The organism is Paraburkholderia monticola (assembly GCF_001580545.1).
In the GTDB taxonomy this organism is placed as follows: Bacteria; Pseudomonadota; Gammaproteobacteria; order Burkholderiales; family Burkholderiaceae; genus Paraburkholderia; species Paraburkholderia monticola.
The window spans coordinates 56,266-110,982 of record NZ_LRBG01000035.1; the positions used below are offsets into that span (position 1 = coordinate 56,266).

58 protein-coding genes (2 of these 58 cut by a window edge) are annotated in these 54,717 nt (G+C 62.6%); 33 read left to right on the plus strand and 25 right to left on the minus strand.

All coding sequences use genetic code 11. The features are described from left to right. Positions 1–111 carry the end of a tartrate dehydrogenase gene (locus CI15_RS21055; protein WP_062130544.1) on the plus strand. Its footprint begins 984 nt before the window's first position, so the window shows 111 of its 1,095 coding nt (coding positions 985–1,095); its start codon lies beyond the left edge, outside the window; it ends in the stop codon at positions 109–111. 164 nt (positions 112–275) lie between these two features. Then, positions 276–1,586: an MFS transporter gene (locus CI15_RS21060; RefSeq protein WP_062130546.1), complete on the plus strand. Its 1,311-nt coding sequence runs from the start codon at positions 276–278 to the stop codon at positions 1,584–1,586. 70 nt (positions 1,587–1,656) lie between these two features. Here the strand turns inward: CI15_RS21060 and CI15_RS21065 are convergent, their stop codons facing one another. Both CI15_RS21065 and CI15_RS21070 read right to left on the minus strand, forming a co-directional pair. After that, complete coding sequence (locus CI15_RS21065) at positions 1,657–2,253, minus strand: hypothetical protein (RefSeq protein WP_062131612.1); 597 nt, start codon at positions 2,251–2,253, stop codon at positions 1,657–1,659. A 572-nt stretch (positions 2,254–2,825) separates the two neighbouring features. Continuing rightward, positions 2,826–4,316 (minus strand): chitinase, encoded by a 1,491-nt coding sequence (locus CI15_RS21070; protein WP_062130548.1) that lies wholly within the window; start codon positions 4,314–4,316, stop codon positions 2,826–2,828. 399 nt (positions 4,317–4,715) lie between these two features. Here CI15_RS21070 and CI15_RS21075 point away from each other — a divergent pair, with 399 nt between their 5' ends. After that, positions 4,716–5,441: a hypothetical protein gene (locus CI15_RS21075; RefSeq protein ID WP_062130550.1), complete on the plus strand. Its 726-nt coding sequence runs from the start codon at positions 4,716–4,718 to the stop codon at positions 5,439–5,441. Between the two features lie 165 nt (positions 5,442–5,606). Here the strand turns inward: CI15_RS21075 and CI15_RS21080 are convergent, their stop codons facing one another. Together CI15_RS21080 and CI15_RS37465 are read right to left on the minus strand one after the other, a co-directional pair. Further along, entirely contained in the window at positions 5,607–5,807 is a 201-nt protein-coding gene (locus tag CI15_RS21080) for a hypothetical protein (protein ID WP_062130552.1), read from the minus strand. A 15-nt stretch (positions 5,808–5,822) separates the two neighbouring features. Further along, positions 5,823–6,125, minus strand: a complete 303-nt coding sequence (locus CI15_RS37465) for a DUF6900 domain-containing protein (RefSeq protein ID WP_063910561.1) — start codon at positions 6,123–6,125, stop codon at positions 5,823–5,825. Between the two features lie 294 nt (positions 6,126–6,419). On the opposite strand from CI15_RS37465, the gene CI15_RS21090 reads away from it, so the two are divergent. From CI15_RS21090 to CI15_RS21100, 3 genes are all read left to right on the plus strand, one after another. Next, entirely contained in the window at positions 6,420–6,866 is a 447-nt protein-coding gene (locus tag CI15_RS21090) for an Ohr family peroxiredoxin (RefSeq protein ID WP_062131614.1), read from the plus strand. A 50-nt stretch (positions 6,867–6,916) separates the two neighbouring features. Beyond that, complete coding sequence (locus tag CI15_RS21095) at positions 6,917–7,189, plus strand: hypothetical protein (protein ID WP_062130554.1); 273 nt, start codon at positions 6,917–6,919, stop codon at positions 7,187–7,189. Positions 7,190–7,367: 178 nt separating this feature from the next. Beyond that, positions 7,368–7,829, plus strand: coding sequence for a MarR family winged helix-turn-helix transcriptional regulator (locus CI15_RS21100; RefSeq protein WP_062130555.1), 462 nt, complete (start codon positions 7,368–7,370; stop codon positions 7,827–7,829). Between the two features lie 94 nt (positions 7,830–7,923). Here the strand turns inward: CI15_RS21100 and CI15_RS21105 are convergent, their stop codons facing one another. Further along, positions 7,924–8,502 (minus strand): TetR/AcrR family transcriptional regulator, encoded by a 579-nt coding sequence (locus tag CI15_RS21105; protein ID WP_062130557.1) that lies wholly within the window; start codon positions 8,500–8,502, stop codon positions 7,924–7,926. 327 nt (positions 8,503–8,829) lie between these two features. Between CI15_RS21105 and CI15_RS21110 the strand changes: the two genes are divergently transcribed. The 3 genes from CI15_RS21110 to CI15_RS35580 all read left to right on the plus strand — a co-directional run bounded on the left by CI15_RS21110 (position 8,830) and on the right by CI15_RS35580 (position 11,651). Further along, the gene (locus CI15_RS21110; protein ID WP_062130558.1) at positions 8,830–9,534 is read left to right on the plus strand and encodes an SDR family oxidoreductase; all 705 of its coding nucleotides are present in this window, start codon (positions 8,830–8,832) and stop codon (positions 9,532–9,534) included. A gap of 88 nt (positions 9,535–9,622) precedes the next feature. Further along, on the plus strand, positions 9,623–10,699 hold the full coding sequence (locus CI15_RS21115) for an alkene reductase (RefSeq protein WP_062130559.1): 1,077 nt from the start codon (positions 9,623–9,625) through the stop codon (positions 10,697–10,699). Positions 10,700–10,952: 253 nt separating this feature from the next. Then, positions 10,953–11,651, plus strand: coding sequence for a LuxR C-terminal-related transcriptional regulator (locus CI15_RS35580; protein WP_161950047.1), 699 nt, complete (start codon positions 10,953–10,955; stop codon positions 11,649–11,651). 36 nt (positions 11,652–11,687) lie between these two features. Here the strand turns inward: CI15_RS35580 and CI15_RS21125 are convergent, their stop codons facing one another. After that, positions 11,688–13,637, minus strand: coding sequence for an ATP-binding response regulator (locus tag CI15_RS21125; RefSeq protein ID WP_062130563.1), 1,950 nt, complete (start codon positions 13,635–13,637; stop codon positions 11,688–11,690). Positions 13,638–13,791: 154 nt separating this feature from the next. Beyond that, on the minus strand, positions 13,792–15,732 hold the full coding sequence (locus tag CI15_RS21130) for a hybrid sensor histidine kinase/response regulator (protein ID WP_082814259.1): 1,941 nt from the start codon (positions 15,730–15,732) through the stop codon (positions 13,792–13,794). A gap of 541 nt (positions 15,733–16,273) precedes the next feature. Between CI15_RS21130 and CI15_RS21135 the strand changes: the two genes are divergently transcribed. Further along, positions 16,274–16,627: a DUF4148 domain-containing protein gene (locus tag CI15_RS21135; protein ID WP_420915870.1), complete on the plus strand. Its 354-nt coding sequence runs from the start codon at positions 16,274–16,276 to the stop codon at positions 16,625–16,627. Positions 16,628–16,696: 69 nt separating this feature from the next. On the opposite strand, the gene CI15_RS21140 is transcribed toward CI15_RS21135, so the two are convergent. The 3 genes from CI15_RS21140 to CI15_RS37005 all read right to left on the minus strand — a co-directional run bounded on the left by CI15_RS21140 (position 16,697) and on the right by CI15_RS37005 (position 18,594). Next, positions 16,697–17,182 (minus strand): universal stress protein, encoded by a 486-nt coding sequence (locus CI15_RS21140; protein ID WP_062130569.1) that lies wholly within the window; start codon positions 17,180–17,182, stop codon positions 16,697–16,699. An 839-nt stretch (positions 17,183–18,021) separates the two neighbouring features. Next, positions 18,022–18,321 (minus strand): hypothetical protein, encoded by a 300-nt coding sequence (locus CI15_RS21145; protein WP_062130572.1) that lies wholly within the window; start codon positions 18,319–18,321, stop codon positions 18,022–18,024. Between the two features lie 108 nt (positions 18,322–18,429). After that, a complete protein-coding gene (locus CI15_RS37005; protein ID WP_161950048.1) occupies positions 18,430–18,594 on the minus strand; it encodes a hypothetical protein in 165 nt (54 codons plus the stop codon). On the opposite strand from CI15_RS37005, the gene CI15_RS21150 reads away from it, so the two are divergent. From CI15_RS21150 to CI15_RS21160, 3 genes are read left to right on the plus strand one after another with little or no spacing between them, the layout of a single operon-like run. After that, positions 18,593–19,174, plus strand: coding sequence for an RNA polymerase sigma factor (locus CI15_RS21150; protein ID WP_174543250.1), 582 nt, complete (start codon positions 18,593–18,595; stop codon positions 19,172–19,174). The genes CI15_RS37005 and CI15_RS21150 overlap by 2 nt on opposite strands. Positions 19,175–19,186: 12 nt before the next feature. Then, positions 19,187–19,495 (plus strand): hypothetical protein, encoded by a 309-nt coding sequence (locus CI15_RS21155; protein WP_062130576.1) that lies wholly within the window; start codon positions 19,187–19,189, stop codon positions 19,493–19,495. A 2-nt stretch (positions 19,496–19,497) separates the two neighbouring features. Then, positions 19,498–19,794 (plus strand): 4Fe-4S dicluster domain-containing protein, encoded by a 297-nt coding sequence (locus CI15_RS21160; protein WP_062131616.1) that lies wholly within the window; start codon positions 19,498–19,500, stop codon positions 19,792–19,794. Between the two features lie 30 nt (positions 19,795–19,824). Here CI15_RS21160 and CI15_RS21165 read toward each other — a convergent pair whose 3' ends face one another. Next, positions 19,825–20,436: a hypothetical protein gene (locus CI15_RS21165; protein ID WP_162842056.1), complete on the minus strand. Its 612-nt coding sequence runs from the start codon at positions 20,434–20,436 to the stop codon at positions 19,825–19,827. A gap of 10 nt (positions 20,437–20,446) precedes the next feature. Continuing rightward, positions 20,447–21,466, minus strand: a complete 1,020-nt coding sequence (locus CI15_RS21170; protein WP_063910562.1) for an AraC family transcriptional regulator — start codon at positions 21,464–21,466, stop codon at positions 20,447–20,449. A gap of 224 nt (positions 21,467–21,690) precedes the next feature. Here CI15_RS21170 and CI15_RS21175 point away from each other — a divergent pair, with 224 nt between their 5' ends. Then, a complete protein-coding gene (locus CI15_RS21175) occupies positions 21,691–23,958 on the plus strand; it encodes a beta-glucosidase (protein ID WP_062131618.1) in 2,268 nt (755 codons plus the stop codon). A gap of 76 nt (positions 23,959–24,034) precedes the next feature. Here the strand turns inward: CI15_RS21175 and CI15_RS21180 are convergent, their stop codons facing one another. Further along, positions 24,035–24,439, minus strand: a complete 405-nt coding sequence (locus CI15_RS21180; protein WP_062130582.1) for a DUF3224 domain-containing protein — start codon at positions 24,437–24,439, stop codon at positions 24,035–24,037. A gap of 99 nt (positions 24,440–24,538) precedes the next feature. After that, positions 24,539–25,474 carry a LysR family transcriptional regulator gene (locus CI15_RS21185; protein WP_062130584.1) on the minus strand — a complete coding sequence of 312 codons (936 nt, stop codon included), beginning with the start codon at positions 25,472–25,474 and terminating at the stop codon, positions 24,539–24,541. 82 nt (positions 25,475–25,556) lie between these two features. On the opposite strand from CI15_RS21185, the gene CI15_RS21190 reads away from it, so the two are divergent. Next, positions 25,557–26,276 carry an SDR family oxidoreductase gene (locus CI15_RS21190; RefSeq protein ID WP_062130586.1) on the plus strand — a complete coding sequence of 240 codons (720 nt, stop codon included), beginning with the start codon at positions 25,557–25,559 and terminating at the stop codon, positions 26,274–26,276. Between the two features lie 87 nt (positions 26,277–26,363). Here the strand turns inward: CI15_RS21190 and CI15_RS21195 are convergent, their stop codons facing one another. Continuing rightward, positions 26,364–27,626, minus strand: a complete 1,263-nt coding sequence (locus tag CI15_RS21195) for a multidrug effflux MFS transporter (RefSeq protein WP_062130589.1) — start codon at positions 27,624–27,626, stop codon at positions 26,364–26,366. A gap of 228 nt (positions 27,627–27,854) precedes the next feature. Continuing rightward, positions 27,855–28,139 carry a hypothetical protein gene (locus tag CI15_RS37155; protein ID WP_062130591.1) on the minus strand — a complete coding sequence of 95 codons (285 nt, stop codon included), beginning with the start codon at positions 28,137–28,139 and terminating at the stop codon, positions 27,855–27,857. A gap of 123 nt (positions 28,140–28,262) precedes the next feature. On the opposite strand from CI15_RS37155, the gene CI15_RS21205 reads away from it, so the two are divergent. Beyond that, positions 28,263–29,147, plus strand: coding sequence for a LysR family transcriptional regulator (locus CI15_RS21205; RefSeq protein WP_062130593.1), 885 nt, complete (start codon positions 28,263–28,265; stop codon positions 29,145–29,147). A 12-nt stretch (positions 29,148–29,159) separates the two neighbouring features. Here CI15_RS21205 and CI15_RS21210 read toward each other — a convergent pair whose 3' ends face one another. Further along, entirely contained in the window at positions 29,160–29,804 is a 645-nt protein-coding gene (locus CI15_RS21210) for a glutathione S-transferase C-terminal domain-containing protein (RefSeq protein ID WP_062130596.1), read from the minus strand. A gap of 143 nt (positions 29,805–29,947) precedes the next feature. Here CI15_RS21210 and CI15_RS21215 point away from each other — a divergent pair, with 143 nt between their 5' ends. Further along, the gene (locus CI15_RS21215; protein WP_241495887.1) at positions 29,948–30,559 is read left to right on the plus strand and encodes a TetR/AcrR family transcriptional regulator; all 612 of its coding nucleotides are present in this window, start codon (positions 29,948–29,950) and stop codon (positions 30,557–30,559) included. A gap of 21 nt (positions 30,560–30,580) precedes the next feature. Here CI15_RS21215 and CI15_RS21220 read toward each other — a convergent pair whose 3' ends face one another. Continuing rightward, positions 30,581–31,564, minus strand: a complete 984-nt coding sequence (locus tag CI15_RS21220; protein WP_062130598.1) for an aldo/keto reductase — start codon at positions 31,562–31,564, stop codon at positions 30,581–30,583. 179 nt (positions 31,565–31,743) lie between these two features. Here CI15_RS21220 and CI15_RS21225 point away from each other — a divergent pair, with 179 nt between their 5' ends. From CI15_RS21225 to CI15_RS35590, 6 genes are all read left to right on the plus strand, one after another. Further along, a complete protein-coding gene (locus CI15_RS21225) occupies positions 31,744–32,694 on the plus strand; it encodes a LysR family transcriptional regulator (RefSeq protein WP_062131620.1) in 951 nt (316 codons plus the stop codon). A 106-nt stretch (positions 32,695–32,800) separates the two neighbouring features. After that, entirely contained in the window at positions 32,801–33,400 is a 600-nt protein-coding gene (locus CI15_RS21230; protein WP_062130599.1) for a cytochrome b, read from the plus strand. After that, entirely contained in the window at positions 33,397–34,848 is a 1,452-nt protein-coding gene (locus tag CI15_RS21235; protein ID WP_062130600.1) for a glycosyltransferase family 2 protein, read from the plus strand. The genes CI15_RS21230 and CI15_RS21235 overlap by 4 nt, the downstream gene beginning before the upstream one ends. Before the next feature lie 256 nt (positions 34,849–35,104). Continuing rightward, entirely contained in the window at positions 35,105–36,355 is a 1,251-nt protein-coding gene (locus tag CI15_RS21240) for an aromatic ring-hydroxylating oxygenase subunit alpha (protein ID WP_062130601.1), read from the plus strand. A gap of 225 nt (positions 36,356–36,580) precedes the next feature. Next, a complete protein-coding gene (locus CI15_RS38065; RefSeq protein WP_277621044.1) occupies positions 36,581–36,706 on the plus strand; it encodes a hypothetical protein in 126 nt (41 codons plus the stop codon). A 71-nt stretch (positions 36,707–36,777) separates the two neighbouring features. Then, entirely contained in the window at positions 36,778–37,203 is a 426-nt protein-coding gene (locus CI15_RS35590; RefSeq protein ID WP_075643751.1) for a rubredoxin, read from the plus strand. Positions 37,204–37,236: 33 nt separating this feature from the next. Here CI15_RS35590 and CI15_RS21255 read toward each other — a convergent pair whose 3' ends face one another. Together CI15_RS21255 and CI15_RS21260 are read right to left on the minus strand one after the other, a co-directional pair. Continuing rightward, a complete protein-coding gene (locus tag CI15_RS21255) occupies positions 37,237–38,091 on the minus strand; it encodes an oxidoreductase (protein ID WP_062130604.1) in 855 nt (284 codons plus the stop codon). Positions 38,092–38,273: 182 nt separating this feature from the next. Beyond that, positions 38,274–39,212, minus strand: a complete 939-nt coding sequence (locus CI15_RS21260) for a LysR family transcriptional regulator (protein WP_062130606.1) — start codon at positions 39,210–39,212, stop codon at positions 38,274–38,276. Between the two features lie 116 nt (positions 39,213–39,328). On the opposite strand from CI15_RS21260, the gene lysA reads away from it, so the two are divergent. Further along, positions 39,329–40,585 (plus strand): diaminopimelate decarboxylase, encoded by a 1,257-nt coding sequence (gene lysA, locus CI15_RS21265; RefSeq protein ID WP_062130608.1) that lies wholly within the window; start codon positions 39,329–39,331, stop codon positions 40,583–40,585. A gap of 15 nt (positions 40,586–40,600) precedes the next feature. On the opposite strand, the gene CI15_RS21270 is transcribed toward lysA, so the two are convergent. Then, positions 40,601–41,521 carry a LysR family transcriptional regulator gene (locus CI15_RS21270; protein WP_062130610.1) on the minus strand — a complete coding sequence of 307 codons (921 nt, stop codon included), beginning with the start codon at positions 41,519–41,521 and terminating at the stop codon, positions 40,601–40,603. A gap of 115 nt (positions 41,522–41,636) precedes the next feature. On the opposite strand from CI15_RS21270, the gene CI15_RS21275 reads away from it, so the two are divergent. The 4 genes from CI15_RS21275 to CI15_RS21290 all read left to right on the plus strand — a co-directional run bounded on the left by CI15_RS21275 (position 41,637) and on the right by CI15_RS21290 (position 44,435). Next, positions 41,637–42,404, plus strand: a complete 768-nt coding sequence (locus CI15_RS21275) for a transporter substrate-binding domain-containing protein (protein ID WP_062130612.1) — start codon at positions 41,637–41,639, stop codon at positions 42,402–42,404. 37 nt (positions 42,405–42,441) lie between these two features. Next, the gene (locus CI15_RS21280) at positions 42,442–43,557 is read left to right on the plus strand and encodes a succinylglutamate desuccinylase/aspartoacylase family protein (RefSeq protein WP_062130614.1); all 1,116 of its coding nucleotides are present in this window, start codon (positions 42,442–42,444) and stop codon (positions 43,555–43,557) included. A 237-nt stretch (positions 43,558–43,794) separates the two neighbouring features. After that, the gene (locus tag CI15_RS21285; RefSeq protein ID WP_062130617.1) at positions 43,795–44,040 is read left to right on the plus strand and encodes an AbrB/MazE/SpoVT family DNA-binding domain-containing protein; all 246 of its coding nucleotides are present in this window, start codon (positions 43,795–43,797) and stop codon (positions 44,038–44,040) included. Then, entirely contained in the window at positions 44,037–44,435 is a 399-nt protein-coding gene (locus CI15_RS21290; protein ID WP_062130619.1) for a PIN domain-containing protein, read from the plus strand. Before CI15_RS21285 ends, CI15_RS21290 begins: the two co-directional genes overlap by 4 nt. A gap of 219 nt (positions 44,436–44,654) precedes the next feature. Here CI15_RS21290 and CI15_RS21295 read toward each other — a convergent pair whose 3' ends face one another. Continuing rightward, positions 44,655–44,858: a cupin domain-containing protein gene (locus CI15_RS21295; RefSeq protein ID WP_153041169.1), complete on the minus strand. Its 204-nt coding sequence runs from the start codon at positions 44,856–44,858 to the stop codon at positions 44,655–44,657. 129 nt (positions 44,859–44,987) lie between these two features. On the opposite strand from CI15_RS21295, the gene CI15_RS21300 reads away from it, so the two are divergent. Then, the gene (locus CI15_RS21300) at positions 44,988–45,248 is read left to right on the plus strand and encodes a type II toxin-antitoxin system Phd/YefM family antitoxin (RefSeq protein ID WP_062130623.1); all 261 of its coding nucleotides are present in this window, start codon (positions 44,988–44,990) and stop codon (positions 45,246–45,248) included. Further along, positions 45,245–45,508: a Txe/YoeB family addiction module toxin gene (locus tag CI15_RS21305; RefSeq protein ID WP_062130626.1), complete on the plus strand. Its 264-nt coding sequence runs from the start codon at positions 45,245–45,247 to the stop codon at positions 45,506–45,508. The genes CI15_RS21300 and CI15_RS21305 overlap by 4 nt, the downstream gene beginning before the upstream one ends. Positions 45,509–45,530: 22 nt before the next feature. Here the strand turns inward: CI15_RS21305 and CI15_RS21310 are convergent, their stop codons facing one another. From CI15_RS21310 to CI15_RS21320, 3 genes are all read right to left on the minus strand, one after another. Continuing rightward, positions 45,531–45,800, minus strand: a complete 270-nt coding sequence (locus CI15_RS21310) for a cupin domain-containing protein (RefSeq protein WP_062130628.1) — start codon at positions 45,798–45,800, stop codon at positions 45,531–45,533. Positions 45,801–46,010: 210 nt separating this feature from the next. After that, complete coding sequence (locus CI15_RS21315) at positions 46,011–48,179, minus strand: phosphocholine-specific phospholipase C (RefSeq protein ID WP_062130629.1); 2,169 nt, start codon at positions 48,177–48,179, stop codon at positions 46,011–46,013. Positions 48,180–48,279: 100 nt separating this feature from the next. After that, complete coding sequence (locus CI15_RS21320; RefSeq protein ID WP_062130631.1) at positions 48,280–48,627, minus strand: hypothetical protein; 348 nt, start codon at positions 48,625–48,627, stop codon at positions 48,280–48,282. A 200-nt stretch (positions 48,628–48,827) separates the two neighbouring features. Here CI15_RS21320 and CI15_RS21325 point away from each other — a divergent pair, with 200 nt between their 5' ends. From CI15_RS21325 to zwf, 3 genes are all read left to right on the plus strand, one after another. Beyond that, on the plus strand, positions 48,828–50,798 hold the full coding sequence (locus CI15_RS21325; protein WP_062130633.1) for an amylo-alpha-1,6-glucosidase: 1,971 nt from the start codon (positions 48,828–48,830) through the stop codon (positions 50,796–50,798). A gap of 51 nt (positions 50,799–50,849) precedes the next feature. Continuing rightward, positions 50,850–53,678, plus strand: a complete 2,829-nt coding sequence (locus CI15_RS21330) for an MGH1-like glycoside hydrolase domain-containing protein (RefSeq protein ID WP_062130635.1) — start codon at positions 50,850–50,852, stop codon at positions 53,676–53,678. A gap of 110 nt (positions 53,679–53,788) precedes the next feature. Continuing rightward, positions 53,789–54,717 carry the 5' portion of a glucose-6-phosphate dehydrogenase gene (gene zwf / locus CI15_RS21335; protein ID WP_062131630.1) on the plus strand. Its footprint extends 694 nt past the window's final position, so 929 of the gene's 1,623 nt are visible here — the first part of the coding sequence; it begins with the start codon at positions 53,789–53,791; its stop codon lies off the right edge, out of view.

Below are 54,717 nucleotides of genomic sequence, written 5' to 3' on the forward strand. Positions count from 1 at the left end.
AAGTCGCTGCATACGCGCGACCTCGGCGGCACGGCCACGACCGCGCAGGTCACCGCGGCCGTGTGCGCGTTCATCGAACAGGCGGCGACGCCCGCGGCGAACGCGGCCTGAGCACCGGCCTTGCGATCTGAGCGTGAACCGGGCGCCACTCGCGCGCGGTCCACGCCTCGGCCACACCGTGGCCGCCACCCAACCTTGACTCGACTAGCTCGGCCCAACGTCGGCCGGCGCGAGGCTCGCGCTCGGCTCACTGCCGCGCGCCGCAGGAGGAGACAATGAATTCGCAACTCGAAAGCCGGGTGTCCCGCAAGCTGATGCTGCGGATCGTCCCGTTCGTCATGCTGCTGTACTTCGTGAGCTTTCTCGATCGCGTGAATGTGGGCTTCGCCGCGTTGTCGATGAACAAGGCGATCGGTCTTTCGCCGACCGCCTTCGGCCTCGGCGGCGGGCTCTTCTTTATCGGCTATTTTCTGTTCGAAGTGCCGTCGAACCTGATCCTGCACAAGGTCGGCGCGCGTCGCTGGATTGCCCGTGTGATGGTGTCGTGGGGGCTCGTGTCGCTGGCCTCCGCATTCGTCGTCGGGCCGAACAGTTTCTACGCGCTGCGCTTCATTCTCGGCGTCGCGGAAGCGGGCTTCTTTCCCGGCATCATCCTGTATCTGAGCCTGTGGTTTCCGGCGCGTCAGCGTGCGGTCGCGGCGGCGTGGTTCATGGCCGCCGCGCCGATCTCGACCGCGATCGGCTCGCCGATTTCCGGCGCGATCATGAAGCTGCCGCCGATCGCCGGACTCGCCGACTGGCAGATGCTCTACGTGCTCGAAGCGCTGCCCGCGATCGTCCTCGGCTTCTGCGTGCTCAAGTACATGACCGACAAGCCCGCGCAGGCCGCGTGGCTGCAGCCCGAAGAGCGCGACTGGCTGATCGCGAAGCTGAAGCTCGAAGCCGACGCGCGGCAAGCGAATGCGGGTCATACAGCGGGTGCGCTCAGTGCGTTGCGCGATCCGCGTGTGCTCGCGCTCGCGTTGATCTACTTCGGCACGTCGGCGGGACTCTATACGCTTGGCTTGTGGGCGCCGCTGATCATCCGCCAGTACGGTTTCGGTTCGTTCGAAACGGGGCTGCTCGCCGGTGTGCCGAGCGTGCTCGCGGTGATCGCGATGGTGCTATGGGCGAAGAACTCGGATCGCACCGGGGAGCGCACGTGGCACGTCGTGATTCCTTGCGCGCTCGCCTGTGTCGGCTTCGTGTTCGCCGGCAATGCGACCACGGCGTTGATGATCGTGCTGGCGCTCGTCGTCGTGAACATCGGCATCAGTGCCGCGAAGGCGCCGCTGTGGGCGATGCCGAGCATGTTCCTGTCGGGCGCCGGCGCCGCGGCGGGGATTGCGATGATCAACTCGGTCGGTAATCTCGGCGGCTTCGTCGGACCGTTTGCGATTGGCTGGCTCAAGAACGTGACGGGTGGCTATACGGCGGGACTGTATGTGGTCGGCGCGACGTTGGCGGTATCGGCGGTCGTGACGCTGATGTTGAGCCGGCAGAGCAAGCCAGCACCGGTCGCGGTGAGCGAACGGCACGGGCATTGAGCGAGGCGTGATGAGGCGCCGCCGGTTATAAAACCGGCGGCGAGCGTGAGGGGAGTCCTTCTATGCCTGACTACCGGAAGCCATAGACGAGCACCTTCTTCCCTTCAAAGTGTTCCTGCACACCTTGCACGCAATCCATGGGGCAACTGTAGTCGGGAGTCGACGAGGCTGTCGGGACACTCGCCCGATAGACCACGGATTCGATCTGCGTCCCGTCCGAAGTGATCACGATGTTCAGGTCAGTCGCGACGCCGGCCGCCACAGGTCCTCCGGAGGTGTAGCGAACCGACATCGTGCCGGTGCAATCGGAGTTCACCGTGTAGGTGCCGGTTTGATGCGGATTGAAGGTCGTCGAGCCGGCTTTCGGCAGGCCGTTGATGTTGCCAACGTCAGTGCGTGTGAAGCCACCGTTGCCGTCGAACGTCACGAGGGCGACGTCATCGTAAATCAACGGGCTCGGGAACGGATGCAGGACGTTACTCGAATCGATCAATCCAAGAATCTGTCCGCCACCGATAAATCCATACGGTCCTTTCAGGGTTGCCTTGGAGCAAAGGCCGCCGTTACCGCCGCCACCACCACCACCGCCGCCGGCCTGCGCGGCGCCACTAAGCGCGAGAAGTGCAACGGCTGTAGCCGACAGAATGCTTAATTGCCGGGTTTTCATCGTCATCTCCTTGTCAGTAAATCTGGCGTCCAGAAGTAGTGGCATGCGCGTACCTATTGGCTGCCCCAATCAGGCGCCTGATTCAAACGAATGAAATAAATTGGAAATGGCCGCAGCAATACCTGGCTGACGCCGTGTTGAGCAATAAGCGATGAGAGAACGAGGGGCCGCGGTGCGGCCGGCTGTCCCCGGTACGAGGCGAGAATGCCCAGGTGTGGGCCACAGTCGTAAATGGCGAAACACGCTCACCGGGCAGGCATGCTTCGCCCGGTGTCGGCGGACACGTCCGGAAGGGATGGCCGAAAGTCCGCGCAAAGGTGACTTCGTGGGTCAGCCATGCTTCAAAGTCGCATAGCGAAATCCAGTGTAATCCACGCTATTTGCAGCGACCTGATGAATATCGGACAAAAGGAAGGCACATTCAGATCGCGCGATGCGAATGGCGACTTTTTGGGTCTCTGTGTATCGGGTGCGCTACCTTCGATATAAAACGGCCGCCGGTTGCTATACCGGCGGCCGTTGTTTTTAATGCACGCATGCGATTGCATGCGATCAATTCACGATTCGCTCGCTCAATTCGACTGGACCCAAACCCCGCCGCTGCTCGGCACGTCGCCCTGGGTCCACCACTTCGCGCAGTACTTCACGTTCGCATACATCACGCACGAGCCACCTGTATAAGCCATCGCCGCTGACCACGTCGGCGTCGCTCCGGCAATCTGCTTCCACACTGCCGCCTGTCCCGGTACGTCGCCTTGCGTCCACCACTGTGCCTTGTAGGTGGAGCCCTGATAGGTGACCGTCACGCCAGCGGTATAGATCTGCGCGGCCGACCACGCCGCGCCCGACACCGGTGCGGTGGTGCTGCCGCTCGTGCCGGTGCTGCTGGAACCGGAACTCGCCGTGCTGCCGCTCGAACTGCTCCCCGAAGAACTGCTGGAACTGCTGCCGCTCGAAGCGCTACCCGAACTATTGTTGCCGCTCGAATTGCTACTGCCACCGCTCGACGACCCGCTATAGGAAACATCGGTCGTCACACCGGTTCCCCAGTGCCCGTTGAGCTGCTCGAAAACCGTCGCGTACGCATACGGCGTCTGCGTGATACCCGAACAATTGGAGGCCGTATACGCGCCATTGTTCGGGCACGATTGATCGCGTCCGATCGACCAATTGCTCAACATCCCGAAGCCGTCGCTGCGCGCGATGTTCAGCAGCGACTGCGCATCGGCGAGCGTGAACGTTTCACCTTGCACATCGTTCATGCCGATCATCGGCGTGACGCCGACCATCTGCCACAACTGCGCATCGGTCTTCGTTTGTCCGGCCGACTTGAACGCCGTGTCGAGCTGCGAGTACAGCGACGATGCCGCCTGCGTGGCCGCCGTGCCCATCTCGATCGACGCGCTGCCATAGTCCATCGCCATCACGTTGATCGCATCGAACGTGACGTTGTTGGTGATCGCCGAGTTCAGGATGTTGATGCCGTCCTGCGTGAGGCCGGTCGGCATCACGGGCAGCGTCAACGTGACGTGCAGTGTCGAGCCCTTCGCCGTGGCGGCGGCCTGCGAGGCATGCACCGCCTGGAAGTTGCGTGTGATCGCCGCAGTGTCTTCCTGAGCCGCGCCTTCGATGTCGAAGTCGATATGCGTGACCGAGTAGCTATCGATCACGGTCTGATACGCGCTCTGCAACGCGGATGCGCTCGAGCAGGCCTGCATCAGCGGCGTCCCGTTCTCACCGCCAAACGAGATCGCTACCTCACCGCCCTTTGAGCGATAGTTGGCGAGCGACGTCGACAGCGACGTCAACAGATCGGAGCTGGCGCCCCCACCGATGTTCTGCACGCCGCCCCACGACGGCGCGCACTGGTTGCTGCCGGCGGCCACCACGAACGCCATCGTGAACTGCTGGATGCCGTTCTGTACGCCGATCACGTCGAACTGCGGCGTCGGCCAGGCCGTGACGTCGACGTAAGGCGCATAGACGCCGGTCGCGAATGCGCTCGTGACCGCACTCAGGCACAAGGTCGATGCAGCCAGGATCCTTGCTGACTTTCCCATCATTGTTCTTCTCCGTTTTATAGGGGCGTTGAAGCTTGCGCGGCAACGGATGCCCGGCCGTCCCGCGGTTGAATGCGCGCAGGATTATCAGCAAACGTTTGCGTGTCGGAAAGTCGATAGAGCATAGATACGAGGGCCCTGGGGTATCTACTTAGCTCAAAACTACTGGGTGTGATGCTCGATGGATGAAAAGGGGAAAGCGGGGGGCGCCGAGGTAAGAAATGGCTTGCGGGCGTGCCGCTTGCCGCGCGGACGTGACGGCGCGCTCGGGGTCTTCGGCTTCGCTCGCGGTGAGCGCGTGCGGCGAAACATAGGACCAATATCGCGCGTGACGTCTATGCTAAAGGGCGTGATCCATTGACGACTTTTATGCACCGTGAATTCACCGGATACGGAGACGAGATGGCAACGCACTATGCTTCGCAGGCGCTCGATCCCTCGGACTACGTTGCGCATCATCTGCAGCACTTTTCGACTTCGGCGACGGGCGCGCAACATGCGGCCGCGTTTATATGGAGTCCTTATGCGCTGGCTTTGGCGGCACTGTTGTTCGTCGTGCTAGTGTGCTTTGCGGCGCTGAGGGATAGAGGCGCGGTGTTCAGCGTCGGACGCGCAATGAGCTTCGGGCGACGTCTCTACGTGTGGTGGTCGTGCGCATGGCGTCAGTGGCTCGCGAGTACGCTGCTTTTCATCGTCGCCGTGATCGCGTTTCACTTTCTGGTGCCGCACACAGCGGTGCCGCTGATGAAATTCTCGGAGCATCTGATTACGCCCGATGTCGCGAGAAGTTCGCCGGCATGGTCGGTGGTCATTGCGGCGATGCCGGCGATCGTGGCGGTCGTGATCTATCTGCTGGTGAGCTTGCCGATTGCGGGATACATGGTGCGCAGCGGACTGGCGGCGCATGCTTTTGCCGGTCCTGGGCGTTTCGGCTTCTGGCAGGCGGTGCTGCTCGGGCTCACGACCTATGTCTGGTCCGTGCCCGGAAGTCTTGCGATCGCCGACGTCGCGGTTTCGCTACCCGATCACGCAGCGGATGTGCTGCGTGGCGTTTTTGTCATCGCGTGGGGGATGTATGTTGTCTTGCCGAGGCAGGTGAGGAGGGTGGAGAGATTGGCGGCGAGGTGAATGACGCTTTTGCTTACTGACTTGCAGCGTTTGCTCAACGGATCTTCGTTGCGGTAATTTCGTTTAGCACCGCCGCGCGTCCAACGGAAGATTACGGTAACCATGGGCGCATTGGATGGCCGAGGGAATGCTGTTACGGTCGGCCAATCCTTCGACGTCCGGTGCTTATTCGGCTTCGGCGTTATAGCCCACGGTAAGACCCATCTGGTAGGCTTGCTCGAGCGCATTGGCGAGATCCGATACCCGCAAGAACTGGATGTCGCCGAGCTTTCGCCCACTTTCGTCGAGCGAGTTGATTTCGAGGTAATGGCTGGCTATCGCAATCAGTGCAGGCCAGCAGGGATCATTCGGAATTCTGTTTGTCATGGTTGGCTCCAGCTTTCAGTGAGAGTGCGAACGGTTGACCAGGATGTCGTCGGCAGCGGCCCGCACCACGTCCTGTTCTGCGAGACACCTCGACAGGTACCCCGGGGTGTTCAGCTGTTCTGCCCTCGCTACTGTGTGCCCCATCAATAGACCGAAGTCATAAGCCCGCTGGAGCGCGTTGGCGAGGTCGCCAATCCGCACCAACTGGACGTCGGTGGAGATCTTGCCTGACTCCGTGAGGGAGCCGATCCCGAGTTCCTCGCTTGCGATCGCTTCCAGTCGCTCCCAGTGAACCGCCTTTTCAACTGCCTTATCCATTACGACCTCCACAGATACGTTGCTATCCTTACTGAATGTAAGTATAGGGACGTAGCGCGATTGCTCATGCGACCGGGCGCCACACTTTGAGGTAGTGGTCGCTTAAAAAGGTGGTATCGACTCGCCCATCGTCAGACCCCTGATAGCAATCGCCGCTTCCCGCTAATAAACTCGCATGCGATCTAATCGAATACGCTTGACATGGCTCTGTGTCTGGTCCAATATGCGTCGCATGCGATGCAATCTCACGCGATGCATATGACACGAAACCCGATATTCAGCAAGGAATCCATCATGACCACGATCGACAAAGTTCTCTTCTCCGGCAACACCCATACCACCGTGAACCGCGACCCCAGCGTTCAGCGCGGCGAGCACGGCGTCGTCGACCTCAAGCTGTCGACGCCCAGCGGTCAAAACCTCGAACTCATCGCCACCGAGCCGCACCCGCGGGCCGAGCAACTGTTTGCCGGTGCCTGGTCGGCCTGTTACATCACGGCGTTCGGGATTGCCGCTTCGTTGAAGAAGGTCACGTTGCCGCCGGACTACTCGGTGGATATTCAGGTCGACATCGGCCAGACCGGTGCCGCCTGGTTCCTCGGCGCGCATTTCACGATCCGCGTGCCGGGAGTCGCTCAGGAAGTCGTCGAGGCGATCGCGCGCAGCGCGCATGACATCTGCCCCTACTCGAAGGCCGTGCACGGCAACATCGACGTTGGCCTCACCGTCCTGACGGCGTAACCCAACAGCGCACTTAATCTTTCACTAACTCTTTCCAGCGAGATTCGATCATGAAGACCAAACTCATCGCCGCACTGCTTGTCGCGATTTCGGCTGCTTCAGCCGCTCCAGCGTTTGCCAGTGGTTACGGCCCGGCTCCGGCATACCGCCCCGCGGTCGGCGCACCGGCTTCTCAACGTGGCCAGAGCGAGCAGACGCTCGCCGCCGAACGCGCCGACGCGACCAGCGCGCAAGCAGCATATGGCGGTGTAGCCGCCGGCAGTTTCGCGGCCGCAGGGCGCGTCGTTCCGACGTCGGGCAAGGACATTTTTGCGCACCACTAGGCCTTGCACTGCGCGGTTGCTGGCCGTCTTGCATCGTTGCAGCGATGCGGGACGGACTGGCGGTGGTCACTTCGCAGCGAATTTGCACGTCGTGCGCTTAAATCGCATGGCGATATAATCGCAAGCGATATATTGAGTTTCGCTGCAAATCATCGACTTCCAGTTAACGAGGATGCACATGAAAACCACCGACTTCCCAGCGACCGCGCCCCTCCCGCTCTCCGACTACCTGTGCTTTGCCGTCTATTCGACGAATCTGGCGTTCGGCAAGGCGTACAAGCCGATCCTCGAGGAACTCGGTCTGACTTATCCGCAGTACATCACGATCATCGCGTTGTGGGAGCAGGACAACCAGACGGTAAGCGGGTTGGGCGAGAAGCTATTTCTGGAATCCAACACGCTGACGCCGATGCTGAAAAAGCTCGAAGCGATGGGTTACCTGGAGCGCCGGCGTGACCCGGAAGATGAGCGGCAGGTGCGGGTGAGCTTGACGAAAAGCGGCCGACGGCTGCGCGAGAAGAGTCTGAAAATGGACCTCACCGACGCGACTGGATTGGCATCGGACGATTTCGCCAAATTGCAGAAGGCGATAGTGACGTTGCGCGGCAACCTCATCAAGTCCGTCGAGAACGACGACTGAGCGGGTAGCGGCTGTCGCATACGCTGCCGAAGAGCTGAAGCTCTTCGCGCAACTCGCCATGTGCCTGCGGACCGTCACCTTCGCACCCCAGCGCTCAAAGAGCCGCAGGCGGCGTCTCATCGACGAGCGTGCGCCGCCCCGCGTCGAGGATCTCGTCGGCGAACGCCGGATCTGCGCTTGCAATCGCGCGCGACAACACGAGTGCCCCCACCATCTGACTCAACGTTGCAATCGCCTCGCGACGGGTTTGTTCCGCCGTCGCGCCGTCCGTGGCGATCATGCTTGCCAGCCGCTCGAGATACACGCCGAGGCCGCGTGCGTAGGTCGCACGCGCTGCGTCGGTCATCCGGGGCGCGTCGCCCGCGAAGCCGGACAGAGGGCACCCGCCCTCGATGTTGTCGCGGTGCGAGGCCGACAGGTAGCGTGCCGCCTGCTTCTCCAGGCTGCCGGCGTTCGGCGAATCCGCGTAGTCTTGCATCGCCTTTTCCATCACCGCGGCGACCAGCGTGTCCTTCGACCTGAAGTGGTTGTAGAAGCCGCCCTGCGTGAAACCGGCTTCCTTCATCAGCTCCGCGAGTCCCACGGCCTCGACGCCGCGTGCCCGGAACAGACGCTCGGCCGCCGCAACGATCGCGTTCCGGTTCTCGGCGGCCTGTTGTCGTGACACACCCATCGGTTCCTCCCTGATCTGCTTGATCGCATCGATTGAAAATCACAATGTCGATCACCATTGACATGCCCGGGTCGCGCTGACACAATGCGCTGCAAGACGATGGTGATCGACATTGACATGAGTGTAGCCGACTTTCGCCGACAAAGCGAAGCAGCGCCGGGCGGCACGGATGGCAGTCCACCGAGGTCTTTGATGCCGGCGAGCGGCGGAGGTTGACGCCGTTCGGCGGTGCAACGGTTCGGTACCCAATGGCAAGTTTGTTTTCACCGGATTCCACGCGCGCGGCGAGCCGGCGCGCATGCGATTCATCATGCGAAAGGATGGGTTATGAAGATCGAAGGTGCTGTTGTTTTCGTGACGGGTGCGAACCGCGGGCTTGGCCTCGAGTTTGCGAAACAGGCGCTCCAAAGAGGAGCGCGAAAGGTCTATGCGGGCGCGCGCGATCCGTCCAGCGTGACGCTGCCGGGCGTCGTGCCCGTGAAGCTCGACGTGACCGATCCGGCGACCGTCGCCGCGGCAGCCGAGGCGGCGCGCGACGTCACGCTGCTGATCAACAATGCGGGCATCGCGCGTCTCGGCAGCCTGATGGACGACGGCGCGCCCGATGCGTTGCGCGATCACTTCGAAACCAACGTGTTCGGGATGCTGGCGATGGCGCGGGCCTTCGCGGGCCATCTCGCCAGCAACGGCGGCGGCGCGATCCTGAATGTGCTGTCCGTCGCGAGCTGGATGAACCGGCCGCTCCTCTCCGGTTACGGCGTGTCGAAGTCGGCCGCCTGGGGGCTGACCAATGGCCTGCGCCATTCGTTGCGCGAACAGCGCACGCAGGTCGTCGGGCTGCATGCCGGCTTTATCGACACGGATCTGACGCGCGGCCTTGAAGTGCCGAAGGCGACGCCGGACGACGTCGTGCGCCAGGCCTATGACGCGATCGAGGCCGGGGCGGAGGAAGTGTCCACCGACGAGTTCACGCGCCAGGTGAAGGCCGGTCTGTCGGCAGGCGTCTATCTGGACGAGCCGGCGCCGCGCTGACGGCACCGGAGCGCACGCTCGTCGCACGCGATCGCAGGCGACGAGCAGCATGATCGACTCACCCCCGTGCGTAAGGAAATGCCCGCAAATGTCTACACTCCTCGACCCCATCCAGATCGGTGCGCTAAAGATGGCGAACCGAGTCGTCATGGCACCCCTCACTCGCATGCGAGCGTTCGACGGGCGCAGCCCCGGTCCGCTGAACGCGCAGCACTACGCTCAGCGCGCGAGTGCAGGCCTGATCATTACCGAAGCCACTTCGGTCACGCCTCAGGGCGTCGGTTACCCCAATACGCCGGGCATCTGGACGGAACAGCAGGTAGCGGGATGGAAGGAGGTGACCTCCGCGGTTCACGCGGCCGGCGGCCTGATCGTCTCCCAGCTTTGGCACGTGGGGCGAATCTCCGATCCGATCTTCCACGAGGGTGAGCCTCCCGTGGCGCCGAGCGCCGTGGCTGCGGAAGGTTACGTCTCTCGCCTGCGTCCGCAACGGCCGTTCACCGTGCCACGCGCGTTGCGGACCGAAGAGATCCCCGGCATCGTCGAGGATTTCCGGGCGGGAGCCACAAACGCAAGGCGAGCCGGCTTCGACGGCATCGAGCTGCACGCCGCGAATGGCTACCTGTTCGATCAATTTCTGCATGACGGATCGAACCAGCGTACCGATCGCTACGGCGGTTCGATTGAAAACCGGGCGCGTTTTCTTCTCGAGGCGCTCGATGCCGTGCTCACCGTTTGGCCGGCTGACCGTATCGGCGTGCATCTGAATCTAATGTCCAGCTCACATTCGATGCATGACTCGAATCCGCGTGCACTGTTCACGTATGTCGCGGAGCAACTCAGCGCGCGCAACATCGCGTTCATTTTCGCGCGCGAGGGCCTGGATCGTGGCGAACAGCGAATCGGCCGCGACGTAAGGCGCATCTTCAAGGGGACCTACATCCTCAATGAAGGCCTGACGAAAGAAAGCGCACAGTCGGCTGTCGATCGCGGCGAAGCGGACGCCGCCGCGTTCGGGCGCGCTTTTATCGCCAACCCTGATCTGGTGGAGCGCTTTAGACGCGACGCACCGCTTAATGCGGTCCATGCGGAAACGATCTATACGGATGATGCAACGGGGTACAACGACTACCCGTTGCTTGACGATGCCACTGTGAGCATCTGACCGGACAACGGGCCGCGGCATCGACGGCCGAGCTGTCGGGATACCGCAGACATCTCGTCGCGAGGCTGTCGGCGCGTCACCACCACACGCAGATCGCGGCCACACACGTCCGCAACATCGGCTGGCCGATAAGCAACGGGCGAATGGATTAACGTTATGCGGCCTGGGTCGATATGCTAAGCTTTTGATGGGTCCTGCGCATAAACGAAGCGCTCGATTGCTTTTCTCCGAAGCCTACAGAGGAGAAGCGACCATGAAAATCCTATGGGTCGATGACCACGAGATTCTTTGCGTTGCTCTTTCCGAATATGTTCAAGCGCACGCGTCGGAGCTGAGCGCGGTCCCAATCGAAACCACGCCCGTATTTACGCTTGCCAGCGCGCTGGAAGAAGTCAACAAAACACCTCCCCCCGACCTGGTATTCCTCGATCTCAATCTGGATGGTGACAATCGTGGCGCCAGAACACTGGAACGTTTCCAGGCCGGAAATCCGTCCAATGTTCCCGTCGTCATCTGCACGGGACTCGCGCCTGCGAGCGATCATGAAGTTGAAATCCTGCGAATGTGCATGCGTGACTACGGCGCTCGCGGAATCCTTTTGAAAGGAGGTGCGCACAAGAAAATGTTCATTGGACTGAGCAGGATCTTAGGAGGCGAACTCTGGATTCCTGAAGAAGTCTTGCTTCGTTTTGCGTGCTCGACACAAGCACCTTCGGCTAGCCGGAATCAGCATCATCTTGGACTTTCTCCGCGAGAGTGGGACCTGGCCCGTTGCATTGCGCGTGGCCTCTCAGGGAAACAGATCGCAAGAGAGCTCAACGTTTCCGAGGGGCATGTCAGACAGGTTTCCTGTGTTATCTACGACAAACTTCAAGTCAGAAACCGGGTTGAAGCCGCACTGAGAGTCAATGCCGAACTGGCTCTTGAAAGAGCAGACAAGGGACTGTCGTAATGATCGTGGCTAACTCCTTTTTACGCTCCCCTGCTATCACTTACACCCGCTTTCGGTGAATGTCTTTGGCTTATGTTTGGCAAGTATGGTCAACAAGGTCTGTTCCGAAACCGGCTTCGACAAAAGCGTCATGCCACTGGCGGCTACGTTTTTGAGGACGGCTGATGAGGTATCTCCCGACCACAGGATCGCAGGGACCGATGCGTCGGTAGCGGCGCGGACCGCCGCAATCGCAACAACACCGTCCTCGTGTTCGAGCCGATAGTCCGAGAGGATGAAGTGCGGACCGCTTGCCAAAGCCTCAATCCGCAACTGCTCGATGACGTCGTCGGATGATTCTCCCGCCACGACGTAGCAGCCATGCTCGATCAGGCGCATCGATATTTCGACTCTCAGGTCGCTATTGTCCTCGATGATCGCCACGACCATATTGGTCAGGTCAAGGTCGCCGTTGTCAACCGTATGAACCGCGAGCAACTCTGGCGGGATGAGCCCTATGAAGGGGACCGTAACCGAAAAGCGCGATCCGCGACCCGGTGTCGAGTCCACGTCCAGTCTGTGACCAAGAAGGTCCGCGAGACCCTGGACAATCGACAGACCCAGTCCGAATCCCTTTTCACGATTTCTCTCGGGATTGTCGACCTGTACATAGATTTTGAAGATGTCCTTTTGTCTACCTTCAGGGATACCGATCCCGTTGTCCCAAACGCTTATCTTGACGCGGTTGCCACGCCTTTGGCAGCTCACCAGAATATGTCCTTTCTTTCCTCCCTGTTCGGAGGGCGTGTATCGGACCGCGTTGATCACCATATTCCGGACGATCCTCTCCAACGCGTGTCGATCTGTACGGACCAGATAGGGTCGGCCATGGAGGCTCAACTTCAGCCCCTTCGACTCGGCCAGCGGCTGCATATCCGCAACGATGCCGTGCAAAAGGGAGGGCAGCGCCACCTCCTGAATTTCCACATTCCATGTGCCGGACTCGAGCCGACAAATATCCAGCGCGCCGTTAATCATGCCTTCCATCGCGTCCACTTGCCTTTGCGCCATCGAGACGTCTTCGGCCAGATGGGTTGATTCAATGTTCCGCCCGATATAGTTCAACTTCAAGCCAAGCGTGGTGAGTGGCTGGCGCAAGTCATGGCTTATCGCAGCGATAAGTTGGTTCTTCTCCGCCTTTGCCGCTTCCGCCCGCGATCGCGCCTCATCGAGAATAACCCCCTTTACACAGGCGCGTTTCTGATTGTAGAAAATAAACCAGGCAATGAAGCAATAGCCAATCAGTTGAGCCGAAAACCAGACAAGCATTGCTGGCCGGTAAGAAAATAGAGATGGTGCCATGCTAAATCCAAATGGGATTGAGCCCAGCACGAGCGAGCCTAAAGTCGCACGAAGACTCGGTGCAAGCAGCAGCAAGGTAAATGCGTGGCTGATTAGCGTGTACTCGAAGAAGCCGTATCTGGCCAACTTCAAGTAATGAGCGTGACCTGAGAAGTCGGGTGGGGTTAGCCCAAAGCTACCGCCCGCCCACCAGAATGATGTCAGTATCACCAATGCCGCCCACGCCCAGTGCATCTGTTCGATTTCCTCGACGCCAGCGTGCTTTGGGAGCGCGATCGTCTTTTTCAGTAAGTAGGTCGCCAGGGGAGCGGCAATTCCCCACAGTCCCAGGAGCCACACAGGACGGGACAAAAGATAAATAGCGGGAGTATTGATCCACGATCCATACGCGGCCAGGAGCGAACTTCCAACCAACAGTAGCGCGATCCAATATACCGCTCGACGGGACAGCGATGCCAATAACTCGCGCTTGACGAGGAGATTCTGCTCGGCACTGAGCGCTGCAACCGGTCCCAGAGAAAGATTAAAAAATCTGGCGAAGCTGCTGCGCCTCGTATGAACCGTTTCACTCGCCCTCAGCGATGCTTTGGCCCCGAGCTTTTCACCCGCGTCACAATCACCTCGTGTTCGAGTATAGGACGCCATGGAAGGCCTCCGAGGAGCAGCTTCAGCATGTGCTCCATTGTGCTACCGGTCCGCCAGCAAGTCGATGGACAGATGTTCCGTTACTTGCCGAACAAAAGTTCGTGGTTCGCGTAGGCGAACCGCCCAGATCAGGGACTGTCGTGAAGATCGCTGCTCACTTACACCCGCTTTCGGTCAATGTCTTTGGCTTGTGTTCTGCAAGTATGGTCAACAAGGTCTGTTCCGAAACCGGCTTCGACAAAAGCTTCATGCCACTGGCGGCGACTTTTTTGAGCACGGCTGACGAGGTATCTCCCGACCACAGGATCGCAGGAATAGAAGCGTCGGTAGCGGCGCGGACCGCCGCAATCGCAGCAACACCGTCCTCATGTTCGAGCCGGTAGTCGGAGAGGATGAAGTGCGGACCACTTGCCAAAGCCTCGATCCGTAACTGCCCGATGACGTCGTCGGATGATTCTCCCGCCACGACGTAGCAGCCATGCTCGATCAGGCGCATCGATATCTCGACCCTCAGGTCGCTATCGTCCTCGATGATCGCCACGACCATATTGGTCAGGTCCGTGTCGTCGTTGTCAACCGTATGAACCGCGAGCAATTCTGACGGGATGAGCCCTATGAAGGGGACCGTAACCGAAAAGCGCGATCCGCGACCCGGTGTCGAGTCCACGTCCAGTTCGTGACCAAGAAGGTCCGCGAGCCCCTGGACAATCGACAGACCCAGTCCGAATCCTTTTTCACGATTTCTCTCGGGATTGTCGACCTGTACATAGCTTTTGAAGATATCCCCTTGTCTATCTTCAGGGATACCGATTCCGTTGTCCCAAACGCTTACCTTGACGTGGTTGCCATGCCTTTGGCAGCTCACCAGAATATGTCCTTTCCTTCCTCCCTGTTCGGAGGGCGTGTATCGGACCGCGTTGATCACCATATTCCGGACGATCCTGTCTAACGCATGTCGATCTGTCCGGACCAGATAGGGTCGGCTATGGAGGCTCAACTTCAACCCCTTCGCCTCGGCCAGCGGCTGCATATCCACAACGATGCCGAGTAAAAGGGAGGGCAGCGCCAACTCCTGAATTTCCACATTCCATGTGCCGGACTCGAGGCGGCAGATATCCAGCGCGCCGTTGATCATGCCTTCCATCGCGTCCACTTGCCTTTGCGCCATCGCGACGTCTTCGGCCAGATGGGTTGATTCAATGGTCCGCTCGATATAGTTCAACTTCAAACCAAGCGTGGTGAGTGGTTGGCGCAAGTCATGGCTTATCGCCGCGATAAATTGGCTCTTCTCTGCGGTTGCGGCTTCGGCCTGCGATCGCGCCTCCTCGAGAATGACCTCCTTTGCACATGCGCGCTTCTGATCATTGCAAATAAACCATGCCATGACACAGTAGCCAATCAGTTGAGCCGTATTCCAGTCAAACATTCCCGGACGCTTAATAAATAGCACCGGTGCCATGCTAAATCCGAACGGGATAGCGCCGAACACAAGTGAACCTAAGGTCGCACGAACACTAGGCGCGAGCAGCAGCAAGGTAAATGCATGGCTGATCATCGTCAGTTCCATGAAGTTATACCTGCGCAATTTAAAGTAATAACCATGGAGGAGCGAGAAGTCGGGCGCGCTTAAACCAAAGCTACCCGCCGCCCACCAGAACGACGTCAGCATCACCAATGCCGCCCACGCCCAATGCATCTGCTCGATCGCGTCGTTGCCAGCGTGCTTTGGGAGCGCCGTGGTCTTTTTCAGTAAGTATGTCGCCAGGGGGGCGGCCATTCCCCACAGTCCGGCAAGCCAGACGTCGCGGAACCAAGGTATATCCCAAACTCCAAATACGAACCAGAGCGAACTTCCGATCAACATTAGCGCGATGCAATATGTCGCTCGACGGGACAGTGATGCCAATAACTCGCGTTTGACGAGGAGATCCTGCTCGGCACTGAGTGCCGCAACCGGTCCCAGAAACAGATTCGCAAATTCAGCGAAACTGCGGCGCTCGATTTTCTGAACCGTTTCATTCACGCCCAGTGATGTACCAGCGCCGGGCTGTTCGCCTTCGTCGGAATCACGTCGTGTTTGAATACAGGACGCCATGAGAGGCCTCCCTGTATCGGCTTCGGCATGCGCTCCATTGTGCTACTGGTCCGCCAGCAAGTCGATGGACAAGTGTTCGGTCATGACCGAACAAAAGTTCGTGGTCCACGCAGCGGAGTCCTCTCTGAGATGTGCCGGATGTGCCGAACTCGTAAAGCCACACCGAACAATTATCCGACCGCAAAGGAACATTTAATGCCGAACATCAAATGGTCGAACCAAATACAACTGACATGTTTGCGCGCGGGAATAATGAAACATAATTCGAGGCAGGGAAGGCGTCCTTCTCCGCGCGATGATTCACGTTCTTTTCTTTTCGCACGCCTATTGCACTGTCGTCTGCAATGAGCCATTAGGCTTCCTGAGTGTTCGGTTAGCCATCAATCCAGGAGACAAGGACCTTAAGTGCGTGACTTCTTCTATCGGCTTCCTCGACGCGCCCATATCTCGTCCAACTGTATCGGGCCGGTGAGTTTCTGCATCAGCATTCGAGCCGTCGTTACACGACGTTCTCGTTCAACCAGAGTCAAGGAGCTTCATCATGAAAACCCTTGTATGCCTTGTCCTCGCCAGCGGTGCGCTGGCTGGCCCGGTGGTCAGCTTCGCTCAGAGCACCGAGCCGGTCACCCGCGAGCAGGTGCGCGCGGATCTGATCCGTCTGGAGGAGACCGGCTATCATCCCGGCGACGGCGACCAGACGACGTATCCCGCGCAAATCCAGGCAGCTGAAGCGAAGATCGCCGCTCACGACAGCCAGCAGGTGGCCAACACCGCCGTCGGCGGTACGACGATGAACGGCACCTCGGCGGCCGGCAGTTCCTCGCGTCTGCCGATGCCCTCGCCATCGTCGTGCGTCGGCCCTGCAAGTTTCTGCAACACCTTCTTCGGCAACTGACAGCCGATGGCTCGGCTGACACCGCTCAGACGATCCGGGTAACGAGCCGGAATCGTCTGGGGGCGGCGTTCATACAAATGGCATTTCGTCCGTCGACTCGTGCTCAGCCTTCGCGCGACGTTTTTTGGTCATTGCCGGATCGCGCACGATGGTGACAGCGCAAGGTGCATAGGCGAGCACCTGGCGGGCAACCGAGCCGATCAGCCAGCGATCGAACGGCGTATGACCGCGATGCCCAACGACCAGATGATCGATATCGTGCTGCTCTGCGTAGAGCACGATTTCCTTCGCGGGCTGCCCGACGATGAGATCGAACTCGGGATGTTCGCCATCGGAGTTGAGCGTCGCCTTGAGGTGGTCGAGGACCTCGTTGGCATGGCGCAACTCGTGATCGATCAGTTCGCGTCTTTCCAGTTCTATCGCGCCCCAATCCGGCGCGCGCGCCACGACAAGCACATGCAGGCGCGCATCAAAACGCTTCGCGAGATCGATTGCGAAAGTGACCGCCTGTCGCGCAGATGGCGACCCGTCATAACCTACCAGAACGTTCTGCATGATCTGCTCCTGTCCGGTTCGGACCGAAATCGGCCTTGATTGAACCGCAACCGTTCCTCCGCTTCGCGGCGTCGGCGCGAAGGCATGTGTGATCCGGCAGGGGGCATGCTGGGTAGACCACGATGCGGTCGACGTCGGCGACGCGAAATCAGTTGTCGTCGCTTCGGATTGGAAGATGCTCGTGGGGGACAGGCTCCGCGGAATCGGCGTCGGGAAGGTCGTCTTTCCCAGATTTTGCCGGCCCTTGTGCGGCGGTCTTGGGACCCGTGCTGGACGGGGAATGCGCCGGGCTGGGAGGAGTCCTGTCAGTCGGCTCAGCAGATGGATCGGAGGGCACGATATGCTCCTGCGCTTGCTATATCTCTCATGATAGACCGCAATCCGGGCAGCGCCATTCAAAGACGTAGTCGACTCGCTGTGAAAGCCGGCGAAGTCGGAGCAGACGACGGTTCGAGCGCAGTGCGGCTCTGCCGGTCAACCTCAAGGTGCAGGTCAACCCGGCGCCCAAATTCATAGGGATTCCCGGTCTCTGCCTGCTGCAGGCGTGAGTGCGGGTGTCTGCATTATGTGGGCCAGTTGCAGCGCGAAGTTGGGAGACGTCAGTTCGTCTGGGATGCGCGGCACCGTAGCAGGTCGCTCGTTTCACGCAGATACGCGACGTCGTCAATGAGCGCAGCGTCGGCTTTCGCTTCCAGTCCGGATCCCCATATAGCTTGAGCGACTTCGTCCGCTGTGAGATTTGACGATGATGCGCGGGCGTACTTGCCCGCGTTTCATTGGGAATGGTGGCGAAAGCCTAGCTAAGCGACTGAGCAATAGAACTGCGTCTTAAACAGCCGTCATTGGCCGGCGGCCGGCGACACTACGCTCGGGGTCGCCAGTGTGTTGTGACTTCCGGGGGCGTTGGTGAGGGATGACGAGCTATTGCTGTTCATGCTATTCGACTGGCCCGAGTTCGACGCTCCGGCGCCCGAGCCACTCTCCGAACTGGTGGCGCCAGGCGTGCCGTAGCCGCTCGTTGCTTTGGCCGGCGACGCCACGCTCGGGGTCGCCAGGGTGTTGTTGCTCTGCGCATAAGCGCTGCCCGACAGCATGATTGCGGCGACGGCCGCGATAAGCGTGCTGGTTGTCTTGCTCATGACTGTGTCTCCTCGATTGGACCGGAATTGACGACATAGACTGCGCTGACGGCGCGGGGTCAAGTCCATAGCTGATCATATGAAGTTTAGGAAAACGGTCGCCGAAAATTAAACGCCTTGTTCGCAAGGGTGAATTTCTCTTTTCGGAATGACGACGGGTGGATCGCGGTCGGCGACAATCAGGGCGAGCTTCAAGCAACCCGGCAGTTGCTCATGAAAAGATTTTTCGCGCTCGCCACAATATTCGCGCTCGTGAAACGTCTTCAGACGCATGGAACCGCCACCCACCTCGCAGCCGATGACCGACCGAGACAGCGACATCACCGCGACCGTGGTGCGTGAGCGCACGAGGCTCGTCAATTTCATCCGGCGTCGGATACGCGACCCGGACGATGCCGAGGACATCCTGCAGGACGTGTTCCAAGACTTTGTGCAGGCATACCGCCTTCCCGCTCCGATCGAACAGGCGAGCGCGTGGCTTTTCCGTGCCGCGCGCAACCGCATCATCGATCGCTTTCGCAAGAAGAAGGAGCAACCGCTGACAGATCTGTCCGATGGCGAGGATGACGCCAGCAGCGAGTATCGCCTCGACCTTGCCCTACCGGCGCACGATGCCGGTCCCGAAGCTCTCTACGCTCGCGCTCTATTGCTCAAGGCCTTGCAGGACGCGCTCGACGAGTTGTCGCCGAATCAACGTGAGGTATTCATCGCGCATGAGCTGGAGGGGCGAGCTTTCAAAGACATGGCGGCGCAAAGCGGTGTCGCGCTCAATACGCTGCTTGCGCGCAAACGCTACGCGGTCTTGCATCTGCGCGCCAGATTGCAGGCCATTTATGACGAACTGGGTATTTAGAGGAGTCGACGGATGAACTTCCGAATCAGATGGGTGGGTAAAGCGCTGCTTGTATTGGTTGCCATAGGCGTGCTCGGGTGGGTTGTCATGACTCTATGGAATTGGGTGGTTCCGGCGCTATTCGTCGGTGCCCGTGCGATCGACTTCGCACACGCGTTGGGGCTGCTGGTTTTGAGCCGCATCCTGTTCGGCGGATTTCGCGGACACGGCGGCTGGCGCCAACGTCGTTACTGGCGCAAATGGGAAGCGATGACCCCCGAAGAACGGGAGCAATTCCAGACGGCATGGCGATCGGGCTGCGCCCGGCGCGCGGGAGACTGAACATGCGCGAGAAATCGACGGGCGACTGCAAACAGAAGCCCGGCGTGATCGCGCCGGTCGTCGACCTGAAACGTTGCGAGGGTAAGGGCGATTGCGTGGAGGTCTGCCCTGAGAACGTGTTCGAGATCCGGCGCATCGATCAGGTCGACTATCTCGGCCTCGATTTGATGCATCGCCTTAAGCAACGCGTGCATGGAATGAAAGTCGCCTACACACCGAACGCGCACGCTTGCCTTTCGTGCGGCCTTTGCGTGACGGCGTGTCCTGAGCGCGCGATCAGGCTTGTCAGAACGGCATAGCGCAGAAATGGCGCAGCCATGTCATGTCCCTCATCGAACGTTGTTCTCAACGCACGCCCCGACCCGGCGCCTGCGCACCACCATCAACCAGCATACCCCGCTCGCCGCCAGGATATTCACCGCCGGATAAAACGCCACAGCAACGCTCCATTTCGGCAGCGCAAGAATCGCGAGCGCGTACTTAAGAACACACAACGCGAAATACAAAAGACTTTCACTCCACGGATCACGAATCGTCTTGCGAACCGTCGGCCCTAGACCAACGAGTTCGATCAGCGTCACAAGACAGATCGACAACGTCGGATCGTTGGTGAGCATCCACAGCGGAATAGCCGATAAAGCCGCAACAAGGCAAAGCCAATCAAAAGCGGTCCGCTGCCGTTCGCCGCGAAAAACACTCGCCACGAGAACAAAAAAGCAGGTCGCCGCAATCGCCGCTGTACACCACGCCGAAGGACCCGCACCCGCGACGAACTGTCCAACCGCCGCAATCGCCGTGACAACCGACCAGATCAGCCAGGTGAAAAGATGAGGACGGACGGTGCCGCGCCAGATCGCGAGCCCATAAGGCAGAAACGCGACCACGGAAACGATCGACCCCATGACACCAAACAGTTGGGTCAGGTTCTGATCGAAGCTCATCACGTGAGGCTCACGCCCGACACCGCCCCCGATACTGCGCCGGTGGCGCCCCGCACGCACGCGTAAAAAACCGCGTAAATGCCGTCGTCGATGCGAAGCCGACCCGTTCGCTGATCTCGCTGATCGACATCGGGGTATGCGTGAGCAGTGTGCGCGCTTCGTCGATGCGCGTTTGCGTCAGCACCTCGCTGAAAGTCTTACGCTCCGCCGCGAGCTTGCGTTGCAACGTCCAACGCGTCAGCGACAGCCGCTCGCAGACGATCGTCTGCAGGCTCTTCGGCTCGATCGCATCGGCGTGCTCGCGCAACACGTCACGCAGACATCGCTCGACCGTCGGGGAAAAGCGGCCCTGCTCGCGAATCCGCTGCAAAATCCCATGCGCGGCGTGCAGATGAATCTTCGAGAGCGGTGCGTTGTAGATCTCGAACGCGCGATCGAGCGCCGCCGATTGCAACACCATCCGATTGCGCGCCTGATCGAGTTGAACGCGCACACCCAACGCCGCGCCCAGTGACGGGATCCCGCCACACCGCGAATCGGTGATGCCCGCATCGCGCACGCGCAGTCGCGCGTCATAGAGCTTCGCCACACTCGCGATCAGCGCGAAATTGCCCAGCGCGCTCGATGCGCTGCGCCCTTCACCTTCCATCACGTAGTCGAAGGCGATTTCGTCGCCGTGCTCCTGCATGACCACCCAGTCGACATTACCGATCAAGTCGCGGTACGTGACGTAATTACGCAATGCGTCGCGCAGCGTCGGACTATTGCAGAGCACACCTGCCAGCTCCGGAAAGTAAAGCAGGCCGTCCAGCACGTCGCCCTCGGGTGCGCCGTGCGTGATGCAGTTCTCCGCGAGCTGGAGCATCGCGACATGCTTGTCGCCCGGGACTCGTGCGTCCGTCGCGGCGATGTCGGCTTCGTCGAGGCCAATATCGTGGGCGACTTTCGTGCGATCGAGCCCCGCGCGCTCCGCCGCGTCGAGCATTCCTCGATAGATACGCGCTGATACGGACTTCTGACGCAAATCCACTCTGCCTCCTCTGGTCGAACCCTGTCTGCGGGTTTTCCTGACTCTTCATTGGTCAAGAGCTGCACCCATCGGTCAAGCGCGTTTTGGGCGCATCCCTAGAATTTCTTACGGCGCGTTACCTCGAGCGCTAAGCGTAGCAGGACGCGTCGCCTACCGGTAGAGCGTCGATGCACCGCTATGCACTGCGAATCGCATTACCGACAACGACAATACGGAGCGAGATGATGAGAAGTAAGCTGACGATGCCTTTTGCCGCAAGCGCCATTGCCTGTGGTGTCGCGCTGGTACTCGCCGCCTGCGGCAACGGCAACGGTATCAGTGACCCGCCAGCGCCGGCCGATCCCGACGCGCGCGCCGATGCGCGTGCCGCCGCGCTCGTCGCGCAGTTGACGACCGCCGAAAAGATCCAGCTCGTACACGGCGTGGGCATCCCCAACGCGGGGCTAGGCGGTCCGTATCCGGCCGGCGTCAATGGCGCCGGCTACATTCCCGGCGTCCCTCGGCTCGGCATTCCGGGCCTTGCGATGGCCGATTCGGCCGGTGGCGTCAATGTCGTCAACTCGAACGCGACGGCGCTGCCCGCGCCGGTGGCGCTCGCGGCAAGCTGGGACCCCACGCTCGCGAACGAATACGGCGCGCGCATCGCGACCGAGCTGCGCGTGCTCGGCTATGGCGAAGGTCTCGGCGGCGGCGTCAATCTGGCGCGCGAGCCACGCAATGGCCGCACCTTCGAGTACATGGGCGAGGACCCGGTACTGACCGGCACGCTAAGCGCCGCGCGCACGATCGGCACGCAGGCGCAGAACGTCATCGCGACGATCAAGCACTACGCGATGAACGATCAGGAAACGAATCGCATGACCAGCAACTCGGTCGTCGACGAACGCACGATGCGCGAGACCGAGCTGCTCGCGTTCGAACTCGGTGTGACGCAAGGCAAGCCCGGCAACGTGATGTGCTCGTACAACCTGGTGAACGGCGTGTACGCGTGCGAAAACCCGTATCTGCTGACCACCGTGCTGAAGAACGAGTGGGGCTTCAAGGGCGTAGTGCAGTCGGACTGGACCGCCACGCATAGTACGGTCGCCTCGGCGCTGGCCGGACTCGATGAAGAAGAGCCCGGCGATACCAGCGGCGGACCGTCGTTCCCGGGCTTCACGATCACGTCGTATTTCAGCACGGCGCTCACGAGCGCGGTCAATGCCGGCAGCGTGCCGATGTCGCGGCTCAACGACATGGTCCAGCGCAAGCTTCGCACGATGATCCGTTATGGCATCTTCGATTCGCCGCCCACCACCGGCGGCAGCGTCGATCAGAACGCGGGCAATGCGCTCGCGTTGCAGGTCGCGCAGCAATCGTCGGTCTTGTTGAAGAACGCGGTGGCGAGCGGCGATTCGCAGCCGGTGCTGCCGTTGAATGCGGCGGGGCTGTCGTCGATCGTCGTGATTGGCGGGCATGCGGATGCGGGCGTGCTGTCGGGTGGCGGTTCGGGCGCGGTGCCGGCGGCCGCGGGCAACGCGGTGTCCGGTTGCGTGTCGTCGTCGCCGCTCCTGAGCACCTGTGCGACGTGGTACAAATCGGCGCCGCTGGCCGCGATCCAGGCGAAGGCGCCGAACGCGAGCGTGACGTTCGTCGACGGCACGAACGCGAGCGCCGCGGCCACCGCCGCCGCGAAGGCGGACGTGGCGATCGTGTTCGCGACGCAATGGGAAACCGAGGGCGCGGATTTGTCGAGCCTGAGCCTGCCGAGCAACACGACCGACAGCTATAACCAGAGCTACGACCAGAACGCGCTGATCACCGCGGTCGCGGCGCAAGCGAAACGCGTGATCGTCGTGCTCGAGAACGGCAGTCCGGTTCTGATGCCGTGGCTCGGCAACGTGCACGGCGTGCTCGAAGCGTGGTACCCGGGCGTGCAGGGCGGCCAGGCGATTGCCGATCTGCTGTTCGGCGACGTGAACCCGTCCGGCAAATTGCCGATCACGTTCCCGGTGCAGGACGCGGATCTTCCGCAGCCGGCCATCTCTGCCACCGATACTACCGTCACCTACAGCGAGGGCCTCTTCATGGGTTATCGCTGGTACGACGGCAAGCAGATCGCGCCGCTGTTTCCGTTCGGCTATGGGCTGTCCTATACGAGTTACAGCTACTCGGGCCTCAATGCGCAAGTGGATGCGAGCGGCAACGTGACCGTGACCTTTACCGTCAAGAATTCGGGCTCGCGTGCGGGCTCGGAAATCGCCGAAGTGTATGCCGCGTTGCCGAGTGGATTGGGCGAACCGCCGAAGCGACTGGTCGGCTGGCAAAAGGTCGCGCTACAGGCGGGGCAGTCGCAGCAGGTCAGCGTTTCGGTCGCGCCGAAGCTGCTGTCCACATGGGATGCGACCAACCACGTGTGGAAGCTCAACGGCGGCGTCTATCAGATGATCGCAGGAGCTTCTTCGCGTGATCCGAATGCGCTGACGGCATCGGTGACGATCGCGGGGCATTGAGCGCCGACGTGTCGAGCTAGAAAGCCTGGCGGCGGGGTACGGGGTCGAGCACCGTATCCCGCTCGAGCGAGTACACCTATACGCCAGGCAGACGATACGCAAACTCATACGAATGCGCGCCGTCGACGATATCGATCCTGAACTCGCCTTCGATACCGCTCAGTTCCCCCGTGCCCGAATCCGGCACGACGGTTACCGCCAGCGACGAAGCACCGCGGCTCATCACGCCGATATGCTGCAGCACGAACGTGCCACGCTTGCCCGCAAGGGTGCCGGTGACCTGTTCGAGCGCGACATAGCCGGCCGAGCCTTTGACGCTCGTCATCGCGCTCAGCATTTGCCCATGGGTGGTCGCGGCGAGATCGCCGGAGATCTGCTTGTCGATCGACATGCGGCCGAGCTTCGATTCGGCGTCCGCGTTTTCGAACGGCATTGGTTGAAGTGCGACGATGAAGGTGCCTTTTGCGATGTGCTGGGTCATCGGGATTTTCCTCCTGGCTTGAACGGGCGGCGGCGAAGTGGTGAAACGAAACGCGGCGCTTCCGAAACGTAGCACACGTCGCGATCGGGACGCTGCGCGCTAAACGCTTTCACCGGTGCCGAACGCGTCGGCAAATTCGCGCTTCAGCCACGCCAGCGCCGGATCCTGGTCGTGAGCGGCCGTCCACATCAACGAAACTTCGTAGCCCGGCACGTCGAACGGTAGCGGACTCATCGCGAGACCGAGCGCATCGCGCCACACGCGGCCGATGAACTCCGGCACCGTCGCGATTGCCGCAGTGCGTTGCACGATGAACGGACTCGTCGCGAAGTTCGAACTCGAAAACACGACCTCGCGCTTCAGTCCCTGCATCTCGAGCCGTTCATCGATGAAGCCGTGCAGCTCGGCACTGAACGAAGTCAGCACGTGGCGGTGTTTCAGAAACTCGTCCATCGACAGATGCTTGCGGCGCGTCCTGACGAGCCGCGGGTTGTAGACGCTCACGAAGCGCCATGCAAACAGCGGCAAGCGTCGCTGCCACGGCACGCACTCGCGGAAGACGCCGACCGCCAGTTCGATCGCGCCCTCGTCGAGCATCGCGGCGGCGCGCGTCGAATCGGTGGAGCGCGCGATCAGCTTCACGCCGGGCGCTGTGTCGGCGAGACGCGCCATGATGTCCGGCATCAACAGCAATTCGAGCGAATCGCTGAGGCCGATGCGGAAGACGCGCTGCGCGCGTGCCGGATCGAAGACGGACGGCTGCGTGAGCGCCTGATGCAGCGATTGCAGAAACGGCTCGATCTGCCGCGCGAGTTCGAGCGCGCGCGGCGTCGGCGTCATGCCTTGCGGCGTGCGCACGAACAACTCGTCTCCGAACGTTTCGCGCAAGCGCTTCAGCGCGCCGCTGACGGCCGGCTGACCGAGAAACAGCCGCTGCGCGGCACGCGTGACGCTGCGCTCTTCCAGCAGCGCGCGGAAGGTCAGCAGAAGGTTCAGGTCGAAGCGCCGAAAATCATTTTCAATGATGTTGGCCATGACATTAAACGATTTGAGTGATAGGCACGCAACGCGCATTCTACTGCCACGGGGTCTTCCGTTCACTCTCAGGAGCAATGACATGGACTGGCAAAATCAGAAGGTCGTGGTGCTGGGCGGCTCGTCGGGTATCGGGCTCGCCACGGTGATGCGGCTGGCCGCTGCCGGCGCGAGCGTCGTCGCGGTCGGGCGCGACCGCGCCAAACTCGACGATGCGTTGGGCGGCATCGCGGGACAGGTGACGGGTGAGGCGCTCGATTGCACCGATCGCGCGGCGCTGGAACGCTTCTTTGGCCGGCTCGGCCGGATCGATCATCTGGTGATGACGCTGTCCGGCGGCGAGGGCGCGGGGCCGTTTGCGGAGCTCGATCTGGCGGCGCTGCGACGCGGTTTCGAGGCCAAGTTCTGGCCGCAGCTCGAAGCGGCGCAGACCGCGCTGCCCACGCTGCGCCGTGACGGCAGCCTGACGTTTCTGACCGCGATTTCGGCACGCATCGCGAATCCGGGCACAGCGGGCCTGGGCGCGATCAACGGCGCGCTCGAAAGCATGATCGGCACGCTGGCGCGCGAGCTAGCGCCGTTGCGGGTGAATGCGGTATCGCCGGGTGTGATCGATACGCCGTGGTGGGACAGGTTTCCCGCGAGCGTGAAGAGCGAGCTGTTCCGTCAGCAGAGCGAAACCTTACCGGCGCGGCGCGTCGGCCAGGCCGACGATGTCGCGCACGCGCTGCAGTTTCTGCTGGAGAACACGTTCATGACGGGGGCGGTGATCGAATGTGATGGGGGACTGCGGCTGCTGTGAAGCAGCAGGGCGGGAATGCTGCAACCGCGCTTCGCCCGCTCGTTCATCGCCCCGCGCGTGGGCGCACGGCCCAGCGCGGGTTCATGCTCAGGCGGCCTCGCGGCCGGCAGGCACCGCACCCGCGGGCTGCACCTGCGCGAGATGGCGCAGCAGCTTCGTCACCATCAGCACGACGACGAACGCGAGAACGACGAAGAACAGCGCGAGCGGCGTGAGCACCTGCACCGACACGAAGCCGGCAAGGCCCATCATCGCCGACGACACCAGCAGCAGCGCGCAACCGAGAATCGCGCTCGTCAGACCCGCGATGTGCGGGAACAGCGAGTTGCCCTTCGCCATCAGCGTCGGATACATCGCGCCGGCGCAGAAACCCATCACGAGCACGGGCGTCGCGAGTGTCCACACGCGCAGGCCGACCGTCAGCGCGAGCAGCAGCATCGCGATCGACGCGGCCGCCATCAGCCGCGCGCCAATGCGCAGACGTTGCTCGGCGCTCGGCAGACCCGGACCGTGCAGGCGATTCGACAGCCCGCCGAGGAAGTACATCATGCCGATGCCGAGCGCGAGGTAGCCGAAGAAGGTCGGCGGCTTGTGCAGTGTGGTCTGGACCATGAACGGCCCGACGATGTTGAACACGAGCAGGATGCTGTAGCACAGGCCCTGCGCGAGAAAGCAGCTCTGGAACACGGGGCTCGCGAGCACTTTGCGGGCGTTGACGGCGAGGGTGCGCGGTTCGAGATGCACGGGCTTGGGCAAGGTCTCGCGATAACGCCACAGCAGCGCCCACATCACCAGCGAATAGATCAGCAGGAACACGAGGCACGCGCGCCAGCCGAAGGCCGTTTGCAGATGCGCGCCGATCACCGGCGCGATGATCGGCGCGAGCCCCCACGCGATCGACATGTACGTGAACGCATGCAGCAACGCCTGGCCCGCGAACGAATCGGTGATGATCGCCTTCGCGAGCAGGTTCGTGCTCGCGATGCCGAAGCCCTGCAGCGCGCGGGCGAGGATGAAGGTCTCCAGATTCGGCGCCGCGAGCGACAGCAGACAACCGATCGTGTAGATCGTCAGGCCGAACGCGAGCACGCGCTTGCGGCCGTATGCGTCGGCGATCGGGCCGAAGACCAGCTGCCCGAACGCGTACGCGGCCATGTAGCCGGTGACGCTCGTCTGGATCGCCTGTGGCGAGGTGCCGAAGTAGCGCGCCATCGCGGGCAGCGCGGGCACGTAGATGTCGATGGCGAGCTGCCCGGCGGACGCGAACAGGCAAACCAGGAACAGCAGGAAGCGCGGTGAGTTCGGGGCGGAGGCGGTGGAAGCGGGGTGGTCGGCGGTAGCGTGGGTCATGGGTGCATCGAAAGGGAATCCTGGCGGCGCGGGCATCGATGCGTTCGGATGTCGAACGGAAAAGACGGGGACGCGCCGGCATTATCGCCGCGTATTGTGCCCGTGGTCTGGCGGGGAGTGGGATTTTCCCTGGTGGGGGTGTGGAATGGTGTCGCCCGCGGAGGTGGTCCGCGGGTAGGCGAATGGGCGGATAGAGCCGAAGGTGTCGCTAACGCGCAGCAACCTCGCTTATTTCGCGCAGTCCTCGATCGCCTGCAGCAATGCGCCCTGATCCGCCGGATCCTGGAAGAACGCAACGAAACTCGCATGGGTGTCGTTTGCGATTCGACCGGAGCAGTCTTTGCCCTTCAGCGGGGGCTGAGACGCCGTCCAGATCATCGCCATGACGGCGAAGGCCAGCACGACGCCCGTGAACACGAGCCCGAGCAGTAACGACCTGGCGTCGTCCGAGATCGTGTCCAGCCGATGCGAAGCCTGCTGCGACTCGCAACGCCGTGTCGAAGATGAGTTCATGCCGATGGCCCCCGATAGTCCGCGTTGAAAAATCCTCCGCCACCATCTTCCATCCGCACGTAAGATTGGAAAAGTTGAGTTTGCTGACCACCTGATTCAGTTTTTCTGAGCGACGCCATTCCGATGAGAGAGATCAGTCTCGACCGCTTGCGCACCCTCGTTGTAGTCGCAGACCTCGGCTCCTTCGCCGAGGCCGCGCGCGTTCTGCATCTCGCCCCGCCCACTGTCAGTCTGCACATCGCGGATCTCGAGAGCCGTGTCGGCGCGCCGCTGCTGTCACGCAAACGCGGTCAGGTGCGAGCCTCGGCGATCGGCGAGACACTCGTGGCCTATGCGCGTCAGTTGTTGACCGGTGCCGAGCAGGCCCTGGAAGACGTACGGAGACAGGTCGAAGGGCTCGGTGGACGCGTTCGGCTCGGCGCTTCCACCGCGGCCATCGCGAATCTGTTGCCGCGGGCGTTGGAACGGCTGGCCACGGAGCATCCCGGAATCGATGTGCAAATCGCCGTGCTGACTTCGCAGGAAACGTTGACGCGGCTCGCGGAGGAATCGCTCGACGTGGGCATCGTGGCACTGCCGCAATCGCCGATACGTGGGCTAGCGATCGAAAAATGGCGCCGCGATCCTGTCGTTGCGTTCATGCCGGCAGGCTGGACGTGTCCGGCGCGCATCACGCCGCAATGGATCGCCGCGAAGCCGCTGATCCTCAGCGACGCCAGCACGCGGCTTTCCCGTTTGACGACGGAATGGTTCAGCGCGGCGGGGCAGCACCCTACGCCGCGCATCCAGCTCAACTATACGGAGGCGATCAAGAGCCTCGTGGCCGCGGGATACGGCGCCGCGCTGCTGCCGCAGGAAACGAGCGGCGCGGCGGCCGATGCGCGCATCGTCACGCGCGCGCTGCGCCCGGCGCTATGGCGGCAGTTGGGTCTGGCCTATCGCGCGGGCACGGTGGAGCGTCCGACGCAGCATGTGCTGGATGTATTGCGGAGTTTGCGATTGAACTAGCGCGAACAGGTGCTAGGTCGCTGCCGCTTTCCGTCTCTCCAACTCCTCGCCATAAAGCACGTTCTCTTCCGCCAACGCTTTTGCAACGGACGCCCTGCGCGTGAGCCGTTCGTAATACTGCTGAACGGAGGGCCACTGAGCAAGCTCGACGCCGGCATAGCGCGCCCAGGTCAGCACAGGAACCAGATAAGCATCCGCCACCGAAAACCGCTCCAGCAGGAACTCGCGATCGCGCAAGTGTTGCTCGAGCAGATCCAATCGCAGCGCTACCTTTTTGCGCGTATAGGCATGAACGTCGGCGGGCGCGAACGGATCGAGCAACGGCACGAACACGGCCTTATGCAACTCGGTGCTGATGAACCCTAGCCATTCCTGCAATTTCGCGCGTTCGGCCGTGCCGGGCTGCGGCGCGAGCGCGGCTGCCGGAAATGCGTCAGCGACATACGGCAGGATCGCGGTGTTTTCTCTCAGCAGCCAGCCGTCATCGGTACGCAGGACGGGTACCTGGCCCAGCGGATTGATCGGATAGAAATCGGAGCCGTCGCGCAGCCGCTTCGATTTCGTGTCGACTTCGATAAAACGTGCCTCGGCTCCGGCCTCGTAAAGCGAAATACGCGTGGCGAGCGAACAAGCGAGCGGCGAAAAATAAAGCTCCATGCTGTTACCTCCGGTCGTCGGTGTCAGTGTTTTTGTACTATAGTGAACAAAAATCGACGACGCCAGAGAATTTTATGCATACCAGTACAAAACCTGAAAAACGTCCACGCGGACGACCGCGCAACTACGATTCGCATCAGGCGATGAACGATGCGCGCGACGCGTTCTGGCATGGCGGCTATTCGGGCACCTCGCTCGATGCGTTGAGCGAGGCGACCGGCATGAACCGGCCGAGCCTGTATGGCGCCTTCGGCGACAAGCACGCGTTGTATCTCGACACGCTCGATCGCTACATCGCGCTTGGCCGTGACGAGATGCAAGCCGCGCTGCATGGCGATCGGCCACTCGCCGATGCGTTGCTCGCCGTGTACGAAGGTGCGCTGGCGCTTTACTTTCCGCGCGGCGAGGTGCCGCGCGGGTGTTTTCTGATCGGTACGGCGGCGGTGGAGTCGAGAGCGGATGAGGAAGTGCGCGGCAAGCTCGCACACGGCCTCGCCACGTTCGACGCCGAGTTCGAGCGTCGGCTCGAACGCGCGCAAGCACAAGGCGAACTCGATGCGGCCGCGAGTCCGGCGCTGCTCGCCAAAGTCGCATCGGCGATTCTGCACAGTCTGGCGCTGCGCTCGCGCGCGGGCGACTCGCGCGAGTCGCTGCTCGCGACGGCGCAGGCTGGTGTCGCAATGATCTGCGGGACGCCAGCCGAAACACCGGCGAAGACATCAGCCAAAAAGCGGCGCAAAAAGTCTCACGACTAAAGCGCCGCCACCCAGCGCCGCCTAGCGGTTGACGAACTGCTGGAGATGCGCCGGATAGCGCTCGCCCGTCACCTTGATCCGCTCGAGCGCCGCTTCGATATCGGCGAGATCGGCGTGCGTCAGCACGACGCTCGCGGCGTCGATATTCTCTTCGAGGCGCGGCAGCTTCGTCGTCCCGGGAATCGGTACGATCCACGGCTTCTGCGCGAGCAGCCACGCAAGCGCGATCTGCGCGCGGGTCGTGCCTTTGCCTTCCGCGATCCGGCCGAGCACGTCGACGAGCGCTGTATTGGCCTTGCGGTTTTCCTCCGAGAAGCGCGGCACGATATTGCGGAAATCGCTCTTGTCGAAGGTCGTGCGTTCGTCGATCGCGCCGGTCAGAAAGCCCTTGCCGAGCGGGCTGAACGGCACGAAGCCGATGCCGAGTTCTTCGAGCGTCGGCAGCACGCTCGTTTCGGGCTCGCGCCACCACAACGAATACTCGCTTTGCAGCGCCGCGACGGGCTGGACCGCGTGCGCGCGGCGGATCGACTCCACGCCCGCTTCGGACAAGCCGAAATGCCCGACCTTGCCCGCGGCGATCAGATCTTTCACCGCACCCGCGACGTCCTCGATCGGCACGTTCGGATCGACGCGATGCTGATAGAGCAGATCGATGTGGTCGGTTTTCAGGCGCTTGAGCGCGGCTTCCGTGACGGCGCGAATGTTTTCCGGGCGGCTGTCGAGCGGCTTTTTCGTGTCGCCGTCCCCAAAGCCGAACTTGGTCGCGATCACCACCTGATCGCGAAACGGCGCGACCGCCTCGCCGACCAGCTCCTCGTTCACGAACGGACCATAGGCTTCCGCGGTATCGAAGAACGTGACGCCGCGTTCGAAAGCCGAGCGAATCAGCTGGATGCCGGCCGATTTTTCCGTGGCGGGGCCGTAGCCGAAGCTCAGGCCCATGCAGCCGAGGCCGAGCGCGGATACTTCGAGGCCGCTTTTGCCGAGTTGACGTGTTTGCATACGATGCTCCAGTTGACGCGCCGTGCCCCGGCCGCTGCCGGGACCACGACGCTTGGGATGCGGGACGAGCCACGCAAGGCATGGCACTTGAAGCGAGTTTAGGTTGCTGTGCGCGACTCAACAATATCTCTATACTTGCATGGGGTATTGAATAAAATTCACAAATGCCGAATTCCCGACTGCCGCGCGCGGGCCTTGCCGAACTGACCGCCTTCATCACGATCGCCGAGCAGCACAGCTTCAGCGCGGCCGCGCGCGTGCTCGGGCTATCGCCGTCGGCGTTGAGTCACGCGATGCGCAACATGGAGTCGCGCCTCGACGTGCGGCTCTTCAATCGGACCACGCGCTCGGTCGCATTGACGGAAGCCGGTGAGCAGTTGCTACGGCGCGTGCGTCCTGCGCTCGCGGACCTCGACGACGCGGTCGGCGAAGTCACGGCCGCGCGCAACCGGCCGTCGGGCACGATCCGCATCAGCGCGTCGGAGGCATCCGCGAAACAGCTCGTGCGGCACGTGTTGGCGGATTTCTTCGCGCGCTATCCGGAGATTCACGTCGAGTTCGTCGTCGATTCGAGACTCGTCGACATCGTCGCCGAAGGGCTCGATGCGGGCATTCGCGTGCTCGAGGACGTGCCGCGCGACATGATCGCGGTCCGCTTCGGCCGCGACATGCGTCTCGTCGCGGTCGCGTCGCCCGAGTATCTGGCGCGTCATCCCGCACCGAAGGCCCCGCACGATCTCATGCAGCACCGTTGCATCCGCTTTCGCTTCGAAAGCGGCACGCTGTACCGCTGGGACCTCACGCATCGCGGCAAGAGCGCGAGTATCGACGTCGACGGGCCGATGACGCTCGGCAATCTGAACCTGATGGTCGAAGCGGCCTTGGCCGGCATCGGCATTGCCTGGGTGCCACTCGACCATGTGGCCGAACATATCGACAGCGCGAGGCTCGTGCAGCTGTTGCCGGAGTGGAGCCCGACGTTCGCGGGCTTGTGCCTTTACTACCCGGCCAACCGTCATCCACCCACGGCGCTGCGTCTGTTCGCCGATGCGGTGCGCGCGTGGGGCGAGCGGCAGTTGAGCGACGAGCGAGGCAAAGACGCTCGAAACAAACTGAAACACGCGCCTTAAGCGCTTTACGGAATAAAACGGCACACTTGGGCGTTAGCCTGATACCGGTAGCGCCGATTTTCAAACAGCTTTCGCAGCAATCATCGCCTTCGCGAACGGAATACCCATGAACACCCGAGCGGACTCCCTGACCGATTCGAAAGATGCAATTCGCCCACCGCGCTACACCCGCACCGCAATCACGCTGCACTGGTTGATTGCGTTGCTGATGATCGTCAACGTCGCGCTCGGTCTATCCGCTGATTCGCTGCCCGACGACTGGGTACGTCCGGTGATCGACACGCACAAGTCGATCGGCATCACGGTGCTCGGGCTCGCGCTGCTGCGCATTCTGTGGCGCGTGTCGCACAAGCCGCCGCCATTGCCGCGCGAGTTTCCGTCGTGGGAAAAGATTGCCGCTCACCTCGCGCACTTCGCGCTGTATTTACTGATGATCGCGTTGCCGCTCTCCGGCTGGCTGCATGATTCCGCATGGAAAGACGCGGCCACGCATCCGATGCAGTGGTTCGGCCTGTTCCAGTGGCCGCGCATCGGCTATGTGATGCACCTCGATCCGACGCTGAAAGAGAGCTTGCACGATCGCTTCGGCGCGTTGCATACGTGGCTCGGCTATGCACTCTACGCATTGCTGGCGATGCATATCGGCGGCGCGCTCAAGCATGAATGGCTCGATCGCAAGTCGGTGCTCAAGCGCATGACGCCGTGAAGAAGACCCTCGAACAGGCATTCGCTCTCGCGTCGCCGCGCATCTTGCCGCGTCGCGGGACGCTATCGAGCACGTTGATCCATTCGAGCGTCGTCGTGCTGTGGGCGCTGCTGTTTGCGCGCGCATTCTTTTTGCGCGGCGCGTTCGCGTGGTCGACCGGGATTGCCTATATCGTCTACGACACGTTGCTGCTTGCATTCGTCACGTGGAAGTCGTTGCCGCTCAGGCGCCGTGCGCCGCCGCTCGAAGCCGACTATGAACGGCGCGAGCTGCCGGACATGGGCGTCATCGTCGCCTCGCATAACGAGGCGGCCGTGTTGCCGGTCACGCTTGCCGCGCTGCTGCGGCAAACGCACGGCCCGGCGCAGATCGTGATCGCCGACGACGGCTCCACCGACACGACCGCCGAGCTGCTCACGCAGCGCTTCGGCCTCACGCCCGCCGCAGAAGGCGTGCTGAGCGCGCCGAGCTCGTTGCATCCGAATCTGTTCTGGCTACGCGTCCCGCACGGCGGCAAGGCGCGCGCGTTGAACGCCGCGATCACGGTCATGACGACCGACACCGTGATGACCGTCGACGCCGACACCCTGCTCGACGACGACGCCACCTACGCGATGCGCGCCGCGTTCGCGAGCGACCCGCAACTCGTCGCGGCGGCGGGCATCCTCGTGCCGGTCTGCGGCAAATCGCTGTCGGGCCGCGTGTTCCAGTGGTTCCAGACTTACGAGTACATGCGCAACTTCATCGCGCGTTTCGCGTGGATGCGCGCGGACAGTCTGCTGCTGATCTCCGGCGCGTTCGCGTCGTTCCGGCGCGATGCGCTCGTCGCTGTCGGCGGCTTCGATCCGCAGTGTCTGGTCGAAGACTACGAGCTGATTCACCGGCTGCGCCGCTATTCGGTCGACCACAAGCTCGGCTGGGACGTCCGCGTGGTCGGCGCGGCGCATGCGCGCACCGATGCGCCCGACACGCTCGCGAGCTTCCTGCGCCAGCGCCGCCGCTGGTTCGCGGGCTTCCTGCAGACGCAGTACTGGAACCGCGACATGACCGGCAATCCGCGCTACGGCACGCTCGGCATGCTGATGCTGCCGGTCAAGGCGGTCGACACGATGCAGCCGATCTACGGCCTCACCGCGTTTGCGTTGCTGCTCGGTTTTCTGTTCGGCGGCCACGGTGCGATCGTCGTGTCGATTTTCGGCGTGATCGGCCTGAAAACGGCGATCGATCTGGCGTTCTACCTGTGGAGCATCCATCTGTACCGGCGTTGGACCGGCGAGCGGAGCGGCAACAGTCTCGGCATGGCGATGCTCGCGGCCGTCGCCGAACCATTCTCATTCCAGCTCGTGCGTCATCTGGGCGCGGCGCTCGGCTGGCTGTACTTTCTGCGCGGCGGCCGCGCATGGGGCGTGAAGCGGCGCTCGGGATTCGTCGCAGGCGATGAGGGCTGAGGGATCGGCACTGCAATCGGACTAAGCGGTGGGCCAACGAGCGGGTCGACGAGCGGGGCAAATCATTCCGTAATGTGCGCGTGGTAAAGACATCTCTACACGGTGATGCGCGCATGCCCGTGCAACGTGTGCCGCGCCACCGTACGCATGCCGCCGGCAGCACCAGGCGGTGGCCGCTTCAAGTAGACTGGTGAAGATGCCACCCGGTCATACCGGGCGGCAACCTTCTATCCGCTCGTGCACGGAGGCTTGATCTATGCATGCTGTTCCCCCGCTCGGACAAGAACAAGATATCGCCGACGCAACGCTTGCCACGGCGCCTCTCGAGGCGACGTCGCAGGATCCCGCTTCTCCCGCATCGCAAACCGGCTCGCACGCGCCGGATCATGCCACTCACGACGCGCCCGTGCGCGATCTGCGCCGCGTCGCCATTCATCCAGATCATTGGTATCCGCTCGCGTGGTCGCATGAAGTGAAGCGCGGCAAGACGCTCGGCGTCACCTTTGCCGGCGATCCGATCGTGCTCGCGCGCACCGAGAGCGGCAAGGTGTTCGCACTGGAAGATCGCTGCGCGCATCGGCAGGTGCCGTTGCACCAGGGCGTGGTCGACGGCGAATCGATTCGCTGTGGCTATCACGGCTGGACCTACGACTGCTCGGGCTCGTGCATCGATGTGCCGTACCTCGGCCGCGAGCGTCTACCGAACGGCGTGCGTTCATATCCTTGTCATGAAGTCGAGGGACTGATCTTCGTGTTTCCGGGCGACGCCGCGCTCGCGGCACAGCGGCCTCTGCCGGACTTTCGCTCAGTGTCGGACCCGAAGTACAAGACACGTCGCTTCGGCCGCCCGGTCCACTGCCATTATTCGTTCATGCACGAGAACCTGATGGACATGAATCACCAGTTCCTGCATCGCCGCCAGATGGGGCAGATGCGTGCGCGTTCGCTCGGGCGGCGGCGCGGCGAGGGCTGGGTCGAGGTCGACTACACGTTTGCGCGAATGGAGGGCCAGCAGCCGATAGGCGAGGCGATGGTGTTCGGCGAGCGGCGCAAGACCGGAGGGTTCAACCACAAAGACGTGATGACGATCCGCACCGAATACCCGTATCAGACCTTGCAAATCCGTAACGTCGAGCAGACGCTGGTCATGGACTTGTGGATCGTCTATGTGCCGCTCGATCGCGAGCAGCGCACCAACCGGACGTTCGGCCTGCTATCGATCCGCAAGCCCGGCATTCCGGGCGTGATGAATCTGGCGTGGCCGCTGCTCGTGTGGTTTACCGAGCGCATCTTCAAGGAGGATCGCGAGATCGTCGAGGCGGAACAGCGCGCGCACGACTCGCAGGGCGCCGACTGGAATCACGAGGTATTCCCGGTCATCAACGATTTGCGCGCGCTGCTGCGCGAATGCGGCGCACCGGATCAGGTGGTCGGCGCGGGGACCGGCGATACGGCGGTGATCCGCTTCCTCGATCCGCGTCACGGCAATCCGCGCGCGAAGACCTGAGCGCGGCGCGGGGGTTTCGACCGGCGCCGCGCAGTGCGCGCTACCCCGCGCTGGCGTTCCCCCTCGCCGGGAATTAGTCCATCTCCTCACGGTAGACAATGCGGCGCGCGCGAGCGGCGATAATAACGGCCGGTACTTTTATCGCACGCGAGTTTGAGCCAATCGACATTCGGCGCGTCCGCACCCGTGTACCATTGCGCTTTTTCCGAACTTCAAGACACGCTCGTGACCACGCAACAAACCCCCACCAACTCGCGTAAATCCCTCACTTTGCTGCAATTGCTTGGCCTCATCGGCGGCGCTGGCTTGCTCGCCTCGATCGCGCTGAATTTGCTGATCCAGGCGCGCTGAAGCACCGCCCGCCGCGCGCGGGCAGCCTTACGCCGGCGCGCGGCGCCGGCCTTCCCGAGAATCCGATAGCCATGTACAAGAAGGGCGTAGCCGTAGAGATCCAGTTTTCCCCCGAGCGACTCAACGACGGCGCCGGCGATCCGTACTGGATCGATCTGACCCACGACGAAGCGCAGCGTCTGCTCGTCAGCCTGCAGGCGCGGCTCGCGGGGACCGGCAGCGGCACGGTCGCGCCGCTCGTCGTGAGCCTCGATGCGACGGCGCGTACGGACGCGGCCGATGCCGGCGCGAGCGCGGCGGCGCCGGCCGCGATCAGCGCCGCGGCCGACGACTTCAAGCAATGGGTCTGCGTGATCTGCGGCTGGGTCTACGACGAAGCCGCCGGCTTGCCGGACGAGGGCATCGCGCCGGGCACGCGCTGGGCCGATGTGCCGGCCGACTGGCGCTGCCCGCTGTGCGATGTGGGCAAGGAAGATTTTGCGCTGGTGGAGTTCTGAGCGACGCGCCCGGACTCGCCGGGCAGCCCTGCTTTACGCGGTTCCTTCCGGAAAATCCGCTCCCTCGGTCGTCGCTCGCCAGGTGTCGAAATCGCCGCGCAGGAAATCGAGCTTCTTGTAGGCGAGATCGAGCGCGATCTTGCCGAGCAACAGACGTAGCGGCGGTGCGTCCGACAACGCCGCATCGATGATCGCCTGGGCAGCGCGCACCGGGTCGCCGGCCTGCTTGCCGCTGCGCGCTTCGGTCTGCTTGCGGCGCTCGCCGGCGGTCGACGCGTAATCGTCGATCAGCGTCGCCGACTGCTTGATCGACGGCCCCGCCCAGTTGGTGCGGAACGGCCCCGGCTCGACGATCAACACGTCGATGCCAAGCGGCTTCACCTCGAGCGCGAGCGACTCCGACAACCCCTCGACCGCGTACTTCGTCGCATGGTAGTAGCCGGTCGCCGCGAAACTCGTAATCCCGCCGATCGACGACACGTTGACGATCAAACCGCTGCGCTGCTCGCGCATGATCGGCAGCACGGCCTTCGTGATGTCGACGAGGCCGAACACATTGGTCTCGAACATCGCGCGGACTTCGCTGTCCTCACCTTCCTCGATCGCGGCCAGGTAGCCGTAGCCCGCGTTGTTCACGAGCGCGTCGATGCGGCCGAAATGGCGCTTCGCCTGCGCGACCACGGTGTCTATCTGCTCGCGATTCGTCACGTCGAGCGGTAGCGCCAGCGCGCGCTCGCCGTGCGCCTCGGCGATGTCCTTCACTTTCGATACATCGCGCGCGGTGACGACCGCGCGCCAGCCGCGTTCGAGCACGAGCTTCGCGAGCTCGCGGCCGAAGCCGGTGGAACAGCCTGTGATCAGCCAGACGGGATTGTCTCGATTCATCATTTGGAACACTCCTGTTGAAGGTCTATGACGTGAAGACTCGAAAACGGCGCTAAAAACAGCGCTCCGAAGCGGCGCGAACGCGCGGCGCGTCGGCAATCGGTATGCAGGTGATGTTAGCTAGCAGCGTGCCCGGCCTGAGTAGCGGATGGTTTGGACAGTGAAGAGGGATGCCGCCGAAATTGCTACGACTGCGATGACCGCCTGGGGCCGGTATGGCTTTTTAATTGTAATCGCAGCGCGGCGGCTTCGCTTTGCAGCGCGCCGACGAACGCGTCCGCGAGTGGATGCGCGGGCCGGTGGTCGGGACGGATCACGCTGACGCGAAACGGCAGCGACAACGCGAGCGGCCGGATATGCAGATTGCGGCCCGCGAAATCGACGGCGGTCAGCGGATTGACGATCGCGATGCCGAGCCCTTGCCGCACGAAGCTGCACACCGACACCGCGGTCGGCGTTTCGATCAGCAGTCGACGCGCGATGCCGGCCCCCGTGAACGCTTCGTCGATCTGGAGCCGGTAAGGATCGTTCGCGGACAGGCTGATGAATGGCTGATCGGCGAAGTCCTTCAACGCGATCACGCGTTTCGCGAGCAGCGGGTGGCCGTCCGGCAGCACGCACACTTCATCGACGGCGACGAGCGGCGTGAGCCGCGTGCCGGGCGGCGGCGCGTCGTGTTCGGTGAGGCCGAGGTCGTAGCGTTGCGCGGTCAGCCATTCTTCGAGAAACGGCGACTCCTGCGTCGCAATCGACACGCTGACGCCTGGCTGTGCGTCGTGAAAGCGTTTGACGGCGCCCGGCAGGATCGAATGCGAAAACACCGGCAGCGCGATGACGGACAACTGGCCGCCCTTGAATTCGCGCAGCGCGGCCGCCGTCGACGCGACCCGTTCGAGCCCGGCATACGCGCGCCGGATTTCATCGAACAGCGTCAGCGCGGCTTGCGTGGGACGCAGCCGGCCCTGCACCCGCTCGAACAACGCGAAGCCGATGCTTTGCTCCATGCGCGCGAGTTCGCGGCTCACGGTGGGCTGCGACGTGAACAGCATTTCGGCGGCCTTGGTGACGCTGCCGGCCGTCATCAGTGCGCGGAAGACTTCGATGTGCCGGTGCGTGAGCGCCATGATCTGGCCTATATCAGAAGTGAATAGATGGACGACAAATTGGTATTTTACTGAATGACAGCTCCAGCCCATCATGTCGACTATCGCTTTCGCCACGCTTCGACCTGCAGCCGATCATGACCCCATTCAGCCCCCATCAACTCGCCGACCTCGCGCGCCAGTACGGCACGCCGTTATGGGTCTATGACGCCGACGCGATCCGCCAGCGCATCGCGCAGTTGCGCAGTTTCGACACGATTCGCTACGCGCAGAAGGCTTGTTCGAACGTGCACATCCTGAAGCTGATGCGCGACGAAGGCGTGATGGTCGATGCGGTCTCCTTGGGCGAACTCGCACGCAGTTTCGCCGCGGGATTTGCGGCTCAGCCCGAGTCGAACGATGCGCCCGAAGGTGTCGTCTTTACCGCCGACGTGCTCGATCACGCGACGCTCGCCACCGTGCTCGACCAGCGGATCACGGTCAACGCCGGCTCGCTCCACATGCTCGAACGGCTCGGACGACATGCGCGCGAAGGCCATCGCGTGTGGCTGCGCATCAACCCGGGCTTCGGTCACGGCCACAGCAACAAGACCAACACCGGCGGCGAGCACAGCAAGCACGGCATCTGGCGCGACGACCTGCCGCGCGCGCTGGAACTGGTGCGGCGCTATCGGCTGAAGCTGGTCGGGCTGCACATGCATATCGGCTCCGGGGTCGACTACGCGCATCTCGCGAGCGTTTGCGATGCGATGGTCGATGCGGTTTCCGAACTCGATTGCGATATCGAAGCGATTTCGGCGGGGGGTGGTTTGTCGGTGCCGTATCGCGATGGCGAGCCGAGCGTCGACACCGGGCATTATTTCCAGCTGTGGGACGACGCGCGGCGGCGCATCGAGGCGTGCGTCGGACATCGTGTGCGGCTCGAAATCGAACCGGGGCGCTTTCTGGTCGCGCAGTCGGGCGTGCTCGTCGCCGAAGTGCACGCGCTGAGCCGGCGACCGTCGCGGCAATTCGCGCTGATCGACGCGGGCTTCAACGACCTCGTGCGGCCGTCGTTCTACGGCAGCTATCACGAGATCAGCGTGCTGCGGTCCGACGGCACGCCGAGCGCTGCGCCGCTCGGCTCGTTCAGCGTGGCGGGGCCGTTGTGCGAGGCCGGCGACGTATTCACGCAGACCGAAGGCGGCGTCGTCACGAGCCGATCGATGCCTGCGCCGCAAGTGGGCGACTGGATCGTGTTTCATGACGCCGGTGCGTATGGCGCGTCGATGTCATCGAACTACAACAGCCGGCCGCTCGCGCCCGAGGTGCTGATCGAGCATGGCAATGCGCGCCTGATCCGGCGCAGGCAGCGCATCGAAGAATTGCTCGCGCTCGAAGAAACAGCGGCTTGAGCGGCGCGCGGACGCTCAGCGCGCGCGCACCGTGCGCATATACGACGCGATCATCGTCGCGAACTCCTGCGCGGCCGGCGTCAGCGGAATCGCCGCGCGTTGCAGCAGACAGACGTTCTGCTGCAACGCGTGTTCGCGCACCGGAATCGTCGTCAGCACGTCCGCGAACGGCCCGCGCTTTGCGACGACCGACGCTTCGAGCGACAGGCAATCGGTCGCGCCGACCAGATGCAGCGTCTCATACAAGCCCTCGACCGTCGCGACGATCTTCGGCGGCGGCAAGCCGTGGCTCTCGAACAGATGGCTCAAGCGGTTGGCGTGCGGCTCCTCGGTCAGATTCGGCGAGCGCGTCGTCACCCACGTGCAATCGACGAGTTCCGCCAGCGATTTCGCACGCGCCTTCGGATGACCGCGTCGGCACACGATCACCGGGTCGGACGGATAGAGCGGCGTGACGGACAGATCGGCGGTATCGGTCCGCTTCGACACGAGCGCGACCGCGAAATCGAGCGTGCCTTCGCGGATCCACGAAATCATCATGCGCGAGGTGCCCGTGCGCAGATGCACTGCGACGCGCTCGAAACGCGCGCGAAACTCCATCAGCACGGGCGCGAACGCGTCAATGAGCGGCTCGGTCGTCATGCCGAACGTGACCTCGCCGACGTAGTCGCCGCGCAACTGCCGCACCTCCTCTTCGGCACGCTCGCATTCGCCGAGGATCGCGCCGGCCCGCTGTAGCAGCCGCTGGCCCAGCGCGGTCAGCGCGATGCCGCGATTCGTGCGCGTGAACAGCGTCGCGCCGAGCATCGCTTCGAGGTTCTGCAACTGCTGCGTGATGCCGCTCTGCGCGATGCCGAGCGCGCGCGAGGCCGCGCGAATGCTGCCGTGCTCGGCGACCGCCGTGAACGCGCGCAGCTGGGAAATCGTCAACGCCATGATCGCGGAGCCCGGTGATCGGTAAAAGTGATCATGATAGTCCGAAAGGGACTTCTTTGAGGCGCCACGGCCGCTTACGATGACACTGTCCTCATCCGTTCACCGTCCGCCTTCCATGAAAACTCCGCTGATGATTCTCTGCGCCGCGCTGGCTTTCAGCAGCGGCGCGTTCGCCGCTGACGCCTCCACGCTGCGCCTCGGCATCGACCCGACCTATCCGCCGATGGACTCGAAGGCGCCCGACGGCAGTCTCAAGGGCTTCGACGTCGATCTCGGCAACGAGATTTGCCGGCGCATCCACGCGCATTGCCAATGGGTCGAACTCGAGTTTTCGGGCATGATTCCGGCGCTGCAGGCGCGCAAGATCGACGCGATTCTGTCTTCGATGGCGATCACCGAGAAGCGCGAGCAGCAGATTCTGTTTTCGTCGAAGCTGTTCCAGTTCAAATCGCGGCTGATCGCGCGGCAAGGCTCGCCGCTCGCGCCGACTGCCGCCGGATTGGCCGGCAAGCAGATCGGGGTGCAGTCGGGTACGCAGTTCGAGAGCTACGCGCTGAAGAACTGGACGCCGCTCGGCGCGAACGTGGTCGCCTACAAGAGCCAGGACGAAGTGTTCGCCGATCTGCAGAACGGGCGGCTCGACGGCGCCTTGCTCGGCACGGTCGAGGCGGATTACGGCTTCCTGCGCACGCCGGCGGGCAAGGGCTTCGCGTTTGTCGGCGAGCCGCTGTCGATGGGCGATCGTGGTGTCGGCATCGGCTTGCGCAAGGACGAGACAGAAGTGCAGGCATCGATCAACGCGGCGATCGCGTCGATGCGCAAGGACGGCACGTATGCGCAGATCGCGAAGAAGTACTTCGACTTCGATCCGTACGGCAATTGATCCCGATTCCCAACGTTATCTTTACGGCTTTCCATTCATGAACAGGCAATCGATTCCGCTTCTGTCGCCGGCTATCGGCACGCACCGCGAACTGGTGTCGTTTCATTTCGGCCCGGCCAATAGCGGGCAGAAGATCTATATCCAGGCGTCGCTGCACGCCGACGAAACGCCCGCGATGCTGACCACCGTGCTGCTGAAGCGGCGTCTGCTGGAGCTCGAACAGGCGGGTGCGCTGAATGCGGAAATCGTGCTCGTGCCGGTGTCGAATCCGGTCGGGCTCGGTCAGTACGTGCTCGGTCAGTTCATTGGCCGCTTCGATCTCGGCAGCGGCAAGAACTTCAACCGGCATTTCGTGCAGTTTTCGAAGCTCGTCGCCAATGCGCAAGAGGCGCTCGGCGCCGATGCGAACGAGAACCGCCGTATCGTGCGTGCGCTGCTCGCGGCCGAACTCGCTCAGCAGAAGCCGTTGACCGAATTCGAATCGCTGCAATTGGCGTTGCTGAAGTTGTCGTGCGACGCGGATGTCGTGATCGATCTGCATTGCTCGCTCGAAGCGGCGATGCATGTGTACACGAGCGAGGCCGCGTGGGCCGAGTTCGAGCCGCTGTCGCGCTACCTCGGCGCAGAGGCGTCGTTGCTCGCGACGGATTCGGGCGGCGGCGCGTTCGACGAAACGCACAGCCTGCTGTGGTGGACCTTGCAGCAGCAGATGCCTGCGAGCAAGCCGGTGCCGACCGGTTCGATTGCGGTGACGGTGGAATGCCGGGGTCAGCGCGACGTGTCGTACGAAGTCGCGCAGCAGGACGCCGACGCGCTCGTCGATTACCTCGTGTGGCGCGGCACGATTCGCGGCGAGGCGAAGCCGTTGCCGCCGCTGCTCTCGCCGGCGACGCCGCTCGCGGGCAGCGAGCAGTTCTACGCGCCCGTGAGCGGGATTCTCGTGCACCGGGCGAAGATCGGCGACACGATTCGCGTCGGCCAGCCGCTGTTCGACATCGTCGATCCGCTGACCGACGAGACGACCACGATCGCGAGTCAGACTGAAGGGGTGCTGTATATGCGGCGCGCGATCCGGTTCGTGACGGCCGGCGCGCCGCTTGGGCGTGTGACGGGGACGCGGCCGGTTAGAACGGGGGTGTTGCTGGGGGCTTGATTGGGTGGGCGGCGGATGCGTCGGGCCACTTTCTTCGGGTATTACGGCCACGGGGCGTTTGCGAGGCGGCTGGTTGCTAACGGGCACTCACTTGAAACCGGCCAGACTCTCTTTGGTCACGTACACTCAGATCGTGTTGCCCGGTACTTAGCCTCACCAAACGCATAGCTTGCGGGGATTTCATCCTTGTTTTTCCGATTGCCTTACATTAAAGTAAGGAGAATCGGAGGTGCCACCATGACAGCAGCAACCATCACTTCGAAGGGCCAGGTCACGATCCCCGTGGATGTGCGCAATCAACTCGGCCTACAGTCGGGAGACCGGATCGAATTCAGCTTCAACGAGGGGACAGGCAGGTATGAAGTCTATCCGGCTACGCGCTCGCTCGCGTCGCTCAAGGGCATCGTGAAGAAGCCCGCTAGACCGGTGTCGGTCGAAGACATGAATCGGGCCATCGCGGAACAGGGAGCATCCGCGCGATGATCGGACTGGATACGAACGTCCTGGTCCGCTACTTCGCCCAGGACGACGCCGTGCAGTCAAAGAAGGCGACTGCGTTGATGGAGTCCCTGTCGGCCGAACGGCCGGGGTACGTTTCGCAGGTCGCACTGGTCGAGATCGTGTGGGTACTAGGGCGCTGCTACGGCGTCGAGCGCGAGCAGATTAACGACATCATCGACTCGATGATTGGCACCAAGGAGCTGGTCGTTGAAGGTGCTGACACAGTGCGAAAGGCACTTCGCGTCTTCGTGGCATCCACGAAGGCGGATTTCGCAGACTGCCTGATCGAGCGTTCGGGGCATGTAGCCGAGTGTGAGTACACGGCTACTTTTGACGTGACGGCATCGAAGGTCGCAGGGATGCGGTTGATTAAGTAGTCCCGGCACACGCCAACAAACTGGAAACGGGTAACCACCATCCCATTGTCTTCCTGGTGGTGGCCATCCGTGGCCATTTAAGCCAAGCCAATGCGGCCTTAAACGAGTGAGAGGCCGATCGTGTTCGCCCGAAGGCGTTGCTTGACGAGGCCAAGTAAAGACGGCAAAACACAGAAGGGCAAGGGCGTGGCAAGAATTCACGCCCGAGGCGGCCAACCGTTACCCCTTTCCCCCTACCAGATACGTAACATCCTGCGGCCCGTACTGCTCGGCATGCGCTTCATTCGCCGGCGGATGAAACACATCGCCGGCCCGATACAGCCGTTCCTCGTCGCCGACACGAATCCGTATCTCGCCTTCGACGATCAGCGCCTTCGCCTTTCTGCCGTCAATATCCTTACCGGGAGCAATCTTGTGCGGCACTTTTCCATCGTGCACAGCCTGACGACGGAAAACCGTAAGCACGCAAACATGTACAGATAAACGTACATGTCTGGAGGTCTGTGCTAAACTGTGCGTGTTGTTGTACAAGTAAGCTATTCAGGAGGCTCTATGCGCACAGTTCCGTTCACTGACGCCCGCGCCAATCTCAAGCGCGTCATCGACCAGGTGGTGGATGACGTGGACGTTACGCTGATCACCCGGCGTGACGCACCCAATGCGGTTGTCATGTCCCAGGAGCATTACGAGAGTTTGATGGAAACGGTTCACTTGCTTCGCTCCCCTGCTAACGTTGCGCATCTGGAGCGGTCCATCACGCAACTGCGGGGAGGCAAGGTCAAGGCCCGGAAACTGGTTGAAGACAGCGAATGAGCGTTCTGAACGTGATGTGGACTGCCGCGGCATGGGAGGACTACGTTTACTGGCAGGGGCAAGACAAGAAGTCGCTGAAACGGATCAACCAGCTCATCAAGGATATGCAGCGCACGCCGTTCGAGGGTATCGGTAAGCCCGAGCCGCTGAAGGCAAACCTGACGGGCTTCTGGTCGCGTCGTATTGATGACACCCATCGCCTCGTGTACGAAATTGGCGATACGCAGATCAATATCGTGTCGTGCCGTTACCACTACTGAGACGACGGAAGGCGGCCGACCGTTACCCCTTTCTCCCGACCAGATACGTCACGCCCCGCGGCCCGTACTGCTCGGCATGCGCTTCGTGCGCCGGCAGATGAAACACATCCCCGATCCGATACAGGCGCTCCTCATCTCCGACACGAATCCGTATCTCGCCTTCGACGATCAGCGCCTTCGCCTCGAACGGATGCGTGTGGACCTCCATCGCGACGTTTGCCTCGCGCGTCACGAGCACGGCGTCGGGAAAGCCTTCTTTCGTCAGCATGTCGGTAAAAGCTTCGCGATTCATGGCGTTGGCCTCATACGAAGATAGGGTAGATCGACTGTAGCGCGATCTGCCGGCTTTCGCAGCGTAAGCTTCGATGAAGCGCTGTCGCTGTCCCGCATGGCGCATGCCAAAAACTAAAATCGGCATCCCGTCCGCCATGTAGGCGGAACAGGATGCCGAATCAGGCTGCGCTCACAACAACGACAACAGCAACAACCGCCAGCGCCAACCTCAGCTCGCCGTCAGCACCGGCGCGACCGCCGCCGGATCGCTGATGCTCGGCCGGCCGTTTTCGACGTGGCCGGCCAGGCGGCGCGAGAAGCTCGCGTCGTCGCTGCTCGTCACCGTCAGGTCGTACCAATGATGGCTCGACGCGAGCACCCAGCCTTCGTCGATGCGCGCATTGGCCGGCACCAGCACGGTACGCGGGCGCGCGCCGTACGCGTTGTCGATCACCGTCAGACGTGCGATGCCGCCGCCGTTGTTGCTGAACTTCAGGAACACGTTGCCATTCGCGACGTCGTATTGCGCGGTCACTTCAGGCTGCGCCGGCTTGTCGTTGCCATGACCATTGCCATGACCGTTGCCATGGCCATTCTGCGTGCTTTGCGCGCTCGCCTGCGTGTTGCCCGCGAACTTGCGCACGAAGCCGTTCGGGCCGAACACGTCGAATGCATACACGCCGTTCGTCGTGCTGAGGTCGAACGTATCGCTGAGCGACTTGCCCGCTTCGACCGTATAGCGCCACGGGCCATCGGTGCGATTCGTCGCGTACACGTAGAAATGCGCGCCTTGCTCGCCGGTGTTGCCGATCGTGATTTCGAACGAGTCGTTGCCCGCGTTCGCCGCGCCGTTCACGTGCAGTTCGTACGGCAATGCGCGGGCAAAGCGGATGCCGGCTTCCTGCGCGTCGACCGGAGTCGGCGTCGTCGGGACGGTCGGCTTCGGTTGCGTCTTGCACTGGTTGTCGGCCATGCTCATGTAGTTGCTGGTGTCCGGCAGCGGCGGCATCTTCGAATCCGGCGTGCGGAAGTCGAATGCGGTGGTCAGGTCCCCGCACACCGCGCGACGCCATGCCGTGATGTTCGGCTCATGCACACCAAAGCGCGTCTCGATGAAGCGGATCACCGACGTGTGATCGAACACCTGGGAGCACACGAAGCCGCCCTTGGTCCACGGCGACACGATCGTCATCGGCACGCGCGGGCCGAGGCCGTACGGATAGCCGTCGGCGGTGTAGCTTCCGCCGCGCAGCGGATTGACGACGTTGTGGATTTCGCCGTCGATCGTGACCGTCGACTTGCCTTGGGTAGAGGTTGTCGGCGGTTGCGGCGGCACGAGGTGATCGAAGAAGCCGTCGTTCTCGTCGTACATGATGAACAACACCGTCTTGCTCCACACCTCGGGGTTCGACGTCAGCGCGTCGAGAATCTGCGACGTGTATTCGGCGCCATACGCGGGCGTGTAGCTCGGATGTTCCGAGTACGCGGCCGGCGGGCACAGCCACGACACCTGCGGCAGCTGATTCGCGAGCACGTCGGCCTTCAGGTCGTCGATCGTGCGCACGGTTTGCGCGCGCTGGTAAAGCGGCGAACCCGGCTGCGCGTTGATGAAGTTCGTGAAGTTCTGCAGGATGTTGGTGCCGTAGTTGCCGTTCAACGGATCGACGCCCGACGTGCCCTGCTGATAGATCTGCCACGAAATGCCCGCGGCCTGCAGGCGCTCCGGATACGTGGTCCACGACAGCAGCTGATAGTTCGGCGGACCATCGCCGTCGACCCAGTCGTTGTTGTCGAGCAGCGGACCGCCCATCGTGCCGGTCGGGTCGACCATGCCGGTCATCAGATACGCGCGGTTCGGGTGCGTCGGTCCCGGCAGCGAGCAGAAATATGCATCGCAGATCGTGAACGCGTCGGCGAGCGCGTAGTGGAACGGGATGTCGCTACGCAGGTGGTAGCCCATCGTCATGTCGGTCTTGTTGGCGGGCCACTGGTCGTAGCGTCCGCCGTCGATCGCGTATTGGGTCTTGTACCACGAGTGATCGAGGTCGCCGACGCATTGCGCGCTGGTCGTCGCGGTGTCCAGATGGAACGGCAGCACCGGCTTGGTCGGGTCTTCCTTCGACGGTTGATTCCACACTGGCAGGCCGCTCGGCAGCGGAATCGGGAAGCGGTCGTTGTAGCCGCGCACGCCGCGCAGATGGCCGAAGTAGTGGTCGAACGAGCGGTTCTCCTGCATGAACACGACGATGTGCTCGACGTCGTGGATCGTGCCCGTGCGCGAGAACGCGGGCACGGCGAGCGCGTTGCGGATCGACTCGGGCAGGGCGGTCATCGCGGCGGCGGCGCCGGCGGATGAAGCCACGGTCTGCAGGAAACGGCGACGGCTAGTTGATGTCATCGAATATCACCTTCTGCGTTGGGGAAGAATAGCGCGGGTGAACGCGCGTTGGGGGTGGTTCGGTGCCGGTAACCCGTTGCTCCGGGTGATGTATCGCCGGCTAGTTGTTCGCGCTGTCGCCCGGCGCGTAGCGCATGACCGGCGCGACCTGCTGGCTGTCGGCTGCGAGATTGGCCTGCATGTTTTGCGTGATCGGGTCGGTGGTGGCGACAGTGCCGCTTGCCGCGTTGCTCGTCATGTCATTCGCGAGTGGCGCGGAAGCGTAGGGGATTGCGGTCGGCGGCATCCCGTTGACCGCAATCGCGGGCTGTTGCGCCACGTCGTTCGGGGCAGGTGCCGTTGTCGAAGCGTTGCTCGCGGAAGAGTCGTCGTCCGCGCCGCAACCGTTCAACGCAATCGTGGCGAGCACCAGCAATGTGGCGCTCGCGATGCAACTAATTCTTCTCATGTCTGCATCCGGTTTGGTGAAAGCGGGTGCAGTCTCCATTCCTTTCAAGAAATAATTGTGAAACGTTTGCGCGCAGCATAACTTTCGACAATTCGTCAGTTGATCGAAAGAAAACGGAAAGTATCGGGAAGGTCAATGTTCATGGCGATGCCATCTGCGCTATGGTTTGTGCTTTATGGTTCGCGCATGAGCACGATTCAATGACTCGCATCGAATCCCCTATCGACATCGATCGACTCGAAGACGAATGGCTCGAAGCCGACGGCTTCGGCGGCTTCGCTTCGGGCACGGTCGGCACGCTGCGCACGCGCCGTTATCACGCGTTGCTGCTAGCCGCGACGCGCGCGCCGGGCGGCCGCATGGTGCTCGTCAACGGCATCGAGGCGTGGGTCGAGGCAGGCGGTCAGCGGTTCCCGTTGAGCATGCAGCGCTACGGGCCTGACGTGATCTATCCGGATCTGCGCGGAAGCCTCGCGAGTTTCGACACCGAGCCGTGGCCGAGCTGGCGCGTTCAACTCGACGCTCATGCGGCGGTGGTGACCGAAGTGTTCGTTAGCAAATCGACGTGCGAAACGGTGTTGCGCTGGCGGCTCGAAGGCAACGCTCCAGACGCGCCGGTCTTGAAGGTCAGGCCGCTGCTGTCGGGCCGTGACTATCATGCGCTGCATCACGAGAACCCGGCCTTCGACTTCGGCGCGCAGCTCAGCGTCGATCAATCGTGCGCGAGCTGGCAACCGTACGGCGGACTGCCGCTCGTGCGGGCGGCGACCAACGGCGTCTACACGCATGCGCCCGACTGGTATCGCAACTTCTGCTACGTGCGGGAGCAGGAGCGCGGCCTCGATTGCAGCGAAGATCTCGCGACGCCCGGCGTGTTCAGCTTCAATCTCGCTGAAGGCGCAGCGGTGATGATTTTGAGCGCATCGAATGCGGCCGCCACAGCGAGTACGAGCGACCAGGCCCAAACCGTCGCCCGCGCCAGCCACCTCGCCGACACCGAACGACAACGCCGCGCCGCGCTCGGTTCGCGTCTGCAACGCTCGGCCGACGCTTACGTCGTCGCGCGCAACGAAGGCCGCACGATTCTCGCGGGTTTCCCGTGGTTCACCGACTGGGGCCGCGACACCTTCATCGCGATGCGCGGCCTGCTGATCGCGTCGGACCGTCTCGACGACGCCGAAGCGATCCTGCTCGAATGGTCGGGCACGCTGTCCGAAGGCATGCTGCCGAACCGCTTCCCCGACTATGGCGATGCGCCCGAATACAACTCGGTCGACGCCTCGCTATGGTTCATCGTCGCCGTTCACGACTATCTGGCCACGCCGCACGCAAGCGCGCAAACGCGCGCGCATCTGCAGCAAGCCGTCGACACGATCCTCACCGGCTACACGAACGGCACGCGCTTCAACATCGGCGCCTGCCCCGACGACGGCCTGCTGCGTGCCGGCATCCCCGGCGTGCAACTGACGTGGATGGACGCGAAAGTCGGCGACTGGGTCGTCACACCGCGTATCGGCAAGCCGGTCGAAGTGCAGGCGCTGTGGATCAACGCGCTGCGAATCGCCTCGGCATGGAACCCGCAGTGGCGGGAGGCCGCCGAGCGCGCGACGCTCGCGTTTCGCCGGCGCTTCGTCGATCCTGCCACGCAGGCGCTGTTCGATAACGTCGATGTCGATCATGTCCCGGGCACGCTCGATCGTTCGATCCGGCCGAACCAGATCTTCGCGATCGGCGGCCTGCCGTTTCCGCTGCTAGGAGGCGCGGCCGCGCGCGCGGTGCTGGACCAGGTCGAAGCGCAATTGCTGACGCCGCTCGGCCTGCGCTCGCTCGCGCCTTCCGACCCCGCCTATCGCGGCCACTACGGCGGCGCGCCGCTCGCGCGCGACGGCGCCTATCATCAGGGCACCGTGTGGTTGTGGCTGATTGGTCCGTACGTCGAGGCCTGGCTGCGAGTCAACGGCACGAGCAGGGAAAATCTCGCGCAGGCGCGGGCGCGTTTTCTTGCTCCGCTCTATGCGCATCTCGATCGCGCGGGCCTCGATCATCTGTCGGAGATCGCCGACGGCGACGCGCCGCATGCGCCCGCCGGCACGCCGTTCCAGGCGTGGTCGCTCGGCGAATTGCTGCGAGTCGAAAGCCTGCTTGCCCGGTTCGAGCCCAACGGCGCGTAAACCGCGCTACGATGTGGGTCCCACCGCCAGGCCTGTTGCAAGGACGTTCTCATGCCACCGCTGCGCGCTGCCAATCTGCTTGCCACGATCGAAGGTTCCCGGCTGCATTCAGCCGACTGCGGCCACTGGCAGCGCTGGGGGCCCTATCTGAGCGAACGCCAGTGGGGCACCGTGCGCGAGGACTACAGCGCGAACGGCACCGCCTGGGATTCCTTTCCGCACGACCATGCGCGAAGCCGCGCGTACCGCTGGGGCGAAGACGGCATCGCCGGTTTCGGCGACGACCGGCTCAGCTGGTGCGTGTCGCTGGCGCTGTGGAACCGCAAGGATCCGATCATCAAGGAGCGCCTGTTCGGCCTGACGAACTCGCAGGGAAATCACGGCGAGGACGTGAAGGAGCTGTACTTCTATCTGGACGGCACGCCCACGCATTCGTACATGCGCATGCTGTACAAGTACCCGCATGCGGCCTATCCCTATCAGGATCTGATCGACGAGAACGCGCGCCGCGACGGCAGTATGCCGGAGTACGAAATACTCGATACCGGCGTGTTCGACGATCTGCGCTATTTCGACGTGCAGGTCGAATACGCGAAGCACACGCCCGACGACATCGTGATGCGCGTGACGATCGAAAATCGCGCCGACGAGGCCGCGTCGCTCGACGTGCTGCCGCAAATCTGGGCGCGCAACTCGTGGTCGTGGCGAGAGAACAAGGACAAGCCGAAGCTCGTCGCGGGCACCGATCACGACGGCGCGGTGCGTCTGTCCGGCCATCATCATGTGCACGAGCCGATCGTCGTTACGGCGTGGTCGAAGGACGCGCCGCAGCCCGAGTGGCTGTTCTGCGAGAACGACACGAACGTGAAGCGTCTGTTCGGCTTAGACGGCGCGGGACCGTTCAAGGACGGCTTCAACGATTACCTCGTGCACGGCGACGCGAACGCGATCCGTCACGACGCGGGCACCAAGGCCGCCGCGCATGCGGCGCTCGAACTCGGGCCGCATGGGCGCGCGGTCGTCTATCTGCGCTGGCACCCACAATCGGCAACCGATGAAGCGCCCTTCGACGCCGACGCGGTGTTCGCGCACCGCATCGCCGAGGCTAACGAATTCTATGGCGCGTTGCAACACGAAATCACCGATCCCGATGCACGGCTCGTGCAACGTCAGGCGCTCGCCGGCATGCTGTGGTCCAAGCAGTACTACCAGTACGACGTGCAGCGCTGGCTCGACGGCGATCCGCTGCAACCGCAGCCGCCCGCCGCGCGCAAGCAAGGCCGCAACATGGACTGGCGGCATCTGTGCAACGCGGACATCGTGTCGATGCCGGACAAGTGGGAATACCCGTGGTACGCGTCGTGGGATCTCGCGTTTCATGCGGCCGCGTTTGCGCTGATCGATCCGGCCTTCGCCAAGAAGCAATTGCTGTTGCTCGTGAAAGATCGCTATCAGCATCCGAACGGCCAGCTGCCCGCCTACGAATGGGCGTTGGGCGACGCGAACCCGCCCGTGCATGCGTGGGCCGCCTGGCGCGTCTACGAGATCGATCGCGCATTGACCGGCAAGGCGGACCGCGATTTCCTCGAACTCGTGTTTCACAAGCTGCTACTGAATTTCTCGTGGTGGGTGAACCGCAAGGACGCCGATGGCCACAATATTTTCCAGGGCGGCTTTCTCGGGCTCGACAACGTCGGCATCTTCGACCGCTCGTCGCCGCTGCCCACTGGCGGCCACATCGACCAGGCCGACGGCACGGCATGGATGGCCGCGTATGCGCTCGACCTGATGCGCATCGCGCTCGAACTCGCGTACGCGAACCACGTGTTCGTCGATATCGGCGTGAAGTTCTTCGAGCACTTCCTGTACATCGCGGAAGCAGTCAGTTGCGACGACGGCTGCGATACGGGCCTGTGGGACACCGAGGACGAGTTCTTCTACGACAAGCTGCGCCTGCCCGACGGCAGCAACGTTCCGATGCGCGTGCGCTCGATCGTCGGACTGATTCCGCTGTTCGCCGTGCACGTGCTCGAGGAGCGGCTGCACGGCGGCTTGCCGGGTTTGCGCGAGCGGCTCGTGTGGTTTCTCGAGCATCGGCCCGATCTCGCGAGGCTCGTGTCGCGCTGGAATCAGCCCGGCAAGGGCAACTCGCTGCTGCTGTCGGTGCTGCGCGGACATCGGATGAAGGCATTGTTACGGCGCGCGCTCGATGAAAGCGAGTTTCTTTCCGACCACGGCGTTCGCGCGCTGTCGCGGTTCCATCGCGATCATCCGTTCGAGTTCCAGCACAACGGCAACAGCTTTTGCGTGAAGTACCTGCCGGCCGAATCCGACACCCGCGTGTTCGGCGGCAATTCGAACTGGCGTGGGCCGGTGTGGATGCCGGTCAACTATCTGCTGATCGAATCGCTGTACGAGTTTCATCGCTATTACGGCGACGATTTCCGCGTCGAGTATCCGACCGGTTCGGGGCAGAAGTTCTCGTTAAGCGAAATCGGCGACGAACTCGCGCGTCGCGCGACCACCTTGTTCCTGAAGGACAGGAACGGCGAGCGGCCGGTGATGGGTGCGTATCCGCTGCTGCAGGCGGACCCCCGTTCGCAGGATCTGGTCCTGTTCCACGAGTATTTTCATGGCGACAACGGGCGCGGCGTCGGGGCTTCGCATCAGACCGGGTGGACCGGGCTCGTCGCGTTGCTGTTGCAGCCGCGCGCGATGTCAGCTGCGGGCAACGTGCCGCTCGCGGGGGAACCGGCGCCGGCGCCCGCGCCGATTCCGGTGGGGGCGGCTCCCGCTTCGGCATCTGCAACTGCATCGGCGGTAACGCCGGCGACGACGCAAGAACCGGCTCCGTCGCTCGCCGCCACGACGACGAAGTAAGCATCCCGCGCGCGCTTGCGCGAGCGCGATTGAACTGTGCGACCGCGCCCGTGGTCTTTCAAGTATCGCCGCGTTCGTTCCATCGGCTTACCAAGGTCAAAGTGAATCCCATGTCGACTACACCGAATCCTTCCGCCTCTCCCGATCACCGCAACGCGACGCCCGCGCCGAGCTGCAAGCTCAGCGCGAACCCGCACGACGCAGCGCCGTCGCCGGCCGGCAAGCAGCCCGCGCCGCCGTGCACGCTCGTGATCTTCGGCGCGGGCGGCGATCTGACCAAACGTCTGCTGATGCCCGCGCTGTACAACCTCGCGGTCGATGGCCTGCTCGACGACGGCATGAAGATCATCGGCGTCAATCACGGCGAGCGCGAAACGCCCGAATGGCGCGAGGAACTGCACACGTCGCTGCAGCAGTTCGCCGCCGATAAGGCCAGCACTTTCCACGCCGGCAAGCTCGACGACACCGCCTGGAACTGGGTCGCCCAGCGCCTCGAATACATGTCGGGCGAGTTCGAATCCGACGACACCTTCGCGAAGCTGAAGCAGAAGATCGATCAGGCAAAAGGCGGCAACGCGATCTTCTACTTCGCGGTTGGCGCGCGCTTTTTCAAGCCGATCGCCGAGCGGCTTGGCAAGGCCGGCTTGCTGAAGGAAGGCGACGGCGCCAACGGCGGCTTTCGCCGCCTCGTGATCGAGAAGCCGTTCGGTACCGATCTCGCTTCGGCGCGCGATCTGAACGCGCACATCCTGTCGTATGCGCAGGAATCCCAGGTGTATCGCATCGATCATTTTCTCGGCAAGGACACCGTGCAGAGCATTCTCGCGGTGCGCTTCGCGAATGCGATGTTCGAGCCGGTCTGGCGGCGCGAGTACATCGACTGTGTGCAGATCACGGCGGCGGAGACGATCGGTGTCGAAGGGCGCGGCAAGTTCTACGAGCAGACCGGCGCGTTTCGCGACATGGTGCCGAACCACCTGTTCCAACTGCTCGGCATCGTCGCGATGGAGCCGCCCAATTCATTCGACGCCGAAGCCGT

Excerpts from the sequence above, each read along its gene's own strand:
- CI15_RS21095 (WP_062130554.1), top strand. The coding sequence starts at position 6,917 with ATGAAGACCAAACTCATCGCCGCACTGCTTGTCGCGATTTCGGCTGCT.
- CI15_RS21135 (WP_420915870.1), top strand. The coding sequence starts at position 16,274 with ATGAAAACCCTTGTATGCCTTGTCCTCGCCAGCGGTGCGCTGGCTGGC.
- CI15_RS21240 (WP_062130601.1), top strand. The coding sequence starts at position 35,105 with ATGCATGCTGTTCCCCCGCTCGGACAAGAACAAGATATCGCCGACGCA.
- CI15_RS21195 (WP_062130589.1), bottom strand. The coding sequence starts at position 27,626 with ATGACCCACGCTACCGCCGACCACCCCGCTTCCACCGCCTCCGCCCCG.
- CI15_RS21190 (WP_062130586.1), top strand. The coding sequence starts at position 25,557 with ATGGACTGGCAAAATCAGAAGGTCGTGGTGCTGGGCGGCTCGTCGGGT.
- CI15_RS21065 (WP_062131612.1), bottom strand. The coding sequence starts at position 2,253 with ATGAAAACCCGGCAATTAAGCATTCTGTCGGCTACAGCCGTTGCACTT.
- CI15_RS21290 (WP_062130619.1), top strand. The coding sequence starts at position 44,037 with ATGATCGGACTGGATACGAACGTCCTGGTCCGCTACTTCGCCCAGGAC.
- CI15_RS21275 (WP_062130612.1), top strand. The coding sequence starts at position 41,637 with ATGAAAACTCCGCTGATGATTCTCTGCGCCGCGCTGGCTTTCAGCAGC.
- CI15_RS21270 (WP_062130610.1), bottom strand. The coding sequence starts at position 41,521 with ATGGCGTTGACGATTTCCCAGCTGCGCGCGTTCACGGCGGTCGCCGAG.
- CI15_RS21325 (WP_062130633.1), top strand. The coding sequence starts at position 48,828 with ATGACTCGCATCGAATCCCCTATCGACATCGATCGACTCGAAGACGAA.
- CI15_RS21140 (WP_062130569.1), bottom strand. The coding sequence starts at position 17,182 with ATGCAGAACGTTCTGGTAGGTTATGACGGGTCGCCATCTGCGCGACAG.
- CI15_RS21125 (WP_062130563.1), bottom strand. The coding sequence starts at position 13,637 with ATGGCGTCCTATACTCGAACACGAGGTGATTGTGACGCGGGTGAAAAG.
- CI15_RS21180 (WP_062130582.1), bottom strand. The coding sequence starts at position 24,439 with ATGACCCAGCACATCGCAAAAGGCACCTTCATCGTCGCACTTCAACCA.
- CI15_RS21280 (WP_062130614.1), top strand. The coding sequence starts at position 42,442 with ATGAACAGGCAATCGATTCCGCTTCTGTCGCCGGCTATCGGCACGCAC.
- CI15_RS21100 (WP_062130555.1), top strand. The coding sequence starts at position 7,368 with ATGAAAACCACCGACTTCCCAGCGACCGCGCCCCTCCCGCTCTCCGAC.
- CI15_RS21075 (WP_062130550.1), top strand. The coding sequence starts at position 4,716 with ATGGCAACGCACTATGCTTCGCAGGCGCTCGATCCCTCGGACTACGTT.
- lysA (WP_062130608.1), top strand. The coding sequence starts at position 39,329 with ATGACCCCATTCAGCCCCCATCAACTCGCCGACCTCGCGCGCCAGTAC.
- CI15_RS21315 (WP_062130629.1), bottom strand. The coding sequence starts at position 48,179 with ATGACATCAACTAGCCGTCGCCGTTTCCTGCAGACCGTGGCTTCATCC.
- CI15_RS37155 (WP_062130591.1), bottom strand. The coding sequence starts at position 28,139 with ATGAACTCATCTTCGACACGGCGTTGCGAGTCGCAGCAGGCTTCGCAT.
- CI15_RS21320 (WP_062130631.1), bottom strand. The coding sequence starts at position 48,627 with ATGAGAAGAATTAGTTGCATCGCGAGCGCCACATTGCTGGTGCTCGCC.
- CI15_RS35580 (WP_161950047.1), top strand. The coding sequence starts at position 10,953 with ATGAAAATCCTATGGGTCGATGACCACGAGATTCTTTGCGTTGCTCTT.
- CI15_RS21155 (WP_062130576.1), top strand. The coding sequence starts at position 19,187 with ATGAACTTCCGAATCAGATGGGTGGGTAAAGCGCTGCTTGTATTGGTT.
- CI15_RS21310 (WP_062130628.1), bottom strand. The coding sequence starts at position 45,800 with ATGAATCGCGAAGCTTTTACCGACATGCTGACGAAAGAAGGCTTTCCC.
- CI15_RS21115 (WP_062130559.1), top strand. The coding sequence starts at position 9,623 with ATGTCTACACTCCTCGACCCCATCCAGATCGGTGCGCTAAAGATGGCG.
- CI15_RS21255 (WP_062130604.1), bottom strand. The coding sequence starts at position 38,091 with ATGATGAATCGAGACAATCCCGTCTGGCTGATCACAGGCTGTTCCACC.
- CI15_RS21285 (WP_062130617.1), top strand. The coding sequence starts at position 43,795 with ATGACAGCAGCAACCATCACTTCGAAGGGCCAGGTCACGATCCCCGTG.
- CI15_RS35590 (WP_075643751.1), top strand. The coding sequence starts at position 36,778 with ATGTACAAGAAGGGCGTAGCCGTAGAGATCCAGTTTTCCCCCGAGCGA.
- CI15_RS21160 (WP_062131616.1), top strand. The coding sequence starts at position 19,498 with ATGCGCGAGAAATCGACGGGCGACTGCAAACAGAAGCCCGGCGTGATC.
- CI15_RS21230 (WP_062130599.1), top strand. The coding sequence starts at position 32,801 with ATGAACACCCGAGCGGACTCCCTGACCGATTCGAAAGATGCAATTCGC.
- CI15_RS21060 (WP_062130546.1), top strand. The coding sequence starts at position 276 with ATGAATTCGCAACTCGAAAGCCGGGTGTCCCGCAAGCTGATGCTGCGG.
- CI15_RS37005 (WP_161950048.1), bottom strand. The coding sequence starts at position 18,594 with ATGCGTCTGAAGACGTTTCACGAGCGCGAATATTGTGGCGAGCGCGAA.
- CI15_RS21175 (WP_062131618.1), top strand. The coding sequence starts at position 21,691 with ATGAGAAGTAAGCTGACGATGCCTTTTGCCGCAAGCGCCATTGCCTGT.
- CI15_RS21080 (WP_062130552.1), bottom strand. The coding sequence starts at position 5,807 with ATGACAAACAGAATTCCGAATGATCCCTGCTGGCCTGCACTGATTGCG.
- CI15_RS21305 (WP_062130626.1), top strand. The coding sequence starts at position 45,245 with ATGAGCGTTCTGAACGTGATGTGGACTGCCGCGGCATGGGAGGACTAC.
- CI15_RS21330 (WP_062130635.1), top strand. The coding sequence starts at position 50,850 with ATGCCACCGCTGCGCGCTGCCAATCTGCTTGCCACGATCGAAGGTTCC.
- CI15_RS21105 (WP_062130557.1), bottom strand. The coding sequence starts at position 8,502 with ATGGGTGTGTCACGACAACAGGCCGCCGAGAACCGGAACGCGATCGTT.
- CI15_RS21210 (WP_062130596.1), bottom strand. The coding sequence starts at position 29,804 with ATGGAGCTTTATTTTTCGCCGCTCGCTTGTTCGCTCGCCACGCGTATT.
- CI15_RS37465 (WP_063910561.1), bottom strand. The coding sequence starts at position 6,125 with ATGGATAAGGCAGTTGAAAAGGCGGTTCACTGGGAGCGACTGGAAGCG.
- CI15_RS21110 (WP_062130558.1), top strand. The coding sequence starts at position 8,830 with ATGAAGATCGAAGGTGCTGTTGTTTTCGTGACGGGTGCGAACCGCGGG.
- CI15_RS21070 (WP_062130548.1), bottom strand. The coding sequence starts at position 4,316 with ATGATGGGAAAGTCAGCAAGGATCCTGGCTGCATCGACCTTGTGCCTG.
- CI15_RS21145 (WP_062130572.1), bottom strand. The coding sequence starts at position 18,321 with ATGAGCAAGACAACCAGCACGCTTATCGCGGCCGTCGCCGCAATCATG.
- CI15_RS21150 (WP_174543250.1), top strand. The coding sequence starts at position 18,593 with ATGGAACCGCCACCCACCTCGCAGCCGATGACCGACCGAGACAGCGAC.
- CI15_RS21130 (WP_082814259.1), bottom strand. The coding sequence starts at position 15,732 with ATGGCGTCCTGTATTCAAACACGACGTGATTCCGACGAAGGCGAACAG.
- CI15_RS21090 (WP_062131614.1), top strand. The coding sequence starts at position 6,420 with ATGACCACGATCGACAAAGTTCTCTTCTCCGGCAACACCCATACCACC.
- CI15_RS21300 (WP_062130623.1), top strand. The coding sequence starts at position 44,988 with ATGCGCACAGTTCCGTTCACTGACGCCCGCGCCAATCTCAAGCGCGTC.
- CI15_RS21220 (WP_062130598.1), bottom strand. The coding sequence starts at position 31,564 with ATGCAAACACGTCAACTCGGCAAAAGCGGCCTCGAAGTATCCGCGCTC.
- CI15_RS21165 (WP_162842056.1), bottom strand. The coding sequence starts at position 20,436 with ATGAGCTTCGATCAGAACCTGACCCAACTGTTTGGTGTCATGGGGTCG.
- CI15_RS21260 (WP_062130606.1), bottom strand. The coding sequence starts at position 39,212 with ATGGCGCTCACGCACCGGCACATCGAAGTCTTCCGCGCACTGATGACG.
- CI15_RS21185 (WP_062130584.1), bottom strand. The coding sequence starts at position 25,474 with ATGGCCAACATCATTGAAAATGATTTTCGGCGCTTCGACCTGAACCTT.
- CI15_RS21215 (WP_241495887.1), top strand. The coding sequence starts at position 29,948 with ATGAACGATGCGCGCGACGCGTTCTGGCATGGCGGCTATTCGGGCACC.
- CI15_RS21205 (WP_062130593.1), top strand. The coding sequence starts at position 28,263 with ATGAGAGAGATCAGTCTCGACCGCTTGCGCACCCTCGTTGTAGTCGCA.